We start from the raw sequence: 56889 nt of genomic DNA on the forward strand, positions 1-56889 counted from the left end.
TTCCCGTCCAGCAGCACTTTGTTGACCAGCTGGGTGACCAGCTGCGACCCGTAGACCGGATCGTTGACCAGCGGACGCTTGGGTGCGGGGCCCTTGCGCGGCATCAGCTCTTCTCCTTCTTGGCGCCGTAGCGGCTGCGCGCTTGCTTGCGGTTCTTCACACCCTGGGTGTCGAGCGAACCGCGGATGATCTTGTAACGCACACCGGGGAGGTCCTTCACACGACCACCACGCACCAGCACCATGGAGTGCTCCTGCAGGTTGTGGCCCTCACCGGGGATGTAGGCGGTGACCTCGACCTGGCTGGTCAGCTTCACGCGCGCGACCTTGCGAAGCGCCGAGTTCGGCTTCTTCGGGGTGGTCGTGTACACGCGGGTGCACACGCCGCGACGCTGCGGGCTGCCCTTGAGGGCCGCGGTCTTCACCTTGGCGATCTTGTCGCGGCGACCCTTGCGGACCAGCTGGTTGATGGTTGGCATGTACCGGCTTTCTGTGTTGCTTCTGTTTCGTTGTTCTGCGTCGTTGTTCTGCGTCGTTGTTCTGCGTCGTTGTTCTGCGTCGTTGTGTACTGCGTCAAGTCTCTGTACTGCTGTTTCACCCCGGTCGCTTACCCCGCGTCCGGGCGTGTCGCACGCGCACACCTCGAAGCCGTTCCGCTGCGTGGTAGACATGCGAATTGGCCCGGCATGTGGGCATGCTGTCTGGTTTGCACCCCGTCGCATGCGCCTCGACGGCCAGGCACGATCCCCCACAATACCAGGGTGGCCCCGTCGCTCCAAAAGTCGTTGCGCCCGCGACGCGCAGCGCGCTGACCGGCGCTTAGTGCAGGTCAGCGCCCACGCCGCCGGAGCGGCGTTCCATCCCCGAGGCCAGGCGCAGCACCATGTCGGTGAACACCGCGTCGGTGTCGAGGCCGTTCATCACCCCGGTCATCTCCAGCAGCACGAAGCCGTGCATGGCCGACCAGAACTCGAGTGCGGCGTAGAAGGCGTCCTCTCCTTCGAGGCCGTACGAGGCCAGCACCTCGATCACCGGGGTGGCCGCCGCGCGGGTGGCGTCGGTGAACTCGGGGTCGTCGCCGCCCAGCGGCATCCGGGTGAACGCGGAGTAGCGGCCCGGATGGTGGTGGGCGTAGCTGCGGTAGGCACTGGCCATCGCCATCACGGCGTCGTCGCGGGTGCGACCCTGCCCGACGGTGTTGAGCATCGCGATGATGTCGCCGACCACCCGCATCCGCACGGTGCGCCGCAGGTCGTCGAGGCTGTGCACGTGGTTGTACAGCGACGGCCCCTTGGTGCCGAGCTGAGTGGCCAGCGCGTTGATGGTGAGCGCGTCCCAGCCCTCGCGGTCGAGGAAGGTCAGCGCGGCGTTGACGATCGACTCGCGGCTCAGCCGGGTCGTCTTGGCGGCAGGGCGCGTCCGGCCGCCCAGTGGCCGCGGACCCGGTGGAGCCGGCATGTCCTGTTCACCCTTCGTCGTCGCCCGGCCCGAAACCGGCCGGCACAGACCCTCACCCTACGGCGGGTCAGTTCACGCGCTGTTGGCTGAGTTGCGCGAGACGTTCGGTGATCGAGCACAGATCGGGCAGCATGGCCGAGTTCATGGTCTGGATCGACCAGGTGATCACGTCGCCGCCCTTGGCCACGTAGATGCTGCAGGCGCTGGTGTCGGCGGCCTTGAAACCCTTGTTGCCGTCGAGCGACAGTTCAGTGATCTTGCGACCGGCCTGCTGTTCGAGTTCGCGTTCCACGTCCATGTCGCTGCCGCGGTACCACCACGTGGAGATGCCCATCCCGGCACCGAAGGTGCCCAGCATGGTGTCCTCCTGCCAGAAGCAGCCCGCGTCACTGTCGACGACCTTCTTGAACACCGACGTGCCCGCGGCCTTGACGATGTCGGCGTCGGTGACGCCGTTGCAGTCGTCGCCGCGGAAGGCTCCGGTGGGCGGGCCGGCCTGCGGTGCGGTCGGCTGCGGGTCGGGTCCGCCGCAACCGGCCAGCAGCAGGGCGGTCAGCGCCGCGGCACTGGCGAGGATTCGTTTCATGGCGTCATCACAGGTCCGACGAGAGGGTGGCCGACAAGAGCTTCTCCGCATCCACGCAGGGGTCACCGGACTGCTGGCCGCGGTACTGGACCCACCAGCTGAGCACTCCGGAACCGGCGGCCGCGGTGGCCGAGCACGCCGCGCCGGTGGTCGACCGGCGCGCCAGGAACGCCGGGTGCCGCTCGACGACGGTGTCGCTCACCTCGGCCCCGCGCGAGGCCGCCACGGCACGTTCCCGGTCGAGGGTGCCGGTGTCGAACCAGGAGAAGGTCACGTCGACCATCACCGGACCGCGGGCGAGGACGTACTGACACACCGCACCGCTGTAGGGCCGCACGACCTCGTCGGCGCCCAGTGTCTCGGAGACCGTCGAATCCTCGAGCAGACCGCAGCGGTTGTCGACGTAGCCGTAGTCCCGCTCGGGATCGGGGACGGCGGCCGACTGTGCGGGAAGGGCGGTGCCGGACACGGACTGCGCACATCCCCCGACGGTCACCATCACGGTGACCGCCGCGGTGGCCATCCCGGCAAGAACGCTGACACGCCGACGCATCGCTGAGAGGGTACCCAGCCACGGCGAGTTCAGCGACCGGTGCAGACATCGGCTCCGGATGCCCGAACCCGCGGAAGGCCGCCGCGGCCGCGGCCGGGCCACGTAGGCTTGCTTCCCATCAGGTCGGCGCGACGAAGGGACACGACGGTGCGATCGATCGCCACAACCCGTTGCGCGGCGATGGGCGCCGCCGCACTGTTCGTCGCGGCGGCCGTGTCCGCGCCGAGCGCGCACGCCGTGAACGGCGACACCCACATCACCGGCACCGGCGTGCAGCAGACCATCGACTGCCGCAACGCCACGCTGCACGTCAACGGCAACAACAACCAGGTGTTCGCGCTGGGCAGCTGCTGGGCGGTGACGATGCAGGGGTCCGGAAACATCGTGGTCGCCGACAACGTGGTCAACGACATCACCGTCTACGGCTGGGACCAGACCGTCATGTACAAGAACGGCAATCCCTTCGTGTGGGACCGCGGCCGCGAACTGGGCATGACGAACCGGATCAACCGGGTGCCCGCCTGACCGTCCGATGATCGGAAAGCGAGAAGCGATGCCCGCTTATCCCCTCGTTCGCACCGCGTTCGTGACGCTGTCGGTGGCCGCCGCGTTCGGCCTGGCCGGGTGCGGCTCGGAGAGCTCGGACACCAACACACCGACCGCGACGGCGGGCTCGTCGGGCGCGCAGGTGGAGATCGGCAACACGATCAACTACGGCTCGGTCGGCACCACCGCCGACGTCGACTGCGCGGACGGCAAGGCACTCAACGTCGGCGGGTCCAACAACAAGCTGACGGTGACCGGGACGTGCGCCAACGTCAACATCGGCGGCACCGACAACACGATCACGTTCGAGCGGGTCGACAAGGAGATCACGGTCGTCGGGCTGAACAACACGATCACCTACTCCGACGGCGATCCCAAGATCGACGACCTCGGCAGCAACAACAAGATCACCAAGGGCTGACTCAGGCCTTCGAGCCGTGCCGGCCCGCCCCGGCGGCGAAGCGGCCCGCGCCCTCGAGCGCCTCGTCTTTGACCCGGGAGATGCTGGCGAACTCGCGATCGATCGCGTCGGCCTCCGGTAGGCCCCACTGGCCCAGCGCCGAGAGCCGGTCGGAGCGCATGCACTGCTGCGGGAATCGGGCGATCTCGGCCGCCAACTCCTCGGCCTGCTGACGCGCCTGGCCTCGGGGCACCACGCGGTTGGCCAGGCCGATGGCGTGCGCCTCGGCGGCGTCGACGGCGCGGCCGGTCAGGATCAGGTCCATCGCCCGGCTCTGCCCGATCAGTCGCGGCAGCCGCACGGTGCCGCCGTCGATCAGCGGCACGCCCCAGCGGCGGCAGAACACGCCGAGCACCGCGTCCTCTTCGACGACCCGCAGATCGCACCACAGGGCAAGTTCGAGTCCGCCGGCGACCGCGTATCCGCTGATCGCCGCGATCACGGGTTTGGAGAGCACCATCCGCGTGGGGCCCATCGGCCCGGGGCCGGTGCGGTGCACGGCATTGGCGTCGGGGGTGCCGAACGCCTTGAGGTCGGCGCCGGCGCAGAAGGTGCCGTGGTCGCCCCACAGCACCGCGACCGATGCGGTGTCGTCGCGGTCGAAGTCGTCGAACGCCTGGTACAGCGCATCGGCGGTGGGGCGGTTGACCGCGTTGCGCGCGTCGGGCCGGTCGATGATGACGGTGGTCACCGCGCCGTTGCGTTCGACGCGAACCGGTTCTGTCATGTCGCCTCCATGAGTTGGGTATCGCGTAGTTGATCGTCGCGCCGCTCGACGAGTTCGGCGGCGAATGCGGTGTAGGCCGTGCGCAATTCGTCGCCGGGCCAGTCGTCGGGCAGCAGTTCGGCGGGAAGCACGGGATCGGTGAGCAGGTGGCGCACGATCGCGGCGGCGGTGAGGAAGCGGGCCGGGATGTCGCGCGCCCCGGCGATGTCGTCGAGCAATCGGTGGCCGCGGTCGGCCCAGCCGGGCAGATCCCAGAGCCGGCCGGCCAGACCCGCCGCGTCGTCGTCGCGGGCGTGCAGTACCCGTACGCGTTCGGTGACCTCCTCGGGCAGGGCGGCGTCGAGGTTGTCCGGGCGCAGCCAGACACCTTCGCGGAGTTCACCGAAGCGGTTGTCTTGCAACGTATTCCGAAGCGCGGCCCGAGTGCGCGCGTCGGTGCCGACGCTGGTGATGACCAGCGTGGTCCAGGTGCCGTCCCACCGGCGCGTCCGCGGGTTGATGGCGTCGTCCTGGCGGCGCTGACGGGCCAGCAGCCGGTCGGAGAGCCGGTAGCCGTCCGCGGAGCGCACCAGGTCGCCGGCGCCGACCATCCGCGTCAGCGCCACCCGCACAGTGGATTCGCGGATGTCGAAATCGGCGGTGAGCCGGATAAGTTGGCTTGCGGTGGCCCAGGCGGGGTGTGCGCCGAGCAGGACCGACAGCACCACCGAGCGCGCCGTCAATCGCACGGTTACACCCCGGAGGCGCGGCGGCCGTGGTCGCCGAACGGTTCGTCGCGCTGCCGCACCGCTTCGCGGAACCCGTGCTCCCGCGACTGCGCGACGAACGCGTGACCCTCAGGGGTGTGGCGGGCGATGCCGTCGAACACGGTGCTGACCATCCTGCTGGTGGCCACGCCCTGTTGCAGCAGCGCCGAATTCATCGCGAGCTTGACCATGATCAGCTGGTTGACCGGTACCGCGGCGATGCGCTCGACGAGTCGTTCGGTGCGTTCGTCGAGATCTTCGGGTTCGGGCGCCTCGACGGCCAGCCCCCATTCGGCGGCCTGCTTGCCGGTGAGGCAATCCCCGGTCAGCAGAAGGCGTTTGGCGCGTTGGTCACCGAGTCGGTGCGCCCACATCCCGGCGGCGGGCACCCCCCACACGCGGGTGGGCGGGTAGCCGATCTTGGCGTCCGCGGCGGCGATCACCTGGTCGGCGTGCAGCGCGATGTCGGTGCCGCCGGCCACGCAGTAGCCATGGATCTTCACCACCGTCGGCTTGTCGCAGTGCAGCAGGCTGGAGAAGCCGCGGACGAAGCGGCTCATCATCTGGTAGTCGATCATCGGATCCCACGGCTGATCCGGCAGGTGGTTGACGGCCTGCGTGCGTCCCGACAGCACCGTGTCGCGATAGGGGCTGCCGCCGCCGGCCGACGACGATCCCTCGGCGTAGGCGCTCAGGTCGAAACCGGCGCAGAACCCCTCGCCGCGGCCGGACACCAGGATCACGTGGACGTTCGGGTCGAGGTCAGCGCGTTCGACGAGCGCCGACAACTCCAGCGGGGTGTCGGCGACGATCGCGTTGCCCTTCTCCGGCCGGTTGAAGGTGATGCGGGCAACCCGGCCGGTGACCTCGTAGGTCATCGTCTTGAGATTGTCGAAGTCGACAGGTCTGATCGCGTGCGTCACGCCATCACCCTCTCCCGCGAGCGTGCGTGTCCACACACGACACGCCCCCGCCACAGCTGCATTGCGCACGCTCGCGCAGACCGATCACGCCGTCACCAGCGCGCGGTCGAGGATCGAGTCGAGGTCCAAGCCGACGGGCAGCGTCCCGAACGCGCCGCCCCACCGGCGGTCCAACCGGGTGGCCAGGAAAGCCTCGGCCACCGCCGGATGTCCATGGCGGACCAGCAGCGCACCCTGCAGCGCCAGGCAGATGTCCTCGGCGACCTTGCGGGCCCGGTACTGGATGGTCTCGACGTCGCCGAGCGCCTGCTTGAGCTCGTCGACGTGCACGCCGAGCCGGGGGTCGTCGCCGGAGACCTGCGCGAGCTCGTCGAACAGCACCTCGACACTGTCGGGCCGAGTCACCATGGCGCGCAACGTGTCCAGCGCACTGACGTTGCCGGAGCCCTCCCAGATGCCCATGAGCGGCGCCTCGCGGTAGAGCCGCGGCATCCCCGAATCCTCGACGTAGCCGTTACCGCCGAGGCACTCCATCGCCTCGGCGGCGTGCGGGGTGGCGCGTTTGCACACCCAGTACTTCGCGGAGGCCAGCCCGATGCGCCGCAGCAGCGCTTCGCGGTCGTCGCCGCGCACGGCGCGGTCGGTGGCGCCGGCCATCCGGAACGCGACCATGGTGGCGGCCTCGGCCTCGACGGCGAGGTCGGCCAGCACGTTGCGCATCAACGGCTGGTCGATCAGGTACGCGCCGAACGCCTTGCGGTGCTGCGCGTGGTGGATCGCGCGGGTCAGCCCGCTGCGCATGCTCGTCGCGCTGCCCAGCGTGCAGTCGAGGCGGGTGAGGTTGACCATCTCGATGATCGTCGGCACGCCGCGGCCCTCCTCGCCGACCAGCCACGCGGTGGCGCCGTCGTATTCGACCTCGCTGGAGGCGTTGGCGTGGTTGCCGAGCTTGTCCTTGAGGCGCTGCAACAGCATCCGGTTGCGGGTGCCGTCGGGCAGGACGCGCGGCAGGAAGAAGCACGACAGGCCGCCGGGCGCCTGCGCGAGCACCAGGAAGATGTCGCACATCGGCGCCGAGGTGAACCATTTGTGCCCGGTCAGCGAGTAGGTGCCGTCCCCGTTCGGCACCGCCTGAGTGGTGCCGGCGCGCACGTCGGAGCCGCCCTGCTTCTCGGTCATCGACATCCCCGCGGTGATGCCGGCCTTGGTGGCGGGCACCTTGAGTTCCGGGTCGTACACACGGCTGGTCAGCAGGGGTTCGTAAACGGTGGCGAGTTCGGGGTTGACGCGCAGCGCCGGGACGACGGCGTAGGTCATCGAGATCGGACAGATGTGACCCGGCTCCGGGGTCCACACCGATGTCTTGGCCGCGCGGACGACGTGGGCGCCGGGGCGGTCGTCGGCCCACGGCGCGGCGTGCAGGCCGTGGCCGATCGCGGTGCGCATCAGTTCGTGGTAGGCGGGGTCGAACTCGATCTCGTCGACGCGGTGGCCGAACCGGTCGTGGGTGTGGAGGACGGGCCGGTTGCGGTCGGCGAGTTCGCCCCAGCGCTGGGCCTGCGCGCTTCCGGCCAACGCACCCAGCTCGACGACCTCGTCGACGCCCCACTGCCCCCCTTCGCGGATCAGCGCCTCCATGAGAACGGTCGAGGTGGCCGGGTTGTGGTCCTCGAGCAGAGGGACCTGGTTGGTGACGACGTGCGTGTCGGGCATATCCGCAGTGTTACACCTTCGGCGACAACCGCACAAGACCTGTAATGCCGCCCGCGCATCCCGTTTCCGCGAGCGTGCACGTTTGCACCCCGACACGCCGCGAGAAACCGACCGTCTGCGCACGCTCGCGCAGCACCGACCGTGCCCATACTGTCCCGATGCGCCCCAACTCCGTCGTCCACGCCGCCGCCCTCGACCTCGACCACAAGCCGGTTCCGGCCAGGCAGATCGTCGACGGCGCCCCCACCACGGCGCTGGAAGTGCTCACCGAACTCAACGGCATCGAGGTCGGCGTATGGGAGATGAGCACCGGCGGCATGCGCGATCTCGAGGCCGACGAGGTCTTCGTCGTGCTCAGCGGTTCCGCGCGGGTCGAGTTCGCCGACGGCAGTCGCGCACTGGAGTTGGGCCCCGGTGACGTGGCTCGCATCGAGGCGGGCGCCAAGACCGTCTGGACCGTCACCGAGACCCTGCGCAAGGTCTACGTCACGGGCTGACCGGTACGGCCCTGCGCTGCCAAATACGTAATACCCTGCTCAGCCGACGCCTTTCGGCGGGATCGTGTCTCCATGGACCATCGCCACTCCCCTGCGTCCGACGAGTTTCCTGCGGGCCGCGGCACCCTTCCGCTGAAGGACGTCGGCCGGTTGCTGCTGCGCTGCGCCGACCGGCCCGGGCTGGTGGCCGCGGTCAGCCAGTTCCTCGCGAGCCGGGGCGCCAACATCGTGTCGCTGGATCAGCACTCGACACAGCAGTCCGGCGGAACCTTCATGCAACGCACCATCTTTCACCTCCCCGGCCTGACCGCCGCGCGGGACGCGCTCGAACGGGATTTCGCCGCGCAGGTGGCCGCGGAGTTCGGCATGGACTTCCGACTCACCGAAGCCGCCAAGCCGAAGCGGGTCGCGATCATGGCGTCTCGGGAGGACCACTGCGTGCTCGACCTGCTGTGGCGCAACCGCCGCGGCGAACTCGACATGTCGGTGGCCATGGTGATCGCGAACCACGCCGACCTGGCCGACGACGTCCGCGCCTTCGGGGTGCCGTTCATCCACATCCCGGCCCAGCGGGACACCCGTGACGAGGCCGAGCAGCGCCAACTCGAGCTCCTACGCGGCAACGTCGATCTGGTGGTACTGGCGCGCTACATGCAGATCCTCACGCCCGGGTTCCTCGCCGAGGTGGGGTGCCCGATGATCAACATCCACCATTCGTTCCTGCCCGCGTTCGTCGGGGCGGCACCGTATCGCCGCGCCAAGGAACGCGGCGTCAAACTCGTCGGCGCCACCGCGCACTACGTCACGCAGGATCTCGACGAGGGTCCGATCATCGAGCAGGACGTGGTGCGCGTCGACCACCGCCACAGCGTCACCGATCTGACGCGCCTGGGCGCCGACGTCGAGCGGGCGGTGCTCTCACGTGCGGTGCTGTGGCACTGCGAGGACCGCGTCATCCGCTTCGGTAACCAGACCATCGTGTTCTGACCGGGACCGTCGCCACGCGTCGTAGCGGTTCAACGAGAGGACCGCGGCCGCCGCGAACGCCCAGCCCAGCAAGATGTCGATGACGTAGTGCTCGGCGGTGTAAACCAGCGTGAACGCCATCACCAGCACGTAGGTCACCAGCACGGGCCGCCACCCGCGGTGCACGCGGTGCCACAGGAACGCCGCGATCGCCGCTGTCATCCCGGCGTGCAGAGACGGGATGGCCGCCACCAGGTTGACGCTGGCCTGTCCCTGATCGAGCAGTGCGGTGGCGGAGTGCAGGTTCAACTTGCCCCATCCGCGGCCGACGATCCGCTCCACCCACTGGTTGGCGCCGTCCTGGCTTAACTGCATCGCGCCGAGTACGCCGCCGTCGGGCACGCCGCGCGCGGACCGGAACATGCATTGCGGACCCGACGGGCCGGATGCGACGTCGGCGGCGGTGCAGCGGGCTGCAGCCCACGGCGGCGCGGCGGGGAACAGGGCGTAGACGATCAGCGCCGCGACGTTGAGGCCGACGAACAACCGCACGAACGCCTTCCACTCCTCGCGGTTGCGCAGCCACAGCACGCCGGCGATGACGTACGGGAGGATGAAGAACGACATGTAGACGGTGCTGATGCCGATCTCCCACCACGGCGGCGTCGGCTGTTTGAGCCGCTCCTGCAGCCATACGGTCGGCATGCTCCCGAACGCCAGCCAGCGGTCGGCATCGGCCTGCCAGTGCCACAGCGTGGGCCGGCCGATGAGCGTGGCCGCGCCCCGGCTCAGGTCGTAGGCCAGCAGCACCAGCGCGAACGGCAGCCAGTCGCGGATCACGAACAGCATCCGGCGGCCCCGCCCGATGCTGGCGGCGAGTAGTCCGGTGGCGATGTAGAGCAGCAGCAGTTCGCGGTTGAACGCGAACCCGTCGGTCACCGTCCGGTACACCACCACGACGGCCCAGACGGCGATCGCCGCCCACCGCACGACGGTGAGCCCGCGCCTGCGCGGCGCGACGTGTGGTGGCGTCAGCGCAATCGACGACTGGTCAATTGCGGACACATCGGCCTTTCGGAGTCGGATCGGGCGCGACTCAGCCTAGTTAACCTCGCCGCCACCCGTCGTTCGACGTCCGTTTGCTATCGAAGTGTGACCTCCAGGAGAGATGCGCCGACGGCCGGCTAATCGCTGCTGCCGACGTGCTCCCGCAGAAAGGCGATGTCGTCCTTGCGGCCGTCGTCCGAGGTCTCGCAGATCACGGGCGCATCGGCCGCCTCCACGACCGCGACCAGCAGCTGGGGGTCGATCTGGCCGTTGCCGAAGTTGGCGTGCCGGTCGGCCCCCGAGCCGGCGGCATCGCGAGAGTCGTTGCAGTGCACCAGATCGATTCGACCGGTGATCCGCTTGATCCGGGAGACGGCGTCGATCAGCGCCTCGCCGGCCGCCCAGGCGTGGCAGGTGTCGAGGCAGAAGCCGATGCCGTAGTCACCGATGTGGTCCCACAGCCGGCCGATGGTGTCGAAGTACCGGGCCATGGCGTGGTCGCCGCCCGCGGTGTTCTCCAGGTACACCGGGACCGTGGTCTCGAGCCGGTCGAGCGCCTTGGCCCACCGCTCGAAGCCGGCCTCCATGTCCTTGTCGTCGGCATGTCCACCGTGCACGATGACGGCGGTGGCGCCCACCTCGGCCGCCGCGTCACAGGTGTCCTGGAGGATCTTGCGCGACGGGATGCGCACGCGGTTGTTCGCCGACGCGACGTTGATCAGGTACGGGGCGTGGACGTAGAGCGGAATGCTCGACGCCTTGAGCGCCCCGGCGTCCTCACGCGGTTTCGGTTTCTTCCAGCTCTGCGGATCGCCGAGGAAGAACTGCACCACGTCGGCGCCGTCGTCGTGGGCGGCGGCCAGGGGATCGTCGTTGCGGACGTGCGAACCGATGAGCACGCCGCCAGTCTAGAGAGCCGCACCGACACATCCGGCCGGGCGCTGAGTCCTGTCCATTCCGACTGATAGGAATGTAACGTCCCGGTGCACCCGTGGGTGGAAGAGGAGCGATGGCGAAGGCACGCGGCAAGCGCGCGGGCACCACCCCGCGCGTGCGCGACCCCGATGCGACTAGGGCAGCGCTGCTCGACAGTGCGGTCAAACTGTTCGCGAAGCAGGGTTACGACGCGACGTCGGTGCAGCAGGTCGTCGACGACGCCCAGCGCACCAAGGGGGCGTTCTACCACTACTTCGACAGCAAAGAGGACCTCCTCCAGCAGTTGCACAACCACTCCGTCAACCACCAGCTCGAGCTGGTGCGCGAAGTGCTCGCGCGTGACGACCCGGCGGACGTCTTGCTCGAGGAACTCGTGACCACGGTGCTGATGGAGCCGATGGGGCTGTACAAATCCGAGATCTCGGTGTTCAACCACGAGCTCCGCCGCCTGACCGACAAGGGATTCGAGGACGTCCTGGCCAAACGCGACGAATTCGAAGCATGCGTCGTCGAGATCATCGAGCGCGGCGTCGCGTCCGGCGTCTTCAAAGATCTCGGCCCGCCGCGGCTGCTGGCGTTCGGCATCATCGGGATGTGCTCGTGGAGCCATACCTGGCTCGAACCCGACGGCGATCTGACCCCCCGCGCCATCGGCGAGATGTTCGCCGCGCTTCTGGTGTCCGGCCTGAAGGCCTGACGGGAAGTCGCGGCCGGGCATTACCGTCCGGTGGTGGGCACGCCCGGCTTCTGCTCCCATGCTTCGGCGCCCTTGCGGCCCAGCGACCACATCTGGACCCCGCGCTCGACCTCGACGGCGGCGGCCCACGACATACCGGAATCCAGCTCGATCGTCGCGGATTGTTTGATCCGGCGCGCCAATTCGGGATCGGCCGCGGGCAGGCGGCACAGGCCGAGCGCCGTGTCGAGCAACTCCTCCTCGGGCACGGCCGCCCACGCGAACCCGCGCGCGACCGCGTCCTCCCCCGACATGGCCGCACCGCAGACCGCCATCGCCACGGACTGTTGGTAGCCCATCGAACGACCGAGCATCCGCAGGTGACCGCCACCCGGATGGATCTTGCGGGCCAGGAATCCGCTGTCCAGCACGGCATTCGGGGTGACGAGCATGATGTCCGTCGCCATCGCGAGGTTGAGCCCCGCACCGACCGCACCGCCCTTGACGAGCGCGATGGTCGGCACCGGCAGCATGCCGACGCGCACGAAGGAGCCGTAGACGGCGGACGTCCGCGCCACCGCTTCCGGTGAGGCGGGCGCGTCGGAAGTGGCCGCGAGGTCGCGGGTGTCGGCACCGCTGCAGAAATAGTTGCCCGCCGAGTCGACGATCACCGCACCGATCGAGGTGTCCGACTCGACCATGTGGCAGAACTCCCCGATCTGCTCGGTCATCGGGATCGTGATCGCGTTCTTACGGGTCGGGTTGACCAACGTCAGTCGTGCGATTCCGTTGTCGACGCTGACGTCGACGCGCGGCTCGTCGCCCATCGGGTGAACTCCTTGTTGTCTGTGCCGGCGAAGCGCCGACTACTGCCCTGTCACCAATCGCCAAAGGTCCTGTCCCTGAGCGAGTTCGCCGAGACGCTGATGCCAGTACCGCTCGTTTCCATACTCTTCGCGCCAAGCCCACAGCCGCGTCGTCAACGCTCCGAGCACGTGTTCCCGGGTGAACCCGATGGCGCCGTGGGCCTGATGCGCCGCGGCGGTGACGGGTCGGGACATGAGCGCGGTTTCGGCCTTGGCCGCGGCCACCAGCATCTCGGCCGAGTCGGATTCGTCGAGCATCGCCAGCGTGGCCGCCGTGGCCGCCGTCTGCATCGCCGTGGCGTCGGCTGCCATCTTCGCGACGGCATGCTGCACCACCTGGAACTTCATCAGCGGTCGCCCGAACTGGACGCGCTCGGAGACGTAGCTCGCGGTCTGATCGACGATGGCCGCCGCGACGCCCGCCGACGCGACGGCGCGGGCGAGCGCCCCGCGCAGCTGCCACGCCTCCATATCGGCGTGCGTCACCTCAGCGGACGCGACCGGTGAGACCTGCCGCAGGGTCACGGTGTCGCGCGGTTCACCTGCGAGGTTCTCACCATGAACGATGCTGATGCCGTTGTCGCGCAACGAGATCACCCGCAACGCCGGCTGCTCTCCGGCCTCCAGGAGGACCAGCGAGTCGCAGTCACGCGCGAACGGCACCCGATCAAGCCGGCCACTGACCTGTTCGTCGTCGATCGTCACCGTGCCGTGCGCCGCGGTGAACGGACCACTCGGCAGATCGAGCGCGGCCCGCCCCAGCGCGGGGGCGGCGACGATCGCCGCCTCGGCGAACGGGATGCGTGCGGTGGTCAGTTCGGCGAGCACGGTCGCGGCGTCCAGCAGGTCGCCGCCGGTCCCACCGACGGCTTCCGGAGCGCAGAGCCCGACGAACCCGAGCTTGTCCAGCTCATCCCAGAGACCGCGGTCCAACGCCGGATTCGGTTGCGAATCCACCGCCAGATGTGTCGACGACACTGCCCGGGTGGTCTCACGGAGGTCGTCGAGGTGTTCGTGGGTGTGGGTCGTGTCCATGGTCACCCCAGTCCCTTCGCGACGATGGATCGGAGCACTTCGTTGGTGCCGCCACGCAGCGTGAAGGCGGGGGTGTGCCGGACGCCGTCTGCAAGAAGAGTGTCGAATGTCGTTGACCCACAGCCGGGTTCGGTCATCGCCATGCGGCGGACGGTCTCGACGACGTCGCCCTCGAAGGTGGTGCCGAGATCTTTGACCAGGGCCGCTTCGACGGCGGGTTGCCTCCCCGCGGCCAGCTGACGGGCCACCCCGAGCGACATCTGCCGCAGCACGAGGAGCCGCGAGACCAACCGCCCCAGTTCCAATGTCGCGGGAGCATCGTCGGCCTCGACCTCGCTCCCCCATGCCGCCAGCAGTGGGAACGGGCTCAGCAGACGCTCCGGGCCGGAACGCTCGTTGGCGAGCTCACCGGTCACCTGCCGCCATCCCGCGCCGCGGGTGCCGAGCAGCGCATCGGGTTCCAGGACCGCGTCGTCGAAGACCACCTCGTTGAAGTGGTGTTCGCCGTCGATGGTGATGATCGGATTGATCGTGATGCCGGGGTTCGGCAGGTCCACCACGAACTGGGACAGGCCTTCGTGCCGTTCGCCCTCGTCGGTGCGGGCGAGCACGATCATGTTGGTGGCGACGTGCGCCGACGTGGTCCAGAGCTTCGTACCGCTGATGCGCCAGCGGTCACCGTCGGGTGTCGCGCGGGTGCGTACGGAGGCCAGATCGGAGCCGGAGTCGGGTTCGCTCATCCCGATGGCGAAGAAGCGTTCGGCGCACGCGATGCCCGGCAGGTACTTCTGCTTCTGCTCCTCGGTGCCATGGCTGAGGATGGAGGGCGCCATCTGCCGGTCGGCGATCCAGTGCGCGGCGACCGGTGCGCCGTGGGCGAGCAGTTCCTCGGTGACCACGAACCGTTCCAGCGCGGTGCGGCCGTGGCCGCCGTACTCGGTGGGGATGGTCATGCCGATCCAGCCACGCTCGGCAAGCCGGCGGCTGAAGTCGATGTCGATATTCGATTGCCAGGCATCGGCTTTCGGCACGAAGTCGCCGTTGTCGATGGACTCGCGCAGGAACTGGCGGACCTCGGCGCGCAGCTCGCGCAACTCGGGCGTTTCGACGGCTGCGGGCACCAAGGTCGTTCGCACGTATTTCCTCTCTGCCGCCGGGCACGGTCGCTGCGTCGAGCCGGAGCTGGAAACGCCCCGACGAATTACATACCGGCCGGTATGCGCACAAGGTAACACAGCGGACCACCCCGCCGACGAACGCTTCACCACCAGGCGGGACACCCTCGGCGCCCGTCCCTCTCCGCGGGCTCCGGCGATAACCTGGAGCGCCAGCTGACGAACACCATGGAGGCCCGAGTGGACCTGACCACCCTGCAACACGATGTCGATGACGGTGTGCTCGTCGTGACGCTGAACCGACCCGACCAACTGAACGCCTTCACCGTCACCATGGCCGAGGAGCTGGAGTGGACCTTCCAGCACGTCAACGACCGCGATGACATCCGGGCGGTGATCGTGACCGGCGCGGGGCGCGCGTTCTGCGCGGGTATGGATCTCGCGGAGTCCGGTAACCCATTCGGGCTCGACGAGACCCAACGGCCGACACTCGCCGACATGGACGACCTGTCCGATCCGACGCTGAGCCGGGTCCGCGACACCGGCGGGCGGGTCACGCTGGCCATCCACGCATGCCGCAAACCGGTGATCGCCGCCATCAACGGCGCCGCCGTCGGTATCGGCGCGACGATGACGCTGGCGATGGACGCCCGCCTCATCGCCGACCGCGGGCGCATCGGTTTCGTGTTCGGCAAGCTCGGCATCACCCCGGAAGCCGCCTCGACGTGGTTCCTGCCGCGGATCGTCGGCATGGACGTCGCGCTGGATCTGGTGTTCTCCGCCGACATCCTCGACGCCGAGACGGCGCACCGCATGGGACTGGTCCGCTCGGTGCACGGCGGCGACGAATTGCTCGCCGCCGCACGGGCTCTCGCGGACCGGTGGACCAAGGGCCGCTCGCCGGTCGCGGTCGCGCTGGCGCGCCAGCTGATGTACCGCAACGCGACGCTGGACCACCCGGTCGACGCCCACCGGGTGGACTCGCTGGCGATGTTCTACACCAGCATCGGCGACGGCGCCGAGGGCGTCGCGGCCTTTCGGGAGAAGCGGGATGCCGACTTCACCGCCCGCGCCTCGACCGATATGCCCCCGTTCTACGACGACTGGCTCAACGGCGCGTAACCGGCCGCCGAGTGTGCGAATCGATACGTCGGCCACGGCGATTGGCGGATGAAATCGCACGCTCGCGCGGAACGCAAGACACGAAAAAGCCCCCGGGCGGGACCCGGGGGCTTTCTCGTGACGTGACTAGCGGTAGTCGCTGTAGCCGTAGTCGTCCAGCGGCACCGCAGCACCGGTGGCCTGACCGAAGTCGGGGCTGTAGTACTGATCCTCGTAGGACGGGATCGTGTACGCAGCGGCCCGGGCCTCCTCGGTGGGCTGCACCTGGATGTTGCGGTAGCGGTTGATCCCGGTACCGGCCGGGATCAGCTTGCCGATGATCACGTTCTCCTTCAGACCCTGCAGCTTGTCGCTGCGGCAGTTGATCGCCGCATCGGTCAGCACGCGAGTGGTCTCCTGGAACGACGCCGCCGACAGCCACGAATCCGTGGCCAGCGATGCCTTCGTGATACCCATCAGCACCGGGCGGCCGGCGGCGGGCTCGCCACCTTCCGCGACGACGCGACGGTTCTCCGACTCGAACTCCGCACGCTCGGTCAGCGAGCCGGGCAGGAACTCCGTCGCACCCGAATCGATGATCGTGACGCGACGCAGCATCTGCCGGACGATGACCTCGATGTGCTTGTCGTGGATCGACACGCCCTGGGCCCGGTAGACCTCCTGGACCTCGTGGACCAGGTGGATCTGCACCTCACGCGGACCCTGCACACGCAGGACCTCGTGCGGATCGGCCGAACCCTCCATCAGCTGGTCGCCGACCTCGACGTGATCGCCGTCGGACAGCACGCCTTCGCTGCCGTCCTCGTGCTTGATCACGCGCAGTCGCTGACGCTTGGAGAGCTTGTCGTAGACCACTTCCTCGCCACCGTCGTCCGGGACGATGGTGATCTTGTAGAAGCGCTCACCCTCCTCGAGCTGCACACGGCCGGACACATCGGCGATCGGCGCCTTGTTACGCGGCACGCGGGCCTCGAACAGTTCCTGCACGCGGGGCAGACCACCGGTGATGTCCTCACCCACACCACCCTGGTGGAAGGTGCGCATGGTCAGCTGCGTGCCGGGCTCGCCGATGGACTGCGCGGCCACGATGCCCACGGCCTCGCCGATGTCGACCAGCTTGCCGGTCGCCATCGAACGGCCGTAGCACATGGCGCACACGCCGGTGGCCGACGCACAGGTCAGTACCGAACGCACCTTGACGTGGTCGATGCCGGCCGCCAGCAGCTTGTCGATGGCCGGGTCGCCCAGGTCGTGACCGCGTTCGATGACGACGTTGCCGTCGGCGTCGACCGCGTCGGTGGCCAGGGTGCGGGCGAACGCCGAGGTCTCGACGTGCGGATCGCGGATCAGCGTGCCGTCGGCAGTCCGCTCGGCCAGCGTGACGTTGATGCCACGCTCGGTCTCGCAGTCGTGCTCGCGGACGATGACGTCCTGGCTGACGTCGACCAGACGACGGGTCAGGTAACCCGAGTCGGCGGTACGAAGAGCGGTGTCCGCCAGACCCTTACGGGCGCCGTGGGTGTTGATGAAGTACTCCAGCACCGTCAGGCCCTCACGGAACGAGGACTTGATCGGCCGCGGGATGAACTCACCCTTCGGGTTGGTCACCAGACCCTTCATGCCGGCCAGCGTTCTGGTCTGCGTGAAGTTACCCGTGGCGCCCGACTTCACGATCGTGATGATCGGGTTGTCCGCCGGGTAGTGCTGCTCCAGCGCCTTACCGACCTCTTCGGTGGCGTCCTGCCAGATCTTGACCAGCGAGTCGTTGCGCTCCTTGTGGTTCAGGGCACCACGCTGGTACTTGCGCTCGATCCCGTCGGCTTCCTTCTCGTACCGGTCGAGGATCTCCTGCTTCTGCGGCGGCACGAGCACGTCGGCCATCGACACGGTGACACCCGAGCGGGTGGCCCAGTAGAAGCCGGCGTCCTTGAGCTTGTCGACGGTCTGCGCCACGACGATCATCGGGAAGCGCTCGGCCAGATCGTTGATGATCCGGGCCTGCACCTTCTTGTGCATCTGCTCGTTGATGAACGGATACGAGATCGGCAGCAACTCGTTGAACAGCACGCGACCCAGCGTGGTCTCGGCCGTCCAGGCGTCGCCCGGCTTCCACCCGTTCTCGAACAGCTCGGCCTCCAGAGCGGCCGGTGGCCGCTGCTGGGTGAGCCGCACCTTGATCTTCGCGCGGACCGACAGCGCACCGCGGTCCATGGCCATGATGGCCTCGGCCGGCGAGCTGTAGACGCCCTGCTCCGCCGAGTCATTGGTGGCCGGCTGGTACTCGCCCTGGTCACCCTCGATCATGGTGGTCAGGAAGTACAGCCCGGTCACCATGTCCAGACGCGGCATGGCCAGCGGCTTACCCGACGCGGGCGACAGGATGTTGTTCGAGGACAGCATCAGGATGCGGGCCTCGGCCTGCGCCTCCGCCGACAGCGGAAGGTGCACGGCCATCTGGTCGCCGTCGAAGTCGGCGTTGAACGCCTCGCAGACCAGCGGGTGCAGCTGGATGGCCTTACCCTCGACCAGCTGCGGCTCGAAGGCCTGGATACCGAGGCGGTGCAGCGTGGGTGCGCGGTTGAGCAGCACCGGATGCTCGGCGATGACCTCTTCGAGCACGTCCCACACCTGCGGACGCTGACGCTCCACCATGCGCTTGGCGCTCTTGATGTTCTGCGCGTGGTTCAGGTCGACCAGACGCTTCATCACGAACGGCTTGAACAGCTCGAGCGCCATCAGCTTCGGCAGACCGCACTGGTGCAGCTTGAGCTGCGGGCCGACGACGATGACCGAACGGCCCGAGTAGTCGACGCGCTTACCGAGCAGGTTCTGACGGAACCGGCCCTGCTTGCCCTTGAGCAGATCGGACAGCGACTTGAGCGGACGGTTGCCGGGCCCGGTGACGGGCCGGCCGCGACGGCCGTTGTCGAACAGCGCGTCCACCGACTCCTGAAGCATGCGCTTCTCGTTGTTGACGATGATCTCGGGCGCACCGAGGTCGATCAGTCGCTTCAACCGGTTGTTGCGGTTGATCACGCGGCGGTACAGGTCGTTCAGGTCGGAGGTGGCGAAGCGGCCACCGTCGAGCTGGACCATCGGGCGCAGCTCCGGCGGGATCACCGGAACGGCGTCGAGCACCATGCCCATCGGCGAGTTCCGATTGGTCTGGAACGCCGCGACGACCTTCAGTCGCTTGAGCGCACGCAGCTTCTTCTGACCCTTGCCGTTCTTGATGGTGTCGCGCAGGCTGTCGGCCTCGGCGTCGATGTCGAAGTTCTCGATGAGCTTCTTGATCGACTCCGCACCCATGGCACCGGTGAAGTACTCGCCGTAACGGTCGACGAGCTCGCGGTAGAGCACCTCGTCCACGATGAGCTGCTTGGGAGCCAGCTTGGTGAAGGTGGTCCAGATCTCGTCGAGCCGGTCCAGCTCGCGCTGGGCCCGGTCACGGAGCTGACGCATCTCACGCTCGCCACCGTCACGCACCTTGCGGCGCACGTCGCTCTTGGCCCCTTCGGCCTCGAGCTCGGCCAGGTCGGCCTCGAGCTTCTGGGCCCGGGCCTCCAGGTCGGCGTCGCGCTGATCCTCGACGGCCTTCTTCTCGACGACCATCTCGGCCTCGAGCGTGGAGAGCTCGTTGTGGCGCATCTCGTCGTTCACGTCGGTGATGACGTAGGCCGCGAAGTAGATGATCTTCTCGAGATCCTTCGGGGCCAGGTCGAGCAGGTAGCCCAACCGCGACGGCACACCCTTGAAGTACCAGATGTGCGTGACGGGTGCGGCCAGCTCGATGTGCCCCATCCGCTCACGGCGCACCTTGGCGCGGGTCACCTCGACGCCGCAGCGCTCACAGATGATGCCCTTGAAGCGGACGCGCTTGTACTTACCGCAGTAGCACTCCCAGTCGCGAGTCGGTCCGAAGATCTTCTCGCAGAACAGGCCGTCCTTCTCGGGCTTGAGCGTGCGGTAGTTGATGGTCTCCGGCTTCTTGACCTCGCCGTAGGACCACTGACGGATGTCGTCCGCGGTCGCGAGACCGATGCGGAGTTCATCGAAGAAGTTGACGTCTAGCACGTAACTCCCTTTCCCCTTTCGGGACTAGAAAACTAACCAGGCACCACGGCGAGCCGTGAATCAGGCCAGATCTTCGACAGAGGCGGATTCGTTGCGGGACAGGTTGATTCCGAGGTTGGCAGCAGCGCGCTCCAAGTCCTCGTCGTCGCCGTCACGCATTTCGATCGCCGCGCCGTCAGAAGACAGCACCTCGACATTGAGGCAGAGCGACTGCAGCTCCTTGAGAAGCACCTTGAACGACTCGGGGATGCCCGGTTCGGGGATGTTCTCGCCCTTGACGATGGCCTCGTACACCTTGACGCGACCGACCGTGTCGTCGGACTTGATCGTCAACAGCTCCTGCAGCGTGTAGGCGGCGCCGTAGGCCTGCATGGCCCAGCACTCCATCTCGCCGAACCGCTGACCACCGAACTGCGCCTTACCACCGAGCGGCTGCTGGGTGATCATCGAGTACGGACCGGTCGAGCGGGCGTGGATCTTGTCGTCCACCAGGTGGTGCAGCTTGAGGATGTACATGTAGCCGACCGTCACCGGGTACGGGAACGGTTCGCCACTGCGGCCGTCGAACAACTGGGACTTGCCGTCCGAGTTGACCATGACGTCCCCGTCGCGGTTGGGCAGCGTGGAGGCGAGCAGACCCGACAGCTCGTTCTCGCGGGCACCGTCGAACACCGGGGTGGCGACGATGCTGTCCGACGGCGCCGAGTACAGCTCCTCGGGGAGCCGCTCGGCCCAGTCCGGTACGCCCTCGGCGCCGGCCACGTTGATGTTCCAGCCCGCCTTGGCGACCCACCCGAGGTGGGTTTCCAGGATCTGGCCGATGTTCATACGACGCGGCACACCGTGGGTGTTGAGGATGATGTCCACCGGGGTGCCATCGGGCAGGAACGGCATGTCCTCGACGGGCAGGATCTTGCCGATGACGCCCTTGTTGCCGTGGCGTCCGGCCAGCTTGTCACCGTCGGAGATCTTGCGCTTCTGCGCGACGTACACGCGGACCAGCTCGTTGACGCCGGCGGGCAGCTCGTCATCGTCCTCGCGCGAGAACACGCGGATGCCGATGACCTTGCCGGACTCACCGTGCGGCACCTTGAGCGACGTGTCGCGGACCTCGCGCGCCTTCTCGCCGAAGATCGCACGGAGCAGCCGCTCCTCCGGGGTCAGCTCGGTCTCACCCTTCGGGGTGACCTTGCCGACCAGGATGTCGCCGTCGCGGACCTCGGCGCCGATGCGGACGATGCCGCGCTCGTCGAGGTCAGCCAGCACCTCGTCGGAGACGTTCGGGATGTCCCGGGTGATCTCCTCGGCGCCCAGCTTGGTGTCGCGGGCATCGATCTCGTGCTCCTCGATGTGAATCGAGGTGAGCACGTCCTCCTCCACCAGGCGGTTGGAGAGGATGATCGCGTCCTCGTAGTTGTGGCCCTCCCACGGCATGATCGCCACGAGCAGGTTCTTGCCCAGGGCCATCTCACCGTTCTGGGTGCAGGGTCCGTCGGCGATGACCTGTCCGGCCTCGACACGCTGCCCGGCGTCCACGATCGGACGCTGGTTGGCGCAGGTGCCGTGGTTGGAACGGGCGAACTTGCGCATCCGGTAGGTGTGCCGGGTGCCGTCGTCGGCCATCACGGTGATGTAGTCGGCGCTGACCTCTTCGACCACGCCCGCCTTGTCGGTGACGACGACGTCGCCGGCGTCGATCGCGGCGCGCAGCTCCATACCGGTGCCGACCAGCGGGGCCTCGCTACGCACCAGCGGAACCGCCTGGCGCTGCATGTTGGCACCCATGAGGGCACGGTTGGCGTCGTCGTGCTCGAGGAACGGGATCATCGCCGTCGCGACCGACACCATCTGGCGCGGCGAGACGTCCATGTAGTCCACGTCGGCCGGAACCACGTTCTCGACCTCGCCGCCCTTACGTCGGACCATCACGCGGTCCTCGGTGAAGCGGCCGTCCTCGTCGATCGGCGAGTTGGCCTGCGCCACGACGTGGCGGTCCTCCTCGTCGGCGGTGAGGTAGTCGATCTGGTCGGTGACCACACCGTCGACGACCTTGCGGTACGGCGTCTCGATGAAACCGAACGGGTTGACCCGCGCGTACACCGACAGCGAACCGATCAGGCCGATGTTCGGACCCTCAGGGGTCTCGATCGGGCACATGCGGCCGTAGTGGCTGGAGTGCACGTCGCGGACCTCGAGGCCGGCACGCTCACGGGACAGACCGCCGGGGCCCAGCGCCGACAGGCGGCGCTTGTGGGTCAGACCCGACAGCGGGTTGTTCTGGTCCATGAACTGCGACAGCTGGCTGGTGCCGAAGAACTCCTTGATCGCCGCCACGACGGGACGGATGTTGATCAGGGTCTGCGGCGTGATCGCCTCGACGTCCTGGGTGGTCATGCGCTCACGCACGACTCGTTCCATACGCGAGAGGCCGACGCGGATCTGGTTCTGGATCAGCTCGCCCACGGTGCGCAGACGACGGTTGCCGAAGTGGTCGATGTCGTCGACCTCGACGGGCACCTCGGTGCCACCGGGCACCGTCATCACCGTGTCGCCCTGGTGCAGACGCACGAGGTACTCGATGGTGGCGACGACGTCCTCTTCGGTCAGCGTCGAGCTGGTGATCGGCTGGCCGGTGTTGAGGCCGAGCTTCTTGTTGACCTTGTAGCGGCCGACGCGGGCCAGGTCGTAGCGCTTCTCCTTGAAGAACAGGTTCTCCAGCAGGGTCTGCGCGGACTCCTTGGTCGGCGGCTCGCCCGGACGCAGCTTCCGGTAGATGTCGAGCAGCGCCTCGTCGGTGCCTGCGGTGTTGTCCTTCTCCAGCGTGCTCATCATGATCTCGCTGAAGCCGAACCGCTCGGTGATCTGCTCGTTGGTCCAGCCGAGCGCCTTGAGCAGCACGGTGACCGGCTGGCGGCGCTTGCGGTCGATGCGGACGCCGACGGTGTCGCGCTTGTCGACGTCGAACTCCAGCCACGCACCGCGGCCGGGGATCACCTTGACGCTGTGCAGCGTCTTCTCGGTGGACTTGTCGATGCTCTCGTCGAAATACACACCCGGCGAGCGGACCAGCTGGCTCACCACGACACGCTCGGTGCCGTTGATGATGAAGGTGCCCTTCTCGGTCATCATCGGGAAGTCACCCATGAAGACCGTCTGGCTCTTGATCTCACCGGTGTTGTTGTTGATGAACTCGGCCGTGACGAACAGCGGGGCCGCGTACGTCATGTCCTTGTCTTTGCACTCGTCGACGGGCGCCTTGACTTCGTCGAAGCGTGGGTCGGAGAACGACAGCGACATGGAGCCGGAGAAGTCCTCGATCGGCGAGAGCTCGGTCAGCACCTCTTCGAGGCCACCGGTCGGGTTCACGTCACCGCGTGCGATGGCCCGCTCACGCCAGCTGTTCGCCCCGATCAGCCAGTCGAAAGACTCCGTCTGCACGTCCAGCAGCCCCGGAACCTCGAGGGGCTCACGGAGCTTGGCGAAGGAAATGCGATTTGGTGCCCCGGGAACGGAGTTATTGGTGATAGTTTTTGCTGACTTGCTCTGGCTAGAGACTGCCAAGATGCATCCTTCCAGCACCTCAAGCGACTATGGGGGCCGGAATGCCCGGACCTTGCGCCGCGTATCTGCGTCGGTTCGGCTGGCATAGCGGCCTGTCCGGGCTCCCCGAAACACGGCACGCGTCTAGATCACTGAGCAGACTTCGGGCTCAGGCTAGGTCCACGGTGTCGGGTGCAGGTGAGGTGGGCAGGATGCAGCCAGCGCAACGTCCAACAATAGCGCAGGACGGCGCATTCCTCAACTGCCATACCACTGGCGTATGACAGGACCGGTCAGGCGCTGGCTGGCGTCCTCAATCCGTACATACATGCTGCCCAACAGATTGGCTTGTCAACCGCCTTCCGTCAAGAGATGACGCGGTGTTCGGTGTGGAGTTTCCGATCAAGACCAGCTGTGCCTGCCGATGGCAGGGTCAAGATCGACGACGTCATGATCGCCGCTGAACGCATTCGGCGCGGACGCCCGGACCCCCAGACCCGCGAAAAACACATCAGCCCCAGCAGAATCTGCTGGGGCTGACGTGTGGAAACGGGCTCAGCTCTCGCGGGCTACCGGGATCGACGCGGTCGGCGAATCGTCGACGTGGTGATGATGGCGAGTGGTCTGCTCGTCGGGGAAGTCGCGCGAGTGGAAGCTGCTCGTGCCGTCGAGGTCCTCCTGGATCGCCTGCTGCGCCTTGGGCGGCAGGGTGTGCAGGATCTCGCGGACGCGGGCCTGACGACGCGCAACCGCGCGGCGCTCGGGCATACCGGGCGTCGCCTGGATCTGCGGCGGCACACCCTCGATCTCCTCGACACCGCCGTCGTGGTGACCGGCGTCGACCATGGCCTGCTCTTCGGCCATCGTCGACTCGTCCTTCTCCTCCGACATTCCGATCGGCCCGAGGCGACGGCCGTTGAGGAACTGACGCACCACCGGCTCGTCACTGGTCAGCAGCACCTCACGCGGCCCGAACATCACCAGGTGCTTGCGGAACAGCATGCCCATGTTGTCGGGCACGGTGCGGGCGATGTTGATGTTGTGCGTGACGATGAGGATCGTGCAGTCGATCTGCGCGTTGATGTCGATCAGCAGCTGCGACAGGTAGGCGGTACGGACCGGGTCCAGACCGGAGTCGGGCTCGTCACAGAGGATGATCTGCGGGTCGAGCACCAGCGACCGGGCCAGGCCGGCGCGCTTGCGCATACCGCCGGAGATCTCACCGGGGAATTTGTTCTCGTCGCCACCGAGGCCGACGAGCTCCAACTTCTCCATGACGATCTTGCGGATCTCGCTTTCCTTCTTCTTCGTGTGCTCACGAAGCGGGAACGCGGTGTTGTCGTAGAGGCTCATCGAGCCGAACAGCGCACCGTCCTGGAACATGACGCCGAACAGGGTGCGGATCTCGTAGAGCTCTTTGGCCGAGCACTCGATGATGTTGGTGCCGTCGACGATGATCTTGCCGCGCTCGGGGCGCAGCAGGCCGATCAGCGACTTCAGGAACACCGACTTGCCGGTACCCGACGGACCGAGGAGCACGCTGACCTCACCGGCCGGCACCTCCATGGTGACGTCTTCCCAGATTCGCTGGGGCCCGAAGGACTTGGTCAGCCCCTCAACCTGAATACCAATGCCCACGCGCGATCCTTCCCAGAGTGCTTCGAGCCACGTCTCCCTGCCCTGTGGCTTGAGTCACTGTAGCGCACAGGCGATTGTGGCAACACGAGTGTCCGCAACATCGTGACCGTGACTGACAAACTGTGCAAACACGAAACCGCCCGGGATCGCGTGATCCCGGGCGGTTGCGTGCAGTGTGGAACTACTTGACGGTGACCGTCGCGCCGGCGGCCTCGAGCTTGGCCTTGGCGTCGTCGGCGGCGTCCTTGGCAGCCTTCTCCAGGATCGGCTTCGGGGCGCTGTCGACCAGATCCTTGGCCTCCTTGAGGCCCAGGCCCGAGACGATCTCGCGGACGACCTTGATGACGCCGATCTTCTTCTCGCCGGCGCTCTCGAGGATGACGTCGAACTCGGTCTGCTCTTCGGCAGCCTCGGCGGGGGCACCGCCGGCGGGGCCGGCAGCGGCCACGGCGACCGGAGCGGCGGCGGTGACCTCGAAGGTCTCTTCGAACTGCTTGACGAACTCGGAGAGCTCGAGCAGCGTCATTTCCTTGAACGCGTCGAGCAGTTCGTCGGTGGACAGCTTGGCCATGGTGTGGTCCTTTCCTTACTTACTTCTGTCTTGTCTGTCTTGTTGGGGTGGTGCTCAAGCGGCTTCTTCGCCGGCCTTCTTCTCCTGCAGCGCCGCGGCGAGGCGGGCGACCTGCGATGCGGGAGCGTTGAACAGCCCGGCGGCCTTGGCCAGGTTGCCCTTCATCGCGCCGGCCAGCTTGGCCAGCAGCACCTCGCGGGACTCGAGGTCGGCGATGCGGTTGACCTCGTCGACGCTGAGCGCCCGGCCCTCCATGTAGCCGCCCTTGATGACCAGCGCCTTGTGGTCCTTGGCGAAGTTCTTGATCGCCTTGGCGGCGTCGACCGGCTCGCCCTTGACGAACGCGATCGCCGTCGGGCCTGCGAACAGGTCATCGAGGCCGTCGATGCCGGCTTCAGAAGCCGCACGCTTGACCAGAGTGTTCTTTGCGACGGTGTAGGTGGCGGATTCCCCGAGCGAGCGGCGCAGCTGCGCGAGGTTGGCCACCGTCAGCCCGCGGTACTCGGTGACGACGGTGGCCGTCGCCTCCTTGAACTGCTCGGCAATGTCGGCAACCGCCGTGGCCTTGTCAGCCTTGGCCATGCATGCCTCCTTGTGGTGGGTATCGGATGCACCACCGAAGCGAAGGCCGGGCCGGAAACGACGAACGCCCCGACGCAGACAGGTCGGGGCGCAACAAAGACAGTGCCTCGTCCTCCTGCGTGGGCCGCCCGGATGAATCCGGAACCTTCAACCGATTGCTCGAGTGCCGTTGCTCTTCGCGCAAGCGCTCATCGGTGACCGACGGTCTTCGGTGGAACGATCAAAGGATAGCGGACCGGCCCGCGATCAGCCAAAACGCGAGCCGGTCCAGCGGGCGGGCTAGGCGGGCGAGAGCCGCTCCGGGGTTTCGGCCGGGGTGAGCCGCTCGGGGGTCTCCGCGGGGACGAGTCGCTCTGGGGTCTTGTCCGGTGTTCCGCGTTCGGGGGTTTCGGCCGGCTGGGGTTCGTTCGGCGCACTCATCTCCGTCGCGTACCCAATCGGTTCACCCGGCAATCGCGAGGGCCGCGGCGCCGATGAGGCCGGCGTCGCCGCCGAGTTCGGCGGGCAGCACGCGCAGGCCGTGCAGGAAGTCGAGGCCCGCGTAGGTCTCCAGCGCCGCGCGTAGCGGGTCGAACAGCAGCGCCCCGGAGCGGGCCACTCCCCCGCCGATCACCACGAGGTCGAGGTCACAGACCGCGGCGACGGACGCGATCGCCGCGGCGACGGCCCGGGCGCCGCGCTCGTAGGCCTGCTGAGCGACGGGGTCACCGGCGAGCGCCGCCTCGGCGAGGTCTTTGGCGTCGGCCTGCGGGGGTGCGGACCATCCGTGCGCGAGTGCCCACTGCACCATCCGCGGTCCCGCGGCGACGGTCTCCACGCAGCCGTGCCCGCCGCAGGAGCACAGCGCCCCGCCCGGGTCGACGACGACGTGGCCGACGTGGCCGGCGTTGCCGGTGCGGCCGTCGTAGGGCGCCCCGTCGAGGACGAGCCCGCCGCCGACCCCCGTCGACACCACCATGCCGAGCAGGAACTGCGCGTCCCGTCCGGCACCGCGCCACCGCTCGCCCATCGCCATGCACAGCCCGTCACCGCCGAGGCGCACCGGAAGACCGGCCACCGCCTGTACTCGCGCGACAATCGGAAAGTGTTGCCAGGCAGTGAGATTGATGGGGCTGACGGTTCCAGACGGCAGGTCGATCGGACCGGCCGACGCAATCCCGACGCGTCGCACCGCGCCGTGGCTCGCCGCCAGCGCCGAGGTGACGAGCGCTTCGGTGACCGCCCACACGGCCGAGGCGTCACCGCGCGGGGTGGGCTGTGTCGCCTGGTGCACGACGGCCCCCTCGGCGTCGACGAGGGCGGCGGCGATTTTGGTGCCGCCGATGTCGAGGGCCAGCGTGAGGTCCGCCATCGGGGGCGAATCTAGTCGCGGGTGATGTCGACGACCAGGGCGCGGTGATCGGACAGCGGCAGGCTCACGGCCTCACAGTGCTCGACGCGCAGCCGCGGATCGTCGGTGAGCACATGGTCGAGCTGGCGGTCGGGCTTGTCGGCGGGGAAGGTCAGCGCTTCGCCGAGCGGACGCATCCCGGTCCACCGTGCGGGCGTGGGCGGGCTCATGTTGAGGTCACCGACGAGCATCCGCGGACCCGCGAAGCCGCGGAGGTCGCGGACGAGGTGGCGCATCTGGACGCGGTTCCAGCCGGGCACGAACGACAGGTGGGTGTTGGCGACGGTGAGCGGCCCCAGCGGGGTGTCGAACGTGCCGACCATCGCGGCGCGGGGTTCCTCGTGGACGATCTGCACGCGGTTGGGCCCGGGCAGGTACATCGGGAACCGCACCGGGATCCGCGGTAGCCGCACAACCTGCCAGGTTTCGGCCGGGAAGCGGGACAGCAGCGCGATGCCGTAGGCCGCGGTGCCAGGTTGTTCGCGGCCGGTGGCGGCCATCCACGTCGCGCCGGGCGTGCCGGCGATTGCGGCGACGAAGCGGTGGCTGACCGCGTGCATGGCTTCGGCGGCGACGGCGGTCAGGTCGGCTTTGCCCGAGCGGGGTTGGTCGAGGTCGACCTCTTGCAGGGCGACGATGTCCGCGTCGAGTTCGCGGACGGCTTCGCGCAACCTGTCGAGGTTGACGTCGCCGTCGTGCACGCTCCGGCCGTGCAGAATGTTGAATGTCGCCACCCGCATGGGGTACTAGGTACCCGCCACAGGGTCTGACCGACACCCGACCGACCCCACGAAAGTAGGCCGATGTCTGCCCGAAACGAGGCTCTGCGTGATGCGTTGCGCCGCTCGGCCTCCGCGCTGCGCGCGCATGGACCGGAGTTCGCGCTGGCGGGCAGCTACGCGCTGTGGGTGTACGGCGGTCCGGAACCGGTGCACGACGTGGACTTCGTGGTCGCCGAGGAGGACACCGAATCGGCGGCACTGACGTTGGAGAAGGCCGGCTTCCGCATCGAGCGCACGCCGGAGGACTGGTTGTTCAAGGCGTGCGTGGGCGACGACTTCGTGATCGACGTCCTGCACGCGCTGAACGGCAAATCGGTGACGGCGCAGGACGTGGCGGCCGCCGAGGAACTCGACGTGCTGGCGATCCGGATGCGGGTGCTGCCGCCGACTCACGTCGTCACCGAGAAGCTCAACTCGCTCAACGAGCACCACTGCGACTACTCGGCGCTGCTGCCCGCGGTACGTGCCGTGCGGGAGGCCGTGGACTGGGACCAGGTGCGCGCGGACACGGCGGAGAACCCGTTCGCGAGCGCGTTCCTGGTGCTGACCGACAAACTCGGCATCACGGACTGACGGCGCGGCACAACCGCTCGGCCACCGCCTTCGCGGCGGCGATCACCTCCGGCGGTTCGAGCACCTCGATCTCCACCCCTCCGACGGCGAAGTAGAGCGCCATGCGTTCGGGGTCGTCGGCGCCGGCGGTGACGATGCACGCGTCCGGTCCGTCCGGTTCGATCTGCGCCGACGCAGGCGGGAAGTGCGCGGCGATCGCGTCGGCCGGCGCCTGGTAGCGCACCCGCGCCACGTGGCGGTAGGGCGAGGTGCTGATGGAGCGCCGCACGTAGTCGGCGGCGTCCGGCGCCTCGCGCGGGGCGAAGGTGCTGCCTGCCGCGGTGACGTCGGTCATCCGGTCCAGCCGCAGGCTGCGCCAGTCCTGTCTGTCGCGGTCGTAGCCGAGCAGGTACCAGCGCCGCCCGGTGGTCACCAAGTGATAGGGCTCGAGCCGTCGCCGGGTGGGGTTGCCGGCGCGGTCGACGTATCCGGCGGTGACGTGTTCGCGGTCGCGGCAGGCGCGGGCCAGTGTCATCAGCACGTCGGGTGCGACGACTTCGGAGGTGGTCGACGTGAGCGTCACGGTAGCGTCGTGGACGGCGGCCACCTGGGACCGCAGCCGGTTGGGCATCACCTGGTCCAGTTTGCTCAGTGCGCGCAGTGCCGACTCCCCCACGCCGGCCACCGATCCGCCCGCCGCGAGCCGTAGGCAGACGGCCATCGCGACGGCCTCGTCGGGATCGAGGAGCAGCGGCGGCAGGGCGGCACCGGCGCCGAGTTGATAGCCGCCGCCGTGGCCCTTGCTCGCCGCGACCGGGTAGCCGAGCTCGCGCAGCCGGTCGATGTCGCGGCGCACACTGCGAGTGGTGACGCCGAGCCGTTCGGCGAGTTCTTCACCCGTCCACACCCGTCGCGACTGCAGCAGCCCCAGCAGTTGCAGGACGCGGCTGGTCGTTTCGGACACACGCCCAGCCTGCCAGAGTCAGCGGACGGTTTCTGTCCTTGGATCCAGCGAACGCACGCCCCGCCGGTAGAGCAGCCAGCCGCCGCCGCTCAGCAACAACCCGAAGATGAGAAAAGCGATGTCCCACGACAGCGGGCCGCCCAGGTCGTCGCGGACGTGGTGCACCTCCAGCAGCAGATGGTCGATGACGCCTTCGACGACGTTGAACACGCCCCAGCCCAAGATCAGCAGCCCGACGTGGAACGACCAGTTCGGCGCGACCCGGCCCTGCCGCCACGACACCACCATCAGCGTCGTCCCGGCCATCACCAGCAGCCAGGTCACGACGTGGAAGAAGCCGTCGGCGACGGTGTTGAGTTCCAGCCCGGCGAGGGTGTCCATCGGTTCGGTGCTGCTGATCATGTGGTGCCACTGCAGGATCTCGTGCAGCACGATGCCGTCGACGAAGCCGCCGAAGCCGAGACCCAGCAGGAGACTCGGCAGCGGAGTGGGTGCTCGGCGTTCGATCATGGCGCCGCCGTACCCGCCAACGCACGAGTGAATCCGTTCCGCTGTTATTCGCCCGAGGGGGTAGACGCGTGGTCGACAATGGCGATCGTGGGCTTGACCGAAGTCCTGTTGCTCGCCTCCGAGGGCGAGCCACCCGGGCTGCTGCCGGCGCGCCAGCAGATGGCCGTGTCGCTCGGCTGGCACATCGTGCTGGCCAGCTTCGGCGTGGCGTTTCCGGCGATGATCTTCGTCGTGCACCGCCGCGGGATCGTGCGCAACGACGACGTGGCGCTGGGACTGGCGCGGCGGTGGGCGAAGGTGTCGGCGGTGCTGTTCGCCATCGGGGCTGTGTCCGGGACGGTCCTCAGTTTCGAGATGGGCCTGTTGTGGCCGGGGCTGATGGGCCGGTTCGGCGATGTCCTGGGGCTGCCGTTCGCGTTCGAGGGGTTGTCATTCTTCGTCGAGGCGATCTTCCTCGGCATCTATCTGTACGGCTGGGACCGTATGCCGCCGCGGCGGCACCTGATGACGCTGATCCCGATGGCGCTCGCCGGCATCGTCGGCACGTTCTGCGTCGTCTCGGTCAACGCGTGGATGAACCATCCCGCAGGCTTCGTGATCCGCGACGGTGAGGTCACCGACGTCAATCCGTGGCGGGCGATGTTCAACGAGGCTGCGCTGCTGCAGTTCCTGCACATGTGGGTGGCGGCGTTCCTGGCCGTCGGGCTCGTGGTGTCCGGGGTGTACGCGTTCGGGATGCTGCGTGGCCGCGTCGACGCCCACCACCGGTTGGGGTTCACGGTGCCGTTCGTGTTCGCCTCGGTGGCCGCGATCGTCCAGCCGCTCATCGGACATGTGTTGGGCATGAAGATCCACGACGAGCAGCCGGCCAAGCTGGCGGCCTTCGAACTCGCGCAGACCACGGAGGGACCCGCGCCGCTGCGGCTGGGCGGAGTGCTGATCGACGGTGAGGTGCGCTGGGCGCTGACGATTCCGCGGCTGGGCTCGATCATTGCGCGCAACTCGTGGGACGCGCCGGTTCCCGGGCTCGACGACGTGCCGCGATCGCAGTGGCCGCCGGTCAATCTCACCCATCTGGCGTTCCAGTCGATGGTGGGCATCGGGACGCTGCTGGCCGCCGTGACGGTGGTGTACTGGCTGGCCCGCTGGCGTGGACACGACCTACTGATGAACCGCTGGTTCCTGCGGGTATCCGTCGTGACCGGCCCGCTGGCGGTGCTTGCCATCGAATCCGGCTGGGTGGCAACCGAAGTCGGACGTCAGCCGTGGACGGTGTGGCAGGTGCTGACCACGGCCGACGCCGCCAGCCGGAGCAGTGGGCTGTGGTGGAGCTACATCGCGGTGCTCATCATCTATCTCGGGATGACAGTCGGCGCGGTGGTGGTGCTGCGGTCGATGGCCCGGCGGTGGCGTGCCGGGGAGGAGGATCTGCCGAGCCCGTACGGACCGCCGCAGGCGGAGCCGGTGCCGTGACGACCGCGACGCTGGTCGCGATGGCGATGTTCCTCGGAGTGATCGTCTACGCGCTGTCGGGCGGCGCCGACTTCGGTTCGGGCTTCTACGACCTGACCGCGGGCAATGCCGAGCACGGCGCGAAGGTCCGCACGCTGGTCGACCACAGCATCGGGCCGGTGTGGGAGGCCAATCACGTCTGGCTGATCTACATCCTGGTCATCTGGTGGACGGGCTTTCCCGCGACGTTTGCCGCCGCGACGACGACGTTGTTCGTGCCGCTCGCCCTGGCGCTGGCGGGAATCGTGTTGCGCGGGGCCAGTTTCGCGTTCCGCAAGTACTCGGCGACGGTGTCGCAGGCCCGGCTGTTCGGGGCGATCTTCGCCGGCTCGTCGTTGATCAGCCCATTCTTCCTCGGCACGGTGGCCGGGGCGATCGCGTCGGGCCGCGTTCCCGCCCAGGGCTACGGCGACCGCGTCGGATCGTGGCTCAACCCCACCTCTCTGGTGGGCGGTTGTCTGGCGGTCGCGACGTGCGTGTTCCTCGCGGGCGTGTTCCTGACGGCCGACGCGGCCCGCGCGGGCGACGAGGCCTTGGCCGGGGGTCTGCGCCTGCGCACCCTCGGTGTCGGGCTCGTGGCCGGAGTGATCGTCTTCGCCGGGCTCTACCCCGTCGCCCACGACGCGCCGACGCTGGCTGCCGGCTTGCGCAGCCATGCGGCGCCCCTGCTCGTCGTCGCCCTGGTGGCCGGGGCGACCGCGGTGGTCCTGGTGTACCGGCGCCGTTACGCGGTCGCGCGTTTCGCCGCGGTGGCCGCGGTCGGTTCGGTCATCACCGGTTGGGGGGTGGGCCAGTACCCGTGGCTGCTGGTCGACGAGGTGACCATCGCCGACGCTGCGGGCGCGCCGGCGACCCTCAGCGGCCTGCTCGTGGTCGTCGTGCTGGCCGGGGTGATCGTGCTGCCGGCGCTCGGGTACCTGTTGTGGCTCACGCAGTCGGAGGCGTGGAGCCACGACTGAAGCCGTGCGGTCAGGCGCGTGTGGCGCGGAAACGTATAGCTTGCGCGATGATCCCGGCCGGCATCGACGGTGGGGAATGTACTCGGAAACGTCTGCGTTGGCCGGATTGCTGCCACATCATCGATGATGTGGCAGTACCGCGTCCTCGGTGTAGGTGTGTGCGCCGTGGGGCGAACGCGAGACAGGGGGTCGGGAGTGAATTTCACCAGAGTTCTGACACTGCCCTACACGGCGGCGCTGGCGATGCTGTCGCTGTCGACCGTTGCGGCGCCAACCGCTTCGGCCGCGCCGTGCCCGGACATCGAGGTGGTCTTCGCCCGCGGCACCCATGAGCCGCCGGGGGTGGGTCCGACGGGAGAAGCGTTCGTCGATGCGCTGCGCCCGCAGATCGGCTCGAAGTCACTGAACGTATACCCGGTCAACTATCCCGCCACCGACCAGTGGGCCACCGGCGCGGACGGTATCCGCGACGCGAGCGCTCGGATCCTTTCGACGGTCGAGACGTGCCCCGATACGAAGATCGTGCTCGGCGGCTACTCGCAGGGCGCCGCGGTCGCAGGTTTCGTGACGTCGGCGGCGGTTCCCAGCGGTGTCGATCCCGCCACCGTCCCCAAACCGCTGCAACCCGAAGTCGCCGACCACGTCGCCGCGGTCGTGCTCTTCGGCCTGCCGAACGTCCGGGCGATGAACTTTCTCGGCGAGCCGCCGGTGGAAATCGGCCCGCTGTACGCGTCGAAGACAAGCACGCTGTGCGCCACCGAGGACCCCGTCTGCTCCGACGGTCTCAATTTCGCCATGCACACCCCCAGCAGCTATGACGGCGATCTGGTCAGCCAAGGAGCGGCGTTCGCCGCCAGCCAGCTCAATGGGACGTCTCAGTGGGAGTCTCGCTGACCTCCCCTTGAAGGCAAATCTGTTCATAGGACAAAACCTGTCCTAAAGCGGTGCGAGGCTATGCCTATGGACCTCACCGCACAGTTGGTCGACCAACTCGACTGGCACTGGACGCAGCAGTTGCGCCCGCGCTTCGACGGCCTGTCCGACGCCGAGTACTTCTGGCAGCCGGTGCCGGGCTGCTGGACGGTGCATCCCGACGGCGCGATCGACTTCAGTTATCCGCCACCGCAGCCCGAGCCGTTCACCACGATCGCGTGGCGGATGGCGCATGTGATCGTCGGGGTGCTGGCGATGCGCAGCCACTCGCATTTCGGCGGCCCACCCGCCGACTACGAGTCGTGGCGTTACGCCACCGACGCGGCGACGGCGTTGCGTCAGCTCGACGAGGAGTACGCACGCTGGATCGCCGGTGTGCGGGCGTTGGACGCCGACGCGTTGACCCGCCCGTGCGGACCGGCCGAGGGGCCGTACGCCGACTACCCGATGAGCGCGCTCGTGCTGCACATCAATCGCGAAGTAATCCATCACGGCGCGGAAATCGCATGCATCCGCGATCTTTACGTCCACACCACCACGAAGGAGAAGCACTGATGCCCGGTATGCCCCCACCTGTCGCCGATGAGCGGGAGAGCCTCATCGAGTTCCTCGCGTTCAACCAGAATGCCTTTTTCTCCGTCGCCTACGGGCTGACCGATGAGCAGGCCCGCTCGACACCGTCGGTGAGCGCGCTGTCGATCGGCGGCCTGATCAAACACGCCACCGGTGTGCAGCAGAGCTGGGCGCAGCGGATCGCCAGCGCGCCGGAATTTCCGCCGCCGGACCCGCGGCCGGTGGAGGAGCAGATGCGCGAATACCAGGACCAGCACGTGATGCGCGAGGACGAGACGCTCGAGGAGTTGCTCGAGGCGCTGCGCGCGCAGAACGCCGAGACGTTGCGGGCGTTGCGGGAGGCCGACCTCTCGACGCCGGTGCCAGTGCCGCACGAGGTGCCGTGGTTTCCGAAGGATGTCGACCACTGGTCGGTGCGCTGGGTGGCGATGCACCTGATCGAGGAGTTGACCCGCCATGCCGGGCACGCCGACATCATCCGCGAATCGATCGACCGGGCGACGATGTACGAGCTGATGGCGGCGCGCGAGGAGTGGCCGGAGACCGATTTCCTCAAGCGGTGGCGGCCGACGCAGCCCGTCTAGCCGCGCCGCCGGCTCAGCGGGTGAGCACCAACCGCAACGCGTAGTCGACGACGGCGTCGAGGTCGTCGCCGAGTGTGCCTGCCAGCCACTGCTGCGCCAGCTCGGCCATCGCCCCGGTGTACATCGCGGCGCCCACCTGCCCGGCCACCGGATCGGAGTCCGGATGCAGCCGCCACCCTTCGACCAGCACCGCCTCGCGCAGCAGGTCCTGGGTGGCGGCGCGGCGGGCGGCCAGCACCGGGTTGGCCCGCGCGTCGGTGAACAGCACCCGCCCGCGCCGGGGATCGGCCGAGCTGAAGCCCAGCACTGCGGCGATCCCGGCGCGGGTGCGCGCCTTGAGTGACTCCCCCGCCGCGGTCATCGCGGCCGCCACGTCGGCGGCCAGCTGCGCGCTCACCTCGTCGTACACCGCACCCAGCAGATCGTCGGTGTCGGTGAAGCTCTCGTAGAAGTAGCGGGTGTTGAGCCCGCATTCGCGGCACACCGAGCGCACCGCCAGCGCCGCCTCGCCGCCCTCGCCGAACAGCCGCAGCGCCGCGTCGATCAGCAGCGCGCGGCGTTCGGCGCGCCGGTCGGTCAACGGCACGCCGGCCCATCGGGTGGGTGTGGGCATTCGCCAAGCGTACGTGTCGCGACGGGATCTGGTCACAGATGTAGCCAAAGCGGTACGGTGGACACAGCCGTCGCCGATCCGCAGGGAGGCACCACCGTGGACATGCCGCACGAGATCCTCACCCAGTGGGTGCGCGGACGCATCGACTACGGCGGCATGCGGCGCAACTACTTCCGCGGCACGGAGTTCGCCGCACCGGTCGGCGATCCCGGCTGGTTCGGTCCGAAAAGCGCCGTCTGGCACGTGCATTCGCATATGGAAGCGCTGATCTTCGGCCTGCAGTGCGCGGCGTACATGGAGCGCCTCGATCCGAGCATCTTCTGGATGGGCATGCACCACTCCCGCCTGGTCGAACGCGACGAGACCGGCACGGCCACCGGGCGGCTCGACCCGGCCGGCGCGATGGCGCGGCTCGGCCATTCGGTGGCGTTCTTCATCGGCACCGCCTATGGGTCGACCGAGACCGCCGAACGGCTCGCCACCACGGTGCGTTCGATGCACCACACCATCAAGGGCGTCCGGCCCGACGGCTTGCGTTACGACGCCGACGACCCGCACTGGCTGCGCTGGAACTACGCCACCGTCGTGTGGGGCATCGCCACCGCGCACGAGTTGTACCACCCGAACCCGTTGCGCGGCAAGGCAATCGACCGTTACTACGGCGAGTTCGTCCGCATCGGGCATGCACTGGGCGGCACTGACCTGCCTGCCACCAAGGCCGATACCGCCGAATGCCTGCGCTCGTACCTGCCCCGGCTCGCGGTCACCCACGGCACCGCGATGGCGACCGGGCCGAACGTCGGGTTGCCGCAGAGCGTCGTCGACTGGGCGATCCGCGACACCATGCCGAAGTGGGCCAAGCAGCTGATCCAGCACAGCGATCCGAACATCCTCGAGCGCACCGCGCGGCGCACCGCGGTGTGGGGCGTCATCAACGGGCTGCACGCCGCGGCCGGTCCGGCGCCGGAGTTCCAGCAGGCGCAGGCCCGGGTGAAGGCCGGCACCACGGTCTCGCACACGGTGCCGACGTACGTGCCCGGCTCGGACCCGATCCGCAGCCGCGACGAGATCGAGCACAGCTTCGCTTGAGCGCGCCGCCACTGTGACGTCAAATTGACCCTTGATCTGACGTCATCTTGATGTCATCGTGATGTCATGGACTTGCAGCCGTACGTCGACAACGTGCGCCACGAGCTCGCCGTCGCCGCCGCAGCCGGTGGTCCCGAGGCGGAAGCCCTCGCTGAGCGGCTGACCGCGCCCTTGGACTCGGCCCTCCGGCTGGCGCTGCTCGAAGTGCTCTCCGAGGCCGCGGAACACCTCACACAACGCTTGGCCCCGGGATCGGTGGAGGTGCGGCTGCGTGGCCGGGATCCCGAATTCGCCGTGACGACGGCGCCCGACCCCGAACCAGAACTTCCCGTCGCGCCGCCGTCGGACAGTGACGATGCCGGCGGCACGTGGCGCGTCACCCTGAGGCTGCCGGAGAGCATGAGACCCGCGGTCGAATCGGCCGCCCGGCGCGCCGGGGTCTCGGTCAACGCCTGGCTGGTCCGCGCCGTGTCCGGTGCGTTCGGCGACGCGGCGCCCACGCGGCGACCGACTTCGCACACCGATAAATCGTTCAGCGGCTGGGTCCGCTGAACCTCAGGAACAGGAGACACAGATGCCCGAATTCCATACGCCCGACCCCGTGACCGCTGTCGTCGAGATCGTCGCCGGTTCGGTACATCTCGCCGCCGGTGAACGCAGCGACACGGTCGTGGAGATCCGCCCCCGCGATCCTTCCCGCGCCTCCGACGTCCGGGCGGCAGAACACGCGCGTGTCGACTTCCGGCACGGGAAGCTGACCGTGTCCGCCGGGCCGAAGTTCGTGTCACTCGGGAGAGGTGGCGCCGTCTCGATCGACATTGCGCTGCCGGCACATTCGCGGCTACAGGCCTCGTCGGCCTCCGCCGACTTCACCAGCGACGGCGTTCTCGGCGACTGCCGCTTCTCCTCGGCCAGCGGCGCCGCGCGCTTCGACGTCGTCGAAGGAAACATCAAAGCGGACACCGCCTCTGGTGACATCGCCGCACAGAGCGTGGTCGGCAACGTCGCCATCGCGACGGCGTCGGGGGATGCCACCTTCGGTCGGCTCGAGGGCGACCTCAAGTTCCAGGCCGCCAGTGGCGCATTGACCGTCGAGCGTCTGCGCGGAGCGGTGAGGGCTCAGACGGCATCCGGAGACGTTTCAGTTGCCGCGGCCGTCAGCGGCGACGTCACCGTGACGACCAGCAGCGGCGACGTCGGGCTGGGCATACCGGAGGGCACGGCAGCCAAGCTGGATGTCCACACCCGCTCCGGCTCCTTCTCCAACACCCTCGACCCGTCGGGCGGTCCGGCCGACGGCAACGAGAAGCTCGTCGTTCACGCCCGCACCGGTTCCGGCGACATCTCCGTGCGCCGGGCGGTCGGCATCACGAACTGACGCGCTCGGGTCAGAGTCACTCGCAGCCGTTGGGCCGCGCGACCTCGAGTTCCGGGGGCGACTCCACCGAGATCTCCTCGCCGGCCGACGGCGACTGCGCGCACACCACCCAGTTGGTGAGGTTGATCTGCTCGTAGGGCGTTCCGTCGGCGGCGGTCGTCTCGGGGAGTACGGCGCCGCCGGTGGCCGAGGCGATGTCGTCGTGCGCTTCCTGCAGGATCGCTCCTTCGACGTCCGGCATCGCCCACGACGTCTGCGCCGCCGCCGGGCCGGCCAGCACGATGCTGCCGGCGATCAGCAGGGTCGCGGCGCCGAGTCCTGTCGCGCGTTTGTTCATCTCAACACCTGATTTCCGAGAGTGGGACGGACCGGAATTCGTATACCCCTCGAACGGCCCCGCTTTTCAGGGTTGCCCGGTGAACTTTCCCGGTGCGACGCGTGAACAGTTACCGAACCATCGGTCGGCATGACTGTGACCCCGGGCACACGCTTTTTCTCCTCATCGCGCATTTTGAGACACTGGCTGCTATGAGTGCCACACGAAAGACCCAGCACCGAGAGGTTGCCAGACTGGACCGGGTGCCGTTGCCGGTCGAGGCTGCCCGCTTCGGCGCGACCGGGTGGCAGATCACCCGCACCGGCGCCCGTGTCGTGACGAACCTGCGCGGACGCGGCAACCTCTCGCAGAAGATCATCAAGCAGGTTCCGCAGACCTTCGCCGATCTCGGACCCACCTACGTCAAGTTCGGACAGATCATCGCGTCGAGCCCCGGCGCATTCGGCGAATCGCTGTCCAAGGAGTTCCGCAGCCTGCTCGACCGGGTGCCGCCGGCGAATCCCGAGCAGGTGGCCAAACTACTGCGCGAGGAACTCGGCGACGACCCGAAGAACCTCTACCAGAGCTTCGACGACAAGCCGTTCGCGTCCGCGTCCATCGCGCAGGTGCACTACGCCACCCTGCACAGCGGTGAAGAGGTCGTCGTCAAGATCCAGCGTCCGGGTATCCGCCGCCGGGTGGCCGCGGATCTGCAGATCCTCAAGCGCGGCGCCCGCCTCGTCGAGTTCGCCAAGCTGGGCCAGCGCCTGAGCGCCCAGGACGTCGTGGCCGACTTCGCCGACAACCTCGCCGAGGAACTCGATTTCCGGCTCGAGGCGCAATCCATGGACGCCTGGGTGGCGCACATGCATGCCTCCCCGCTCGGCAAGAACATCCGGGTGCCGCAGGTGTACTGGGATCTGACCAGTGAGCGGGTGCTGACGATGGAGCGCGTCTCGGGCATCCGCATCGACGACGCCGCCGCGATCCGCAAGGCCGGCTTCGACGGCACAGAACTGGTCAAGGCGCTGCTGTTCAGCCTGTTCGAGGGCGGGCTGCGGCACGGGCTGTTCCACGGTGACCTGCACGCCGGGAACCTCTACATCGACAACGACGGCAAGATCGTGTTCTTCGACTTCGGCATCATGGGCCGCATCGATCCGCGGACCCGCTGGCTACTGCGCGAACTGGTGTACGCGCTGCTGGTGAAGAAGGACCACGCCGCCGCGGGCAAGATCGTGGTGATGATGGGCGCGGTCGGCACGGTGAAGCCGGAGGCCGAGGCCGCGAGGGATCTGGAGAAATTCGCCACGCCGCTCACGATGAAATCTCTGGGCGATATGAGCTACGCCGAGATCGGCAAGCAGCTCTCCGCGCTGGCCGACGCCTACGACGTGAAGCTGCCCCGCGAGCTGGTGCTCATCGGGAAGCAGTTCCTTTACGTCGAGCGTTACATGAAGTTGCTGGCGCCGAAGTGGCAGATGATGAGCGATCCGCAGCTGACCGGGTATTTCGCCAACTTCATGGTGGACATCAGCCGCGAGCACAAAGAGGAAGAGCTGGAGGTCTGACTTGCAGGTCCGTGAAGGTAAGGCACCGTCGGGGGATCTGCAGATCCACTACGAGGACATGGGCAATCCCGGCGATCCGGCCGTCCTGCTCATCATGGGCCTCGGCGCGCAGCTGTTGTTCTGGCGTGAGGAGTTCTGCCGCAAGCTCGTCGACCAGGGGTTGCGGGTGATCCGCTACGACAACCGCGACGTCGGGCTGTCCAGCCATTTCGACGGTCAGCGCACCAGGGGCTCGCAGATCGGCAACATGGTCCGCTCGGTGCTGGGCGTCAAGAGCCCGTCGGTGTACACGCTCGAGGACATGGCCGACGACGCCGCCGCCCTGCTCGACCACCTGGGCATCGACCAGGCGCACATCGTGGGTGGCTCGATGGGCGGGATGATCGCGCAGATCTTCGCCGCCCGCCACGCCGAGCGCACGAAGACGCTCGCGGTGATCTTCTCGTCGAACAACCAGCCGTTCCTGCCGCCGCCCGGGCCGCGGCAGCTGCTGGCCGTGATCACCGGTCCGTCGCCGAACTCGCCGCGTGAGGTGATCATCGAGAACTCGATTCGCGTCAGCAAGATCATCGGCAGCCCCGGCTACCCGTCGACCGACGACAAGCTGCGCGCCGATGCGGTCGCGTTCTACGACCGCGCGTTCTACCCGCAGGGCATCGCCCGGCAGTTCAACGCGATCACCGGCAGCGGCAGCCTGCTGCGCTACAACAAGCAGACCAAGGTCCCGACGGTCGTCATCCACGGTAAAGCCGACAAGTTGATGCGGCCGTCCGGCGGGAAGGCGATCGCCAAGGCAATACCGAATGCGCGGCTGGTGCTGTTCGACGGGATGGGCCACGAGCTGCCCGAGCCGCTGTGGGACGACGTGGTGGGCGAACTCAAGACCACGTTCGCGGAACGACCCTGACCAGTAAAAAGATTTCGTAATTGGGCTCGTGGCATCGCATCGGTTAGCATCGCCTGTCGAGTGCAGGTGGGCCGATGTGGCCGTCAAGAAATGACGCCGTCGCGCCCCTCACCCGCCAGGAAAGGCACCACCATGGCCCCATCGGGCAAACTGAAGCCACATTTCGAAGACGTCCAGGCGCACTACGACCTGTCCGACGACTTCTTCCGGCTGTTCCTCGACCCCAGCCAGATGTACAGCTGCGCGTACTTCGAGCGGGACGACATGACGCTCGAGGAGGCGCAGCGGGCCAAGGTCGACCTCGCGCTCGGCAAGCTCGGCCTGCAGCCGGGGATGACGCTGCTCGACATTGGCTGCGGGTGGGGTTACACCATGATGCGGGCGGTCGAGAAGTACGACGTCAACGTCATCGGGCTGACGCTGAGCAAGAACCAGCACGCGCACGTCGAGAACGTGTTCGCCGCCTCGGACAGTCCGCGCAGCAAGCAGGTGCTGCTGCAGGGCTGGGAGGACTTCGATCAGCCCGTCGACCGGATCGTGTCGATCGGCGCGTTCGAGCACTTCGGCCGTGACCGCTGGGACGACTTCTTCACCATGGCGTACCGGGTGCTGCCGGACAACGGCGTGATGCTGCTGCACACCATCACGGCGCTGACGATCCCGCAGATGATCGAGCGCGGCATCCCGCTGACGTTCTCGGTCGCGCGGTTCATCAAGTTCATCCTCACCGAGATCTTCCCGGGTGGGTACCTGCCGACGATCGAGCTGGTGGGTGAGCATGCGGCCAAGGCCGGCTTCACGTTGACGCGTGAGCAGTCGCTGCAGCCGCACTACGCCAAGACGCTGGATCACTGGGCGGAGGCGCTGGAAGCGCACAAGGACGAGGCCATCGCGGTGCAGTCCGAAGAGGTGTACGACCGCTACATGCATTACCTGACCGGCTGTGCGGATGCCTTCCGGAAGGGCTACACCGACGTGAATCAGTTCACGCTGGAGAAGAAGTAGCAGTCAACCCATTGCCGGCGACTTCTCGTCGGAATTGACCGACACGTTGACGGCGCGCGGCCAGAGCCCTGCGGGCAGGTAGTGTGCGGTCCAACCAACGAACAGTCGATGGACTGATTTGACCTGTCATCAGGAAGGCCGAATAGCGAGCATGTCTGACAACTCAACGGGCACCAAGGATCTGATACCTCACTTCGAGGACATCCAGGCCCACTACGACCTCTCGGACGATTTCTTCGGCGTCTTCCAAGACCCGACGCGCAAGTACAGCTGTGCGTACTTCACCGGGCCGAACGTCACGCTGTCCGAAGCACAGATCGCCAATGTCGATCAGCATCTGGACCGTCTGGATCTCAAGCCCGGCATGACGCTGCTCGAGGTAGGCTGCGGCTGGGGCCTGACGCTCGCGCGGGCGATGGAGAAGTACGACGTCAACGTCATCGGCCTGACGCTGTCGAAGAACCAGCAGGCGTACTGCAACAAGCTGCTCGCGGGGCTGAACAGCGAGCGGACGTTCGACGTGCGGCTGGAAGGCTGGGAACAGTTCCACTCCCCCGTCGACCGTATCGTGTCGATCGAGGCGTTCGAGCACTTCGGGTTCGAGCGTTACGACGACTACTTCAAGACGTGCTTCGAGATCATGCCCGACGACGGCCGCATGACGGTGCAGAGCAGCTGCGGCTACCACCCCAATGACCTGCAGGCCCGCGGCAAGAAGCTGACCTTCGAACTGGCGCGGTTCGCCAAGTTCATCCACGAGGTGATCTTCCCCGGCGGTCGCATCCCGACGACCCAGATGATGGTGGAACACGGCGAGAAGGCCGGGTTCGTGGTGCCGGAGACGCTGTCCCTGCGCAACCACTACATCAAGACGCTGGGCATCTGGGCCGCGCGCCTCGAGCACCACAAGGACGAGGCCATCGCCGCCGCCGGCGAGGAGCACTACAACGACTACATGCGGTACCTGACGGGCTGCCAGTACTACTTCGTCGACGAGGCGCTCGACGTCAGCCTGGTCACCTATCTGAAGCCGGGCGCTGCGGCCGCCTAGGTTCTCGACATACGACATCGCCCCGCCACTTCGAAAGTGGCGGGGCGATGTCGTTGGTACAGGCGGTCAGCAGTTGTTGGGCCGGTTGACGCCGACCGCGGGGGTGGACTTGGCCCGCAGCGTGCCGCCTGCCTTCGGGGACTGCGAGCAGACCGTCCAGTTGGTGAGGTTGAGGACCTCGCCCGGCCCGGACAGGTTCACCGGAGTGAGTTTGAGTCCGCTGCCCTCAGTCGCCGCAGTGAAAGCCTTCTCCGCGGCCGCGAGGTTCATCCCGCGGATGTCCGGCATCTCCCATGTCGACGGTGCTGCCATTGCCTGCGGAGCGCTGAGCGCCGCGGACAGAACCAAGGCCGCCGCGGTGGCCGCCATGCGTGTTTTCATTCGATCCCCTCCCGGAAATTCCACCCGTCACCGTAGCGGACGGCCATCGGCTGATGGTCGGGTTCCGCGCGTGTGTCTAGTGGCGGGCCGCTCGAGGTGCTGAAGAACCTCAGGCAGCGGCCTTTTCGGACTCTGCGTCCGCACGGTCGACCTCCGTGCTGTCCTTGACGTCCGCCTCGTTGTCGTTGTCGGTGACGGTGGTTTCGTCGTCCGTGACTTCCTCGGTCTCCTCCTGCGAGGCGTCTTCCTCGAGGTTGCCCCCATCGTTGTCGGTGACGACATCGTCGTTCTCGAGCTCCTCGTCCTTCGCGGCGTCATCGTCGGAGATGACTGCGTCGCCGGCAGCGGGATCGACGGACTCTTGGGGTTCGACGGGAAGTGGAGTGACGGTGGCATCGCCCTCGGACGTCTCGCCCTTGTCGGTCGGGGCCGTGCCGGTCGTGGGCGCGGTCGGCTGAGAATCGGCCGGCGCTTCGTCCTCGGTCGGCTCGGCGGCGAGGCGATTGAACGATGCCAACACCGATGGCTCGTCGGATTCCGCTTCGCTCGGAGTCGGGACCGGAACGGCGATCATGCTGCTGCCCCGGAAGGCATCTTCGATCCCCTGGATGATGGCTTCGACGAAGTCGGCGGAGAACTGCACCGGATTGAGGGTGAACGGGTTGAACGGGAGGATGGACAGGTTGCGCGGGACGCCAGGGTCGGCGTTGCGGTCATAACCGAGGTCGATCAGCAGCTTGGTGACCGGCTGCAGCAGTCGGACGACGGGGTCGACGAAAGCGGATGTGCCGGTGGCATTTCCGAGGTCAACGAGGGGCATGAAGATCGGCAGGGTGCCCCGCTGGGGGATCAGGACGAAGGTGGCGTTTCCGTGGACGCGCTTGGGCGCGGCGGCGATGGCAGCCGCCAAGCTGGCGTCGTCGTAGCCGTACGGCATCGAGTCGGTCGGCCCGTTGCTGGTGGGGTCGAGGTAGTAGCCGTGCACGTATTCGAACGCGAAGAGGGCGTTCAGCATCGCCAGTGGGTTGCCCCAGTACTGCGGGGCGTCGCCGACGGGGTCGTATTCGAAGGAGTAGTTCGTGCTCTTCACGCCGATGTCGGTGGGCAGCTGCGGCCCGAAGGAGACGTTGAGGATGGGGATGTAGCGCAGGAAACTCAGACGCGACCACAGGCCCTGAGGGTTGTTGATGTTGCCGATGGTGACGACGGTGATGCGGTCCCGAGTGGCCTCGTCGAGTTTGGCGATGTCGTACATCGCGCGGGAGACGACCGCCCCGCCCTGGGAGTAGCCGAAGACGATGATCTGTTCGTCGTCATTGGCCTCATCGTTCAGGATGCCGGCGAGCTGGCTGTTGAGGTTGGTGACGCCCTCCCCCACCGACTCGTTCCAGGTGTCGCAGGTCAGGCCGGGGCACCACCCGGGCAGTGGGATGGGCCAGAAGCTGGCGGGATAATCCACGCCGAGGAGTTCACAGCCGTTCGTTGAGGTGCAGGCGACGCCGGACGGGTTGATGTAGCGGTCGGCAGCGTTCTCCTTGTAACCCTCAACGGCGTTGGGCGGGTTGATGTTGTGCGTCCCGGTGCCCGGGACGATCAGCGCGATCGCACCGAAGGCGAGCGCCGCGGTGAACGCGGAGGCCAGCCATAGACCGATGGTGGCGACGATCGAGGTGATGACGACGAGCGCCGCCCTGGCCGACTTTTGCATACGTAAACGATCACACAACCCAGCGACGCGTATATCGGATTTCGATGCGTTCGGCTGTGGGACAGAAAGGCGGACGGAACGTCGGGCCCTATGGGCGAGGCCCGCTATCGCCGCCGACCAGTGGCCGCAGCACGCTTTCGCCGAGTCGCCGAGGTTGCTGTGACTACGTGATCGAGGCCCGACGCGCCAGGCGCTCGAGGTGACCCCGCTTCCCTTCCGCACCGGCAGGCGGGGAGGGTCTGGCAGGCAGTGAACCGATCACCGCGCACAGCCCAGGCGGCGGCGGTTGGTCCGCGATGTTGGTCCGAGCCGACGACGGCACACATGCCGCCGACGCCGAAGATGTGGAAACTGGAGGAGCGAGCGCGGAGTTGCGGTGGAGCGCGATCTGCGAATCCGCGCTGGCGAGCCGCTGCGTTAACCCTGGGGGCGGAAACAGTCGAGCGCGGCCATCAGATGCTCTTGACTGGACGACTCGCTCGCCAAGGCGGACATCGACGCCTTAATTGTCATGCCCAGCTAGCGATTACTACGAGGCCGCGCCGATTACCAGGCGCGTCGGGCGTTCGGCGTTTCGGCTGGCCGGATACCACGGCCGTTCCGGTCAATTCCGTCGACCAGGACAGCTGATCCATTCTCGACCCGTCAAGAGTGGCTAATAGGCTCCCGAGTGGCCGAATACTGCCTTCAATGTACGCAGCGCGATCAGCAAGTCACCGACCATTGACCAATTCTCGATGTAGAACAGGTCCAGTCGTACCGAGTCTTCCCACGAGAGGTCTGAGCGACCGCTGACCTGCCACAGCCCAGTGATGCCGGGCTTGACCAGCAGGCGACGCCTAGCGGAGTCATCATACGTTTTCACCTCTCTCGCCAGCGGCGGGCGCGGGCCGACGACACTCATGTCACGAGTGAGAACGTTGAGGAATTGGGGCAGTTCATCGATGCTGTACTTGCGCAGGATTCGACCGACCGGCGTGACGCGTGGGTCGCTCTTCATCTTGAACAACACGCCGCCTTCGCTCTCGTTGAGGCCGACAAGCTTGTCGACGAGCTTGTCGGCACCGTCGAGCAGGGTGCGGAACTTAATCATGTGGAACGGCTGGCCGTTGATGCCGATGCGTTCGGAGCGATAAGACACTGACCCTCTGCTGGTGACCTTGATTGCAATGGCGACACCAATCAAAAGCGGCAGCCCGCTCAGCAGCACTGCGCTGGCGAATACAATGTCAAAGAGCCGCTTCTCGAAACGCTTCGCGCCCTTGTACTTAGGCTTCTCCACATGGATCAGCGGCAGCCCGGACACCGGGCGCATCTGCAACCGCGGACCAGCGACGTCAACAACCCCTGGCGCGACCAGCAGGTCGACGTCGAGCTTTTCAAGTTCCCACGACAGGTCGCGGATGCCACGGCCGTCGAGACGCTCAGTCGCGGTGACGGCGACAGCGTGGCTGTCCGTAGCCCGCCACGGCGCCGACTACGTTGGATTCGTTGCCGAAGGTCGGGAGAACGCCAACCCCTGGGACCTCAATCGTGCCGCGGAGGCTTCCGTCCGGAATGCAGGCACCGGCGACCTCGTATCCTGACCGCGGTTCACGGGCCAGCGATCTGGTCAGGTCGCACACGGCTGGCGCGCTACCCACCACCACCACCCGGGTGATGCAGCGGCCGTACTTCATCCGGGCGCGGTTCACGAACCTTCTTGCGAGCCAACGTCCCCCAACTAGAAGGGCGATGCCTACAGGCAGCGCGATAATCAGATAGCCTCGCGCGATCTCGAGCTTGAACAACATCGACAGGATTGCCGTAGCCCCGAACACCGATAGGGTGGCCAGCAAGACGCGGCGGTACTCCTCAGGCCCAGCACCGATGACGCGCGGCGAACGGGACCGATTCACCGCAAGCGCTGTCAGCCACATGGTCGCCGTCATAGCCGAGACCACCGTGTAGTCCACGAAGCGGTAGTTCAGTTCGGCGCCCGGGATCGCCCCGAAGCGCAGCCGCTGCGCGAGAACCACGGCGGTCGCGACCGCCAGAGAATCCAACGCGATGAGCCGGCGCGCATACCACCGTTGCCACGCCGGCATCTGCTTGCTGGTCGCATGCTGATTGGCGGAGGTGGCCAGCCCCATGGAGGCGTCAGGCCCATCATCGAGCGCCGTCATCCAATCCCCCCAGAAAATGCCTTGACCGAAACTGTAAGCCGTCGAACGGCCAATCTCAACTCGATTACGATTCAAAGTGAAATTCGTCTATAACACATCGCTCCTGGCAAATACCTCGATACTTGCCGTTCATTCCGATTTGCCCAGTTAGCCTTAGTCAACGTGCGAGGCGCAAGAATTCTCGGCATCGGCCCACGCGAGCAGGCGTGTAGCTTGACCCGGCGCGATCATCCCTCGAAAGAGATTCGGCAAAGGTCCATGATGGGTGGAAGCAAATCCACAATTTGTCGGCCCACCTTTGCGAAGGCCTCCGGTCCCTGACCAATCGGGTCCGGTATGTCCGGCGCTTGGTCGCCCGCGAGCAGCGGCCGGAAACGAGCTAGGCCTGCGATGCTCGTCGGGCCGAACTCTGTTACAAGCTCCGCAGCTTCGGCGAGGGTGTACGTCTTCTTGAGTTGGCGCGGAGCCATTTCAAGAACGCGGTCACGGTGGTATCGCGACATGGTGATCACGAGGTCAGCGTTGGACGCAATTTTTGGGGTTAGCAGACGAGCCGCGAAGTCAGTCGTTTCGCCCCCTAGGTCGCTTAGAACCTGGGCGGCGAGATCATGGATCGGGTGTCCCACCACAGCGCGAGTGCCGGCGCTCGACACGAGAACGCCTGACAGTCGCGCTCGTGTCAGGTAGGCGACGGCGAGACGCTCGGCCATCGGCGATCGGCAAATGTTCCCGGTGCAAACAAACAGAAGATGCAGAGCCCGCTCCCAGCTATAGTTACGTGATTTTGATCACAATCAAGGGCCTTTCGGATGAACCGTCTGCCAAGTATCGGCGATCAACGCCGTAGGCGCGATGCCCAGTCAAATATAGCTGCAGTGCAGGCGCTCTAATGGCGTGCACTGCGAGTGCCATGGATTCCAGCTACTCCCAATCGGGAGGCGCATCCTCCCAATTGCGCGCGGCCGGCTCACCTAGATGTCCGGATGAAGCTTGCCAGAGACAGTGCTCTCTACAGTCTTATGTCACGATTGCGTCGTGAGGGGGATCATTCTCGCGGGCGGCTCCGGCACACGCCTGCATCCAATTACGTTGGGCGTTTCGAAGCAGCTCATTCCGGTCTATGACAAGCCGATGGTGTACTACCCGCTATCGACCCTGATGCTCGCGGGCATTGATGACATCTTGGTAATCACCACGCCACACGACGCCGACAGCTTCGAGCGCCTCCTTGGCGACGGCTCGCAGTTCGGGGTATCGATCACGTACGCGCAGCAACCCTCGCCTGATGGACTGGCGCAGGCATTCACGATTGGAGCTGACTTCATTCGTGGCGATACTGTCGCCCTGGTCTTGGGCGACAACTTGCTGTACGGACCCGGCCTCGGGAACCAACTCAGCGGCTACAACACCATAAACGGTGGAGCAATCTTTGCATACTGGGTTGCAGAACCCTCCGCCTACGGAGTCGTTCAATTTGACGACAACGGTTTAGTCGTCTCGCTGGAGGAGAAGCCAAAGAACCCGAAAAGCAATTACGCAGTGCCGGGCCTTTACTTTTACGACAATGACGTAGTCGCCATCGCACGTGATCTGAAACCGAGTGACCGCGGCGAGTACGAAATAACAGATGTCAATCGAATCTACCTCGAACAGAATAGGTTGAGAGTCCAAGTTCTGTCGCGCGGTACTGCGTGGCTCGACACTGGAACGTTCGATCAGATGACTGACGCTGGCGATTTCGTGCGAACGATGGAAAGGCGAACGGGGCTGAAGATCGGAGCGCCCGAGGAAATCGCTTGGAGGCTGGGCCTCTTAGATGATGACGGGCTCCGCGAGCGTGCAGAGAAGCTGGTGAAATCTGGCTACGGCACTTACCTGCTCGAACTGCTAGATCGGGGGCGCTAGTGGCTCGATTGCTCGTCACGGGCGGCGCCGGATTCATAGGCTCCAACTTCGTACACCATGTTATTGAACACACCGCCTATGAGGTAATTGTCTTAGACAAGCTGACGTATGCAGGAAACCGAGCGTCGCTCGCGGGCCTCCCAGAAGAACGGGTGTCGTTTGTGCAAGGCGATATTGCCGACGGCGGTTTAGTGGACGATCTGGTGACCGCTGCCGACGCGGTAGTGCACTACGCCGCCGAGTCGCACAACGATAATTCGCTCTCGGACCCGCAGCCTTTCCTGAACACCAACATTATCGGCACATTCACCTTATTAGAGTCCGTACGCAAGCACGGCACACGTATGCATCACGTCTCCACCGACGAGGTTTACGGCGATCTGGCCCTCGACGATCCAGCCCGATTTACCGAGGAAACACCGTACAATCCTTCGTCGCCATACTCGTCAACAAAGGCGGGCAGCGACCTCTTGGTACGCGCGTGGGTCCGATCTTTTGGTGTGGCGGCGACAATATCCAACTGCTCGAACAATTACGGTCCGTACCAACACGTCGAGAAATTCATACCTCGACAGATCACCAACGTATTGCGTGGCCATCGACCCAAATTATACGGCGACGGACGCAACGTGCGCGACTGGATTCATGCTGACGACCACTCCTCGGCCGTGCTATCGATCCTTGAGAACGGACGCATTGGTGAGACGTATCTCATCGGCGCCGACGGAGAGAGGGACAACAAGTCGGTGGTCGAGGCGATCCTGACCCTGATGGGCCTGCCCGCGGATGCTTATGACCATGTCAACGATCGCGCTGGTCACGACATGCGGTACGCCATCGACTACACCAAGCTCCGCAACGAATTAAATTGGCATCCGTTATATCGAGACTTCGAACGCGGTCTTCAAGCAACCATAGATTGGTACCGCACTAATGAGGACTGGTGGTTGCCCGCAAAGGCAGCGACTGAAGCTCTCTATGCCAGAGCCGGTCAGTGATGCACGGAATTAGGTTCAGTGACTGAGTTCGCGAAGGAATTGCGCGCAACCCCAACGGCCATTCCCGGACTGACGCTTTGGGATCTGCCGGTGCACGGCGACAACCGTGGCTGGTTCAAAGAGAACTGGCAGCGCGAGAAGATGCTGGCAGCAGGTATGCCCGATTTCGGTCCTGTCCAGAATAATGTTTCGTTTAATAACGAGGTTGGCACTACTCGCGGCATCCATGCCGAGCCATGGGACAAGTTCGTCTCGGTAGCGACTGGACGCGTCTTCGCCGCCTGGGTCGATCTTCGACAAGGCCCGACGTTCGGAACCTTGGTTACCTCTGAGCTCGACCCGTCGCGAGCTGTGTATGTGCCACGAGGAGTTGGAAACTCATTCCAAACGCTCGAACCGAACACTGCGTACACTTACCTCGTCAACGATCACTACTCGCCCAATGCTACTTATTCTGCAGTAAACCTCGCGGATGAGACTTTGGCTGTCGACTGGCCGATACCGTTACAAAAGGCAGCGCTCTCCTCCAAAGATCGTAACAATCCTCGGTTATCACACATCGAACCCATTCGGGCTCGCAAGGTCTTGATTCTAGGTGCTAGCGGGCAACTCGGACTAGCCCTACGGAAAGTGTACAGCGACTGTCCGGACGTGGAATTCGCCAACCGTACCGACATTGAGCTAGCTTCGGATCGCATCAACTCCATCCGTCCGTGGCGGGATTATCGAGTGGTGATCAACGCGGCCGCCTATACCGCGGTCGATGCAGCCGAAACGCCTGCGGGACGAAAAGAGGCTTGGGCCACCAACGTCACGGCCGTTGCCGCGTTGGCGCGTCTAGCGCGAGCGTTCGGCTTGACTCTAGTTCATATCTCCAGTGACTACGTTTTCGACGGGAACCTGCCGCGGCCCTATCGCGAGGACGACGCACTTTGCCCACTCGGCGTCTACGGACAAACCAAAGCCGCGGGCGACGAGATTGCCTCCACCGCGCACAATCACTACATACTGCGAACTTCTTGGGTTGTCGGCGAGGGCCAGAACTTTGTGCGGACCATGCTCTCGCTCGCTGAACGCGGGATCGACCCATCGGTTGTCAACGATCAGCACGGGCGACTTACCTTCGCATCCGATCTCGCGACTGCAATTCGGGATCTGATCGATAAGTGCGCGCCGTATGGAACATACAACTTCACCGGTGGAGGCACGCCCATGTCATGGGAGGGGATTGCTCGCGAAGTTTTTGCGCTCGCGGGCCATAGCCCAGAAAGGGTGACCGGCGTTAGCACCGAAGATTATTTCAAGTCGGCAAGTGGGCCGGTTGCGGCCCGTCCACGCAACAGTGCTCTGGATCTGAACAAGATTGAGCCGTTCACCGACGTGCCGGACCACATGGACCGCCTTGAGCAATACATACGCGCAATCAAACCTCAGGCTGGCTGAGTCACGGTTTAAACATCCAGCGGAAACACATTGTCGCTGCTCTAGAACGGCGATGCCGCGCCCAGTGCCACCGCGTCGAAATCGAACGTGCCTGCCGTCGCGCCGACCGGTGTGGCCCGAAGGGCTTCACCTCCCAGGGCCCAAGTGAAACTGGGATGCGCAGTATCGGCCCCCTCCAGGTGCCCGCCGGCTGCAATCGGTGTACACACGGAGCCCGCGGATGAAACGAAGAGCAAGTACGTAGCTGTAAGCGAGGGGTCCTTCGTGTTGGTCGCGGTCACAGAGATCAAGCCGCCGAACGTCGTCCCGCCGACGATGTCCGAGATACTAAATACCGTGGTAGTACTAGACACGTCAAGATTTCTATGGGAGGCGCCGGATACACCTCCTTTAGGAGACTTGATGTCTCGCGATTGCAATCGCCACTCGCCATAGAGGTTGTCGAACGCTCCAGAGTCCTGAAAGTCGCGGATGGTCGGATATCCCTCGCCACCCTGCGAAGCGTAGATGCGGTAACCGGGCAGCGACTCGGAACCAGTCCACGAGTCCGGTGAAGCGGTCCACGCCCATGAGTTTCCGCCAATCTCGATCCGCCGCAGATCAGTGAGGTCATGCAGGCCGACAGCAGCACGAGTCCACATCGCGAAGGTGTTTCCCTCGATGACACCCTTCGGCGCTCCGTGATGGATCTCAAGGGCATCAGCAAGCTCGCGCTGCCCAGGCCAGGCAATATGATTCCCTATAACGCTGAAATTGGCAGGCGTGTCGAGGTAGACGGCGGAGAGCCCCGCCTCGAAGAAGTTGTTGTTGATGATGCGCAGCCAATTAGTCTTCCCCAGGCGGAGATTATAGCGCTTGATGGCGAAGAGCGGTTCCGCACTGTCACTATGGTTAAGCGAGAAGATGGTGTTACCCGCGAAGTTGAGACCGTCGACGCCGCCTATGGCGCCTTCGTTCGTGCTGGCAATCCACACGGATGTGTCCGAGCAGAAGTTGAAGTAATTATCTGTAATCTGCCAATCCGACAAACAATCCCACTCTTCAGTATCCCCATAGACTCCGAAGGTGAGCCGCGTGAATCGGTTACCGGAAACCCTCACCATGGCAGTGGTGTGGAACTTCTCGTTACCATCAGCGGCTTCCACCGCGACACCCTTCCCGGCTGACCGGAACAGATTCTGCGAGATGTCAAGGCCTCGGGTATTCCGCAAGACCAAGCAGCGTGTTGTCCCGTAGTCGTCATCGCCGTCGAAGGTCAGACCTGCAACGGAGTCACCCGAGAAGTCAACCCCGCTCGCTGCACCGTCGTAACTGGCAGGCCCCACACGCACTTCACCCCCGCCAACAACTGCACCACCTCGGCTCAGCAGGCTAACCCCTGCTTGGCTCATCTCTACATTCCCCGGGATGTAGAACCGCCCGCGAGTTAATTCGACCGCCCCGCCACCTTCCGAGAGCGCCGCCTCGTAAGCCGCACGGAGGGCGGCGGTGTCGTCGTTCAAGCCATCGCCTACGGCTCCGAATTCGTAAGGGTTGTGAACCGATCTAGCTGACACTTGGCTATGGACCCCTTCGCCGTCTCCCCCGCCGGCGGGCCGGCCCGCTGAGTCACCGCAACCCACGGCGAGCATTGCCACTGGCGTCACTGCAGAGGCGGCTGCGCACGAACTGAAAAAGGCCCGACGGCTGATGTGCGACGTCAATCGGTACTCCTCTGACTGAATCAGTCAATCGAAAACTGCCACCATGATCTTCGGCCTGGACTGAGCCTAGTGGCTCGCGAGAGTTCACGCGGAACGGCGTTCTCAAGAGCCCAGAACACACGTAGACGCCAAGTTTCGGCCGCCTGGACCTCGTTACAGTGAACGACTTCCCGGTCTATTCGTCTGTTGCAGAGAGGAATTGGCGGGCGTCTCCGCTCAGAAGCCCGGGCCCCTGTGGGGCGAAACCTAAGAATACTCAGATATCCGTCTTGTCGGACCGGCGAGTGGGCCACGCCACAACCTGTGAAGCCTTGAACCTAACGGATGGCGCGATAAAGTGGCGGGGCCCCACTGGACACTCTGGCAGTATCGAATCGTCGAGCCGAGTACGTCCGTACCCGCGTAATACCAATCGACCAAACCTTCCGCATCGGCAATACAACGAAGGAGATGCGCAGGTGTTGAGTGCGGTAAGAAGCAGATTCTGTCGAACAGCGGACACCAGAGACGCCCCCGTCATGCGCAGCAGTCGGGTCGGACGCATGCTCGTGCGAAACTACGGTCGCATACCCATGCGGACCAAGTGCCTGTCATTGATCGTCAAGGTTGAAGGTGGCCAACTTTACTCCGCCACTCTGCGAGCTGTTTTGAAGCGATGGCACCTCGTAGACGTCGGACCTTACTCTTACGGATCGCTTCTGATACCGGGGAATGCGGACCGCCACACCGTGATCGGCTCTTACGTCTCCATCGGGCCGAACGTGAGACGGATTGGGGCCGCTCATCCACTTTCGGAACTGAGCCTTCACCCGTTCTGGTACAACCCATCGCTTGGCATGGCGCACGTCGACCAAGACGTAAATCGTACCGAGGTCTATATTGGCGACGACTCATGGATTGGGGCGAATGCAGTCATCCTGCCGGGTTGCCGGAGGATCGGCACCGGTGCAGTAATCGGCGCTGGTTCCATCGTAACCAAGGACGTGGCAGATTTTTCAGTGGTAGCTGGCAATCCAGCAAAGCCGATTGGAACGCGGCTAACGGAGGACGAGCGTACGGCGCTCATGGAGATCAAGCCGTGGTCTCATGATCCCATGGAGGCTCACAGACTTCTTGTGGCTATCCGCGCCCGGCTCGGCGGAGCGGATAATGCAGGACACCGACAGACGCCAGACGCGAATAATCCGTCAACGTGAGCAACAGAAGCAGGCGGTCAATCCCCTGCGAAGAGGGGCCGCGCACCCCCAGCGGAGTGAACCGCCATTGCGCCTCAAGTCAGAGATTCGTCCCGAGTCCACGCGGGCCGCCTTCAACTGGGACTCAACGAGATCCTGCTGTATGTTAGAGCTGCACTGGCACGGGTGGGGCCTTGGGCGCGACGCAGTTGACTTACTTGCTCAACACAGCACCGAGGAAGCCGTGAAGGCGGCAGTGCGCTGAATTACTCTTGAGGGGGAGTCCCATTAATAATGTCAACAGCCTGACAACGCCTAGAGCGTCATGCCGCCCCATTGGACGGCCGGGAATCGAATAGACTAATGAACGCCCGACCTCAACCGTACGGGTCTACACCGCCGGCTCGGAATCCTGCAAGTCCTAAGCTACGTGGCAATCGGTGAGCAGCTTGATGTGGGCAGCCCAATGACATCTCCGTTGTGGATTATAGTCTTAACCTACAACAGTGGCCGCGAGATCAATCAATGTGTTCGAAGCATCGAGCGGCCCTCTGGCGTGCGGGTCATGGTCATCGACAACAATTCGTCAGATGACACACGCAGTGTATTACGCACCTTGAGCGACGAAGGCTTGATCGACCGACTCATACTCCGCGAGTCGAATGCTGGCTTCGCGAAGGCGATTAACGAGGCAATTGCGGCAACCCCCAACGACAGCGATGTCCTACTCCTAAACCCAGATGCTATCCTCGACTGTGGCTCGCTTGAGCAATTGCGCTCGGCCGCATCCGAATTGCGCGATGTCGGCATTCTCTCTCCCCTTGTGTACTCCGGGAACACCGTCAAGACAACGACTGCCGGCAGGCAGCCATTCGTGCTGCCGATGCTTGCCCATTTCACAGGACTAAGTCGGTTGTGCCGCCGGACATCCAAGTTCAAGGGCCGATATCTGTACTTGGATGGGCAACTGCAATCCGTCGAGCCGGTCGAATGGGTCGCGGGAGCCTGTATGTACATAAAACGTGAGACGATTGAGCGGATTGGGGTTCTTTCCGAGCGGTGGTTTATGTACGCCGAAGACACCGAATACTGTTGGCGTGCTCTCACCCACGGGCTTTCGGTGGTAATGCTGACCGACATTGGATGTTTCCACGCGATGGGCCAGTCGGTCAAGAGAAGTCCGTCGGACGACATAAACGTGATGTGGCCACGTAGCCTGAGCGACTACTACAAAACCACTTTCGACCCCAGTCCATTGACCTTCGCGATATGGAGAACAATTTTCAGCCTTGGACTGCTTTCCCGTTCAATTGTCTTCTTCTTTCGAGGCCGGCAATCACGAAACGACGCGCTTCTCTACGAGGCTCGGCGCTTCGCGAAGTTTGCCGGCGCTGTCTGGGCGAACGCGGATGCCTAGAACCGGAGAAGTGGATCTTCGCGGCAGAGCGGCTACAACGGTCATGGGTGCAGCTGCAACCCTTGCCTTTATCGGCTTGTCGCTGCGTTTCGGGCTACCGACAACCGCGGCCGGCTTTCTCGGACTCACGGCGTTTGTCTTGTTGAACCTAAGCCCCAAGCTGAGCCTTTGTGTATTCCTATCGGCGATATGCTTTGTGCCATACTGGTGGGGCATTGACTTATTCGGTTACGTTCCCGCAGCCAGCCTTATCTCGCTCATGGTCTTCCCTGGCGCACTACTACGCGCCGTGCGTGGTGGCAATTATGCCGTGGTGGCGGTCTTGTCAATAGGCCTATTCGTCGGCCTGCTAGTGGCACTGGGAGCGTCCATACCTGGACATGGATTCGTACTGCTGGCGCAGTGGGTACCCGCATTTTTTGTTGGATACTCACTTACCACGCAAGTTGGAATACAATTTGTGCGCGATACGATAACGATCGTATTCTTGGTCGTCGCATTGCTTGCCATTGTGGAATACCTCGCCGACTGGAACCCTTACTTCGGGACCGCGCCGGCCACCGAGCAATACTTGAAACTCGGTACGCTTCAGGACCGCGGCGGGATCACTCGGTCTGAGGGATCATTCGCCCATTCGATTGCGCTCGCGAACTCTTTAGCGCTTGCCATACCGATGGTGCTTACATCTCGATTCCGCCCGGTGACGCAGGCGACTGTGACTGCGCTCATTATCGTGGCAATCTTCACAACATTCAGTCGCTCCGGACTCGTTACTGCCGGGCTCGCTTTAGCGTTCACTCTGTGGGCGTCGCACGGCAAGATCTCCCGTCGAACTCGCACCACTGTGGCGCTGGGCGTGTTAGCAACGGCGGCAGTGGCGCTTCCCTGGGTGGAGGGCGTGTTCAACGCAGCTTCGCAAGAAGCGACGA

55 protein-coding genes and 1 pseudogene (2 of these 56 only partly in view) are annotated in these 56889 nt (G+C 65.9%); 25 read left to right on the forward strand and 31 right to left on the reverse strand.

Features of this window, described 5'->3' with window-relative positions:
* The 5 genes from rpsG to G6N30_RS15770 form a co-directional block, all read right to left on the reverse strand.
* Positions 1-104 carry the 5' portion of a 30S ribosomal protein S7 gene (rpsG, locus tag G6N30_RS15750; protein ID WP_014209180.1) on the reverse strand. It extends 367 nt beyond the left edge of the window, so 104 of the gene's 471 nt are visible here — the first part of the coding sequence; its start codon is at positions 102-104; the stop codon falls past the left edge of the window.
* On the reverse strand, positions 104-478 hold the full coding sequence (rpsL, locus tag G6N30_RS15755) for a 30S ribosomal protein S12 (protein WP_011558401.1): 375 nt from the start codon (positions 476-478) through the stop codon (positions 104-106). The genes rpsG and rpsL overlap by 1 nt, the downstream gene beginning before the upstream one ends.
* A gap of 340 nt (positions 479-818) precedes the next feature.
* Positions 819-1457 (reverse strand): TetR/AcrR family transcriptional regulator, encoded by a 639-nt coding sequence (locus G6N30_RS15760; protein ID WP_134054328.1) that lies wholly within the window; start codon positions 1455-1457, stop codon positions 819-821.
* Positions 1458-1524: 67 nt separating this feature from the next.
* A complete protein-coding gene (locus tag G6N30_RS15765; RefSeq protein WP_134054330.1) occupies positions 1525-2043 on the reverse strand; it encodes a DUF3558 domain-containing protein in 519 nt (172 codons plus the stop codon).
* A 7-nt stretch (positions 2044-2050) separates the two neighbouring features.
* Positions 2051-2596, reverse strand: a complete 546-nt coding sequence (locus G6N30_RS15770; RefSeq protein WP_166674589.1) for a DUF3558 domain-containing protein — start codon at positions 2594-2596, stop codon at positions 2051-2053.
* Positions 2597-2776: 180 nt separating this feature from the next.
* On the opposite strand from G6N30_RS15770, the gene G6N30_RS15775 reads away from it, so the two are divergent.
* On the forward strand, positions 2777-3121 hold the full coding sequence (locus G6N30_RS15775; RefSeq protein ID WP_179965640.1) for a DUF3060 domain-containing protein: 345 nt from the start codon (positions 2777-2779) through the stop codon (positions 3119-3121).
* Positions 3122-3149: 28 nt separating this feature from the next.
* Positions 3150-3563 carry a DUF3060 domain-containing protein gene (locus G6N30_RS15780; protein ID WP_134054334.1) on the forward strand — a complete coding sequence of 138 codons (414 nt, stop codon included), beginning with the start codon at positions 3150-3152 and terminating at the stop codon, positions 3561-3563.
* 1 nt (position 3564) lies between these two features.
* Here the strand turns inward: G6N30_RS15780 and G6N30_RS15785 are convergent, their stop codons facing one another.
* The 4 genes from G6N30_RS15785 to G6N30_RS15800 form a co-directional block, all read right to left on the reverse strand.
* Positions 3565-4329 carry a crotonase/enoyl-CoA hydratase family protein gene (locus G6N30_RS15785; protein ID WP_134054336.1) on the reverse strand — a complete coding sequence of 255 codons (765 nt, stop codon included), beginning with the start codon at positions 4327-4329 and terminating at the stop codon, positions 3565-3567.
* Positions 4326-5057: a PaaX family transcriptional regulator C-terminal domain-containing protein gene (locus tag G6N30_RS15790; RefSeq protein WP_134054338.1), complete on the reverse strand. Its 732-nt coding sequence runs from the start codon at positions 5055-5057 to the stop codon at positions 4326-4328. Before G6N30_RS15790 ends, G6N30_RS15785 begins: the two co-directional genes overlap by 4 nt.
* Before the next feature lie 2 nt (positions 5058-5059).
* Positions 5060-5998 (reverse strand): crotonase/enoyl-CoA hydratase family protein, encoded by a 939-nt coding sequence (locus G6N30_RS15795; RefSeq protein ID WP_134054340.1) that lies wholly within the window; start codon positions 5996-5998, stop codon positions 5060-5062.
* An 84-nt stretch (positions 5999-6082) separates the two neighbouring features.
* Complete coding sequence (locus G6N30_RS15800) at positions 6083-7711, reverse strand: acyl-CoA dehydrogenase family protein (protein ID WP_134054342.1); 1629 nt, start codon at positions 7709-7711, stop codon at positions 6083-6085.
* 158 nt (positions 7712-7869) lie between these two features.
* Here G6N30_RS15800 and G6N30_RS15805 point away from each other — a divergent pair, with 158 nt between their 5' ends.
* Together G6N30_RS15805 and purU are read left to right on the forward strand one after the other, a co-directional pair.
* Positions 7870-8208, forward strand: a complete 339-nt coding sequence (locus G6N30_RS15805) for a cupin domain-containing protein (protein WP_134054344.1) — start codon at positions 7870-7872, stop codon at positions 8206-8208.
* 72 nt (positions 8209-8280) lie between these two features.
* A complete protein-coding gene (gene purU / locus G6N30_RS15810) occupies positions 8281-9195 on the forward strand; it encodes a formyltetrahydrofolate deformylase (RefSeq protein ID WP_134054346.1) in 915 nt (304 codons plus the stop codon).
* On the opposite strand, the gene G6N30_RS15815 is transcribed toward purU, so the two are convergent.
* Together G6N30_RS15815 and G6N30_RS15820 are read right to left on the reverse strand one after the other, a co-directional pair.
* Complete coding sequence (locus G6N30_RS15815) at positions 9127-10239, reverse strand: phosphatase PAP2 family protein (protein WP_134054348.1); 1113 nt, start codon at positions 10237-10239, stop codon at positions 9127-9129. The genes purU and G6N30_RS15815 overlap by 69 nt on opposite strands.
* A gap of 119 nt (positions 10240-10358) precedes the next feature.
* The gene (locus tag G6N30_RS15820) at positions 10359-11120 is read right to left on the reverse strand and encodes a deoxyribonuclease IV (protein WP_134054350.1); all 762 of its coding nucleotides are present in this window, start codon (positions 11118-11120) and stop codon (positions 10359-10361) included.
* Between the two features lie 110 nt (positions 11121-11230).
* Between G6N30_RS15820 and G6N30_RS15825 the strand changes: the two genes are divergently transcribed.
* Positions 11231-11854 carry a TetR/AcrR family transcriptional regulator gene (locus G6N30_RS15825; RefSeq protein WP_134054352.1) on the forward strand — a complete coding sequence of 208 codons (624 nt, stop codon included), beginning with the start codon at positions 11231-11233 and terminating at the stop codon, positions 11852-11854.
* 20 nt (positions 11855-11874) lie between these two features.
* Here G6N30_RS15825 and G6N30_RS15830 read toward each other — a convergent pair whose 3' ends face one another.
* The 3 genes from G6N30_RS15830 to G6N30_RS15840 are packed head-to-tail and all read right to left on the reverse strand — an operon-like array spanning position 11875 to position 14870.
* Complete coding sequence (locus G6N30_RS15830) at positions 11875-12660, reverse strand: enoyl-CoA hydratase-related protein (protein ID WP_134054354.1); 786 nt, start codon at positions 12658-12660, stop codon at positions 11875-11877.
* A gap of 39 nt (positions 12661-12699) precedes the next feature.
* The gene (locus G6N30_RS15835) at positions 12700-13734 is read right to left on the reverse strand and encodes an acyl-CoA dehydrogenase family protein (RefSeq protein WP_166674590.1); all 1035 of its coding nucleotides are present in this window, start codon (positions 13732-13734) and stop codon (positions 12700-12702) included.
* 2 nt (positions 13735-13736) lie between these two features.
* Positions 13737-14870 (reverse strand): acyl-CoA dehydrogenase family protein, encoded by a 1134-nt coding sequence (locus G6N30_RS15840; RefSeq protein ID WP_234880148.1) that lies wholly within the window; start codon positions 14868-14870, stop codon positions 13737-13739.
* 219 nt (positions 14871-15089) lie between these two features.
* On the opposite strand from G6N30_RS15840, the gene G6N30_RS15845 reads away from it, so the two are divergent.
* On the forward strand, positions 15090-15971 hold the full coding sequence (locus G6N30_RS15845; RefSeq protein WP_134054357.1) for a crotonase/enoyl-CoA hydratase family protein: 882 nt from the start codon (positions 15090-15092) through the stop codon (positions 15969-15971).
* Positions 15972-16097: 126 nt separating this feature from the next.
* Here G6N30_RS15845 and G6N30_RS15850 read toward each other — a convergent pair whose 3' ends face one another.
* The 8 genes from G6N30_RS15850 to G6N30_RS15880 form a co-directional block, all read right to left on the reverse strand.
* Positions 16098-20045, reverse strand: a complete 3948-nt coding sequence (locus G6N30_RS15850; RefSeq protein ID WP_134054359.1) for a DNA-directed RNA polymerase subunit beta' — start codon at positions 20043-20045, stop codon at positions 16098-16100.
* A 60-nt stretch (positions 20046-20105) separates the two neighbouring features.
* Entirely contained in the window at positions 20106-23624 is a 3519-nt protein-coding gene (gene rpoB / locus G6N30_RS15855) for a DNA-directed RNA polymerase subunit beta (protein WP_134054361.1), read from the reverse strand.
* Positions 23625-24140: 516 nt separating this feature from the next.
* Positions 24141-25223, reverse strand: coding sequence for an ABC transporter ATP-binding protein (locus G6N30_RS15860; RefSeq protein ID WP_134054363.1), 1083 nt, complete (start codon positions 25221-25223; stop codon positions 24141-24143).
* A gap of 181 nt (positions 25224-25404) precedes the next feature.
* Positions 25405-25794 (reverse strand): 50S ribosomal protein L7/L12, encoded by a 390-nt coding sequence (rplL, locus tag G6N30_RS15865; RefSeq protein WP_134054365.1) that lies wholly within the window; start codon positions 25792-25794, stop codon positions 25405-25407.
* Between the two features lie 54 nt (positions 25795-25848).
* Positions 25849-26376: a 50S ribosomal protein L10 gene (rplJ, locus tag G6N30_RS15870; RefSeq protein ID WP_134054367.1), complete on the reverse strand. Its 528-nt coding sequence runs from the start codon at positions 26374-26376 to the stop codon at positions 25849-25851.
* Between the two features lie 279 nt (positions 26377-26655).
* Entirely contained in the window at positions 26656-26796 is a 141-nt protein-coding gene (locus G6N30_RS26930) for a hypothetical protein (RefSeq protein ID WP_166674591.1), read from the reverse strand.
* 22 nt (positions 26797-26818) lie between these two features.
* Positions 26819-27727 carry an ROK family protein gene (locus G6N30_RS15875; RefSeq protein WP_134054369.1) on the reverse strand — a complete coding sequence of 303 codons (909 nt, stop codon included), beginning with the start codon at positions 27725-27727 and terminating at the stop codon, positions 26819-26821.
* Between the two features lie 11 nt (positions 27728-27738).
* Positions 27739-28506: an endonuclease/exonuclease/phosphatase family protein gene (locus G6N30_RS15880; RefSeq protein ID WP_134054371.1), complete on the reverse strand. Its 768-nt coding sequence runs from the start codon at positions 28504-28506 to the stop codon at positions 27739-27741.
* 63 nt (positions 28507-28569) lie between these two features.
* Here G6N30_RS15880 and G6N30_RS15885 point away from each other — a divergent pair, with 63 nt between their 5' ends.
* Complete coding sequence (locus G6N30_RS15885) at positions 28570-29121, forward strand: nucleotidyltransferase family protein (RefSeq protein ID WP_134054372.1); 552 nt, start codon at positions 28570-28572, stop codon at positions 29119-29121.
* Here the strand turns inward: G6N30_RS15885 and G6N30_RS15890 are convergent.
* The gene (locus G6N30_RS15890; RefSeq protein ID WP_134054374.1) at positions 29111-30064 is read right to left on the reverse strand and encodes a helix-turn-helix transcriptional regulator; all 954 of its coding nucleotides are present in this window, start codon (positions 30062-30064) and stop codon (positions 29111-29113) included. The genes G6N30_RS15885 and G6N30_RS15890 overlap by 11 nt on opposite strands.
* Before the next feature lie 18 nt (positions 30065-30082).
* Positions 30083-30574 (reverse strand): DUF2243 domain-containing protein, encoded by a 492-nt coding sequence (locus G6N30_RS15895; protein WP_134054376.1) that lies wholly within the window; start codon positions 30572-30574, stop codon positions 30083-30085.
* 87 nt (positions 30575-30661) lie between these two features.
* On the opposite strand from G6N30_RS15895, the gene G6N30_RS15900 reads away from it, so the two are divergent.
* The 5 genes from G6N30_RS15900 to G6N30_RS15920 all read left to right on the forward strand — a co-directional run bounded on the left by G6N30_RS15900 (position 30662) and on the right by G6N30_RS15920 (position 35135).
* Positions 30662-32047 carry a cytochrome ubiquinol oxidase subunit I gene (locus G6N30_RS15900; protein ID WP_234880149.1) on the forward strand — a complete coding sequence of 462 codons (1386 nt, stop codon included), beginning with the start codon at positions 30662-30664 and terminating at the stop codon, positions 32045-32047.
* Positions 32044-33045 carry a cytochrome d ubiquinol oxidase subunit II gene (locus tag G6N30_RS15905; protein WP_134054380.1) on the forward strand — a complete coding sequence of 334 codons (1002 nt, stop codon included), beginning with the start codon at positions 32044-32046 and terminating at the stop codon, positions 33043-33045. Before G6N30_RS15900 ends, G6N30_RS15905 begins: the two co-directional genes overlap by 4 nt.
* Positions 33046-33288: 243 nt before the next feature.
* The gene (locus G6N30_RS15910) at positions 33289-33939 is read left to right on the forward strand and encodes a cutinase family protein (RefSeq protein WP_134055334.1); all 651 of its coding nucleotides are present in this window, start codon (positions 33289-33291) and stop codon (positions 33937-33939) included.
* A 66-nt stretch (positions 33940-34005) separates the two neighbouring features.
* Positions 34006-34533, forward strand: coding sequence for a DinB family protein (locus G6N30_RS15915; RefSeq protein ID WP_163687607.1), 528 nt, complete (start codon positions 34006-34008; stop codon positions 34531-34533).
* Positions 34533-35135 (forward strand): mycothiol transferase, encoded by a 603-nt coding sequence (locus G6N30_RS15920; RefSeq protein ID WP_134054385.1) that lies wholly within the window; start codon positions 34533-34535, stop codon positions 35133-35135. The genes G6N30_RS15915 and G6N30_RS15920 overlap by 1 nt, the downstream gene beginning before the upstream one ends.
* 13 nt (positions 35136-35148) lie before the next feature.
* Here G6N30_RS15920 and G6N30_RS15925 read toward each other — a convergent pair whose 3' ends face one another.
* Positions 35149-35748: a TetR/AcrR family transcriptional regulator gene (locus G6N30_RS15925; RefSeq protein WP_134054387.1), complete on the reverse strand. Its 600-nt coding sequence runs from the start codon at positions 35746-35748 to the stop codon at positions 35149-35151.
* A gap of 96 nt (positions 35749-35844) precedes the next feature.
* Between G6N30_RS15925 and G6N30_RS15930 the strand changes: the two genes are divergently transcribed.
* The 3 genes from G6N30_RS15930 to G6N30_RS15940 all read left to right on the forward strand — a co-directional run bounded on the left by G6N30_RS15930 (position 35845) and on the right by G6N30_RS15940 (position 38215).
* Entirely contained in the window at positions 35845-36837 is a 993-nt protein-coding gene (locus tag G6N30_RS15930) for an oxygenase MpaB family protein (RefSeq protein ID WP_134055336.1), read from the forward strand.
* Between the two features lie 66 nt (positions 36838-36903).
* Positions 36904-37389: a histidine kinase gene (locus G6N30_RS15935; RefSeq protein ID WP_134054389.1), complete on the forward strand. Its 486-nt coding sequence runs from the start codon at positions 36904-36906 to the stop codon at positions 37387-37389.
* Between the two features lie 22 nt (positions 37390-37411).
* Positions 37412-38215 carry a DUF4097 family beta strand repeat-containing protein gene (locus tag G6N30_RS15940; protein WP_134054390.1) on the forward strand — a complete coding sequence of 268 codons (804 nt, stop codon included), beginning with the start codon at positions 37412-37414 and terminating at the stop codon, positions 38213-38215.
* 16 nt (positions 38216-38231) lie between these two features.
* On the opposite strand, the gene G6N30_RS15945 is transcribed toward G6N30_RS15940, so the two are convergent.
* Positions 38232-38552, reverse strand: coding sequence for a hypothetical protein (locus tag G6N30_RS15945; RefSeq protein ID WP_134054392.1), 321 nt, complete (start codon positions 38550-38552; stop codon positions 38232-38234).
* 191 nt (positions 38553-38743) lie between these two features.
* On the opposite strand from G6N30_RS15945, the gene G6N30_RS15950 reads away from it, so the two are divergent.
* From G6N30_RS15950 to G6N30_RS15965, 4 genes are all read left to right on the forward strand, one after another.
* A complete protein-coding gene (locus tag G6N30_RS15950) occupies positions 38744-40102 on the forward strand; it encodes an ABC1 kinase family protein (RefSeq protein ID WP_134054394.1) in 1359 nt (452 codons plus the stop codon).
* 1 nt (position 40103) lies between these two features.
* Positions 40104-41009, forward strand: coding sequence for an alpha/beta fold hydrolase (locus G6N30_RS15955; protein WP_134054397.1), 906 nt, complete (start codon positions 40104-40106; stop codon positions 41007-41009).
* A 132-nt stretch (positions 41010-41141) separates the two neighbouring features.
* The gene (locus tag G6N30_RS15960) at positions 41142-42014 is read left to right on the forward strand and encodes a cyclopropane mycolic acid synthase family methyltransferase (RefSeq protein WP_134054399.1); all 873 of its coding nucleotides are present in this window, start codon (positions 41142-41144) and stop codon (positions 42012-42014) included.
* A 151-nt stretch (positions 42015-42165) separates the two neighbouring features.
* The gene (locus tag G6N30_RS15965; protein WP_134054401.1) at positions 42166-43065 is read left to right on the forward strand and encodes a cyclopropane mycolic acid synthase family methyltransferase; all 900 of its coding nucleotides are present in this window, start codon (positions 42166-42168) and stop codon (positions 43063-43065) included.
* Positions 43066-43131: 66 nt separating this feature from the next.
* Here G6N30_RS15965 and G6N30_RS15970 read toward each other — a convergent pair whose 3' ends face one another.
* The 4 genes and pseudogenes from G6N30_RS15970 to G6N30_RS15985 form a co-directional block, all read right to left on the reverse strand.
* Positions 43132-43446, reverse strand: a complete 315-nt coding sequence (locus G6N30_RS15970; RefSeq protein WP_134054403.1) for a PASTA domain-containing protein — start codon at positions 43444-43446, stop codon at positions 43132-43134.
* A gap of 109 nt (positions 43447-43555) precedes the next feature.
* On the reverse strand, positions 43556-45154 hold the full coding sequence (locus G6N30_RS15975) for a PE-PPE domain-containing protein (RefSeq protein WP_134055338.1): 1599 nt from the start codon (positions 45152-45154) through the stop codon (positions 43556-43558).
* A gap of 655 nt (positions 45155-45809) precedes the next feature.
* Positions 45810-47319 (reverse strand): annotated as a pseudogene (locus G6N30_RS15980) (sugar transferase).
* Between the two features lie 227 nt (positions 47320-47546).
* Entirely contained in the window at positions 47547-48029 is a 483-nt protein-coding gene (locus G6N30_RS15985) for an arsenate reductase/protein-tyrosine-phosphatase family protein (RefSeq protein ID WP_234880151.1), read from the reverse strand.
* Between the two features lie 325 nt (positions 48030-48354).
* On the opposite strand from G6N30_RS15985, the gene rfbA reads away from it, so the two are divergent.
* From rfbA to G6N30_RS16000, 3 genes are read left to right on the forward strand one after another with little or no spacing between them, the layout of a single operon-like run.
* Positions 48355-49224: a glucose-1-phosphate thymidylyltransferase RfbA gene (gene rfbA / locus G6N30_RS15990; protein WP_134054407.1), complete on the forward strand. Its 870-nt coding sequence runs from the start codon at positions 48355-48357 to the stop codon at positions 49222-49224.
* Positions 49224-50222 (forward strand): dTDP-glucose 4,6-dehydratase, encoded by a 999-nt coding sequence (gene rfbB / locus G6N30_RS15995; protein WP_134054409.1) that lies wholly within the window; start codon positions 49224-49226, stop codon positions 50220-50222. The genes rfbA and rfbB overlap by 1 nt, the downstream gene beginning before the upstream one ends.
* A gap of 18 nt (positions 50223-50240) precedes the next feature.
* Positions 50241-51665 (forward strand): sugar nucleotide-binding protein, encoded by a 1425-nt coding sequence (locus tag G6N30_RS16000; RefSeq protein ID WP_134054411.1) that lies wholly within the window; start codon positions 50241-50243, stop codon positions 51663-51665.
* Positions 51666-51706: 41 nt separating this feature from the next.
* On the opposite strand, the gene G6N30_RS16005 is transcribed toward G6N30_RS16000, so the two are convergent.
* Positions 51707-53167 carry a hypothetical protein gene (locus G6N30_RS16005; RefSeq protein ID WP_134054413.1) on the reverse strand — a complete coding sequence of 487 codons (1461 nt, stop codon included), beginning with the start codon at positions 53165-53167 and terminating at the stop codon, positions 51707-51709.
* 1037 nt (positions 53168-54204) lie between these two features.
* Here G6N30_RS16005 and G6N30_RS27255 point away from each other — a divergent pair.
* The 3 genes from G6N30_RS27255 to G6N30_RS16020 form a co-directional block, all read left to right on the forward strand.
* Complete coding sequence (locus G6N30_RS27255) at positions 54205-54564, forward strand: DapH/DapD/GlmU-related protein (RefSeq protein ID WP_234880185.1); 360 nt, start codon at positions 54205-54207, stop codon at positions 54562-54564.
* 445 nt (positions 54565-55009) lie between these two features.
* Complete coding sequence (locus G6N30_RS16015; RefSeq protein ID WP_234880186.1) at positions 55010-55960, forward strand: glycosyltransferase; 951 nt, start codon at positions 55010-55012, stop codon at positions 55958-55960.
* Between the two features lie 10 nt (positions 55961-55970).
* Positions 55971-56889: the 5' portion of an O-antigen ligase family protein gene (locus G6N30_RS16020; protein ID WP_134054419.1), read on the forward strand. Its footprint extends 422 nt past the window's final position; only the first 919 of its 1341 coding nucleotides appear in the window; the start codon lies at positions 55971-55973; its stop codon lies beyond the right edge, outside the window.

The organism is Mycolicibacterium litorale, from assembly GCF_010731695.1.
Classification (GTDB): Bacteria; Actinomycetota; Actinomycetes; order Mycobacteriales; family Mycobacteriaceae; genus Mycobacterium; species Mycobacterium litorale.

What these genes read in the sequence shown, in the direction of transcription:
- G6N30_RS15975 (WP_134055338.1), bottom strand. Translation starts at nt 45,154, where the DNA reads ATGCAAAAGTCGGCCAGGGCGGCGCTCGTCGTCATCACCTCGATCGTC.
- G6N30_RS15875 (WP_134054369.1), bottom strand. Translation starts at nt 27,727, where the DNA reads ATGGCGGACCTCACGCTGGCCCTCGACATCGGCGGCACCAAAATCGCC.
- G6N30_RS15805 (WP_134054344.1), top strand. Translation starts at nt 7,870, where the DNA reads ATGCGCCCCAACTCCGTCGTCCACGCCGCCGCCCTCGACCTCGACCAC.
- rplJ (WP_134054367.1), bottom strand. Translation starts at nt 26,376, where the DNA reads ATGGCCAAGGCTGACAAGGCCACGGCGGTTGCCGACATTGCCGAGCAG.
- G6N30_RS15800 (WP_134054342.1), bottom strand. Translation starts at nt 7,711, where the DNA reads ATGCCCGACACGCACGTCGTCACCAACCAGGTCCCTCTGCTCGAGGAC.
- rplL (WP_134054365.1), bottom strand. Translation starts at nt 25,794, where the DNA reads ATGGCCAAGCTGTCCACCGACGAACTGCTCGACGCGTTCAAGGAAATG.
- G6N30_RS15895 (WP_134054376.1), bottom strand. Translation starts at nt 30,574, where the DNA reads ATGATCGAACGCCGAGCACCCACTCCGCTGCCGAGTCTCCTGCTGGGT.
- G6N30_RS15910 (WP_134055334.1), top strand. Translation starts at nt 33,289, where the DNA reads ATGCTGTCGCTGTCGACCGTTGCGGCGCCAACCGCTTCGGCCGCGCCG.
- purU (WP_134054346.1), top strand. Translation starts at nt 8,281, where the DNA reads ATGGACCATCGCCACTCCCCTGCGTCCGACGAGTTTCCTGCGGGCCGC.
- G6N30_RS15925 (WP_134054387.1), bottom strand. Translation starts at nt 35,748, where the DNA reads ATGCCCACACCCACCCGATGGGCCGGCGTGCCGTTGACCGACCGGCGC.
- G6N30_RS15985 (WP_234880151.1), bottom strand. Translation starts at nt 48,029, where the DNA reads ATGGCCGAGCGTCTCGCCGTCGCCTACCTGACACGAGCGCGACTGTCA.
- G6N30_RS15765 (WP_134054330.1), bottom strand. Translation starts at nt 2,043, where the DNA reads ATGAAACGAATCCTCGCCAGTGCCGCGGCGCTGACCGCCCTGCTGCTG.
- G6N30_RS15945 (WP_134054392.1), bottom strand. Translation starts at nt 38,552, where the DNA reads ATGAACAAACGCGCGACAGGACTCGGCGCCGCGACCCTGCTGATCGCC.
- G6N30_RS15880 (WP_134054371.1), bottom strand. Translation starts at nt 28,506, where the DNA reads ATGCGGGTGGCGACATTCAACATTCTGCACGGCCGGAGCGTGCACGAC.
- G6N30_RS15785 (WP_134054336.1), bottom strand. Translation starts at nt 4,329, where the DNA reads ATGACAGAACCGGTTCGCGTCGAACGCAACGGCGCGGTGACCACCGTC.
- G6N30_RS15965 (WP_134054401.1), top strand. Translation starts at nt 42,166, where the DNA reads ATGTCTGACAACTCAACGGGCACCAAGGATCTGATACCTCACTTCGAG.
- G6N30_RS15775 (WP_179965640.1), top strand. Translation starts at nt 2,777, where the DNA reads ATGGGCGCCGCCGCACTGTTCGTCGCGGCGGCCGTGTCCGCGCCGAGC.
- G6N30_RS15950 (WP_134054394.1), top strand. Translation starts at nt 38,744, where the DNA reads ATGAGTGCCACACGAAAGACCCAGCACCGAGAGGTTGCCAGACTGGAC.
- G6N30_RS15915 (WP_163687607.1), top strand. Translation starts at nt 34,006, where the DNA reads ATGGACCTCACCGCACAGTTGGTCGACCAACTCGACTGGCACTGGACG.
- G6N30_RS15920 (WP_134054385.1), top strand. Translation starts at nt 34,533, where the DNA reads ATGCCCGGTATGCCCCCACCTGTCGCCGATGAGCGGGAGAGCCTCATC.
- G6N30_RS15825 (WP_134054352.1), top strand. Translation starts at nt 11,231, where the DNA reads ATGGCGAAGGCACGCGGCAAGCGCGCGGGCACCACCCCGCGCGTGCGC.
- G6N30_RS27255 (WP_234880185.1), top strand. Translation starts at nt 54,205, where the DNA reads ATGGCGCACGTCGACCAAGACGTAAATCGTACCGAGGTCTATATTGGC.
- G6N30_RS15770 (WP_166674589.1), bottom strand. Translation starts at nt 2,596, where the DNA reads ATGCGTCGGCGTGTCAGCGTTCTTGCCGGGATGGCCACCGCGGCGGTC.
- G6N30_RS15960 (WP_134054399.1), top strand. Translation starts at nt 41,142, where the DNA reads ATGGCCCCATCGGGCAAACTGAAGCCACATTTCGAAGACGTCCAGGCG.
- rpsL (WP_011558401.1), bottom strand. Translation starts at nt 478, where the DNA reads ATGCCAACCATCAACCAGCTGGTCCGCAAGGGTCGCCGCGACAAGATC.
- G6N30_RS26930 (WP_166674591.1), bottom strand. Translation starts at nt 26,796, where the DNA reads ATGAGTGCGCCGAACGAACCCCAGCCGGCCGAAACCCCCGAACGCGGA.
- G6N30_RS15935 (WP_134054389.1), top strand. Translation starts at nt 36,904, where the DNA reads ATGGACTTGCAGCCGTACGTCGACAACGTGCGCCACGAGCTCGCCGTC.
- G6N30_RS15760 (WP_134054328.1), bottom strand. Translation starts at nt 1,457, where the DNA reads ATGCCGGCTCCACCGGGTCCGCGGCCACTGGGCGGCCGGACGCGCCCT.
- G6N30_RS15885 (WP_134054372.1), top strand. Translation starts at nt 28,570, where the DNA reads ATGTCTGCCCGAAACGAGGCTCTGCGTGATGCGTTGCGCCGCTCGGCC.
- G6N30_RS16015 (WP_234880186.1), top strand. Translation starts at nt 55,010, where the DNA reads ATGACATCTCCGTTGTGGATTATAGTCTTAACCTACAACAGTGGCCGC.
- G6N30_RS15830 (WP_134054354.1), bottom strand. Translation starts at nt 12,660, where the DNA reads ATGGGCGACGAGCCGCGCGTCGACGTCAGCGTCGACAACGGAATCGCA.
- G6N30_RS15970 (WP_134054403.1), bottom strand. Translation starts at nt 43,446, where the DNA reads ATGAAAACACGCATGGCGGCCACCGCGGCGGCCTTGGTTCTGTCCGCG.
- G6N30_RS15780 (WP_134054334.1), top strand. Translation starts at nt 3,150, where the DNA reads ATGCCCGCTTATCCCCTCGTTCGCACCGCGTTCGTGACGCTGTCGGTG.
- G6N30_RS15940 (WP_134054390.1), top strand. Translation starts at nt 37,412, where the DNA reads ATGCCCGAATTCCATACGCCCGACCCCGTGACCGCTGTCGTCGAGATC.
- G6N30_RS15835 (WP_166674590.1), bottom strand. Translation starts at nt 13,734, where the DNA reads ATGGACACGACCCACACCCACGAACACCTCGACGACCTCCGTGAGACC.